The 55,548-nt window shown below is 67.3% G+C and carries 50 protein-coding genes and 13 pseudogenes (2 of these 63 only partly in view); 23 read left to right on the top strand and 40 right to left on the bottom strand.

The annotated features are described in order from the left end of the window. The 5 genes and pseudogenes from OHO83_RS45785 to OHO83_RS45765 all read right to left on the bottom strand — a co-directional run. Positions 1 to 478: the 5' portion of a TetR/AcrR family transcriptional regulator gene (locus tag OHO83_RS45785; RefSeq protein ID WP_266681654.1), read on the bottom strand. Its footprint begins 8 nt before the window's first position; 478 of the gene's 486 nt are visible here — the first part of the coding sequence; it begins with the start codon at positions 476 to 478; its stop codon lies beyond the left edge, outside the window. Between the two features lie 284 nt (positions 479 to 762). After that, positions 763 to 1,227, bottom strand: coding sequence for a carboxymuconolactone decarboxylase family protein (locus OHO83_RS45780; RefSeq protein ID WP_406319781.1), 465 nt, complete (start codon positions 1,225 to 1,227; stop codon positions 763 to 765). 693 nt (positions 1,228 to 1,920) lie between these two features. Further along, positions 1,921 to 2,181, bottom strand: a pseudogene (locus OHO83_RS45775) (transposase); the annotation flags it as partial. A gap of 12 nt (positions 2,182 to 2,193) precedes the next feature. Then, a complete protein-coding gene (locus OHO83_RS45770) occupies positions 2,194 to 2,394 on the bottom strand; it encodes a hypothetical protein (RefSeq protein ID WP_266681650.1) in 201 nt (66 codons plus the stop codon). Between the two features lie 270 nt (positions 2,395 to 2,664). Next, complete coding sequence (locus OHO83_RS45765; protein WP_266681649.1) at positions 2,665 to 3,534, bottom strand: PhzF family phenazine biosynthesis protein; 870 nt, start codon at positions 3,532 to 3,534, stop codon at positions 2,665 to 2,667. A 35-nt stretch (positions 3,535 to 3,569) separates the two neighbouring features. On the opposite strand from OHO83_RS45765, the gene OHO83_RS45760 reads away from it, so the two are divergent. Then, complete coding sequence (locus tag OHO83_RS45760; protein WP_266681648.1) at positions 3,570 to 3,959, top strand: transposase family protein; 390 nt, start codon at positions 3,570 to 3,572, stop codon at positions 3,957 to 3,959. A gap of 192 nt (positions 3,960 to 4,151) precedes the next feature. On the opposite strand, the gene OHO83_RS45755 is transcribed toward OHO83_RS45760, so the two are convergent. From OHO83_RS45755 to OHO83_RS45745, 3 genes are all read right to left on the bottom strand, one after another. Continuing rightward, positions 4,152 to 4,445 carry a DUF1330 domain-containing protein gene (locus tag OHO83_RS45755; RefSeq protein ID WP_266681647.1) on the bottom strand — a complete coding sequence of 98 codons (294 nt, stop codon included), beginning with the start codon at positions 4,443 to 4,445 and terminating at the stop codon, positions 4,152 to 4,154. A gap of 219 nt (positions 4,446 to 4,664) precedes the next feature. After that, on the bottom strand, positions 4,665 to 5,537 hold the full coding sequence (gene nadC, locus OHO83_RS45750) for a carboxylating nicotinate-nucleotide diphosphorylase (RefSeq protein ID WP_266681646.1): 873 nt from the start codon (positions 5,535 to 5,537) through the stop codon (positions 4,665 to 4,667). A 288-nt stretch (positions 5,538 to 5,825) separates the two neighbouring features. After that, the gene (locus OHO83_RS45745) at positions 5,826 to 6,371 is read right to left on the bottom strand and encodes an RBBP9/YdeN family alpha/beta hydrolase (protein ID WP_266681644.1); all 546 of its coding nucleotides are present in this window, start codon (positions 6,369 to 6,371) and stop codon (positions 5,826 to 5,828) included. Between the two features lie 122 nt (positions 6,372 to 6,493). Between OHO83_RS45745 and OHO83_RS45740 the strand changes: the two genes are divergently transcribed. Continuing rightward, the gene (locus OHO83_RS45740; RefSeq protein WP_266681642.1) at positions 6,494 to 6,949 is read left to right on the top strand and encodes an Lrp/AsnC family transcriptional regulator; all 456 of its coding nucleotides are present in this window, start codon (positions 6,494 to 6,496) and stop codon (positions 6,947 to 6,949) included. Positions 6,950 to 6,958: 9 nt separating this feature from the next. On the opposite strand, the pseudogene OHO83_RS45735 reads toward OHO83_RS45740, so the two are convergent. From OHO83_RS45735 to OHO83_RS45725, 3 genes and pseudogenes are all read right to left on the bottom strand, one after another. Beyond that, positions 6,959 to 7,900: pseudogene (locus tag OHO83_RS45735) on the bottom strand (IS630 family transposase); the annotation flags it as partial. 88 nt (positions 7,901 to 7,988) lie between these two features. Then, positions 7,989 to 8,612 (bottom strand): NADPH-dependent F420 reductase, encoded by a 624-nt coding sequence (locus tag OHO83_RS45730; RefSeq protein ID WP_266681638.1) that lies wholly within the window; start codon positions 8,610 to 8,612, stop codon positions 7,989 to 7,991. A gap of 32 nt (positions 8,613 to 8,644) precedes the next feature. Beyond that, positions 8,645 to 9,379 carry an SDR family NAD(P)-dependent oxidoreductase gene (locus OHO83_RS45725; protein ID WP_266681636.1) on the bottom strand — a complete coding sequence of 245 codons (735 nt, stop codon included), beginning with the start codon at positions 9,377 to 9,379 and terminating at the stop codon, positions 8,645 to 8,647. 144 nt (positions 9,380 to 9,523) lie between these two features. On the opposite strand from OHO83_RS45725, the gene OHO83_RS45720 reads away from it, so the two are divergent. Together OHO83_RS45720 and OHO83_RS45715 are read left to right on the top strand one after the other, a co-directional pair. Then, on the top strand, positions 9,524 to 10,135 hold the full coding sequence (locus OHO83_RS45720; protein WP_266681634.1) for a TetR/AcrR family transcriptional regulator: 612 nt from the start codon (positions 9,524 to 9,526) through the stop codon (positions 10,133 to 10,135). Positions 10,136 to 10,181: 46 nt separating this feature from the next. Continuing rightward, positions 10,182 to 10,397 carry a hypothetical protein gene (locus OHO83_RS45715; protein WP_266681632.1) on the top strand — a complete coding sequence of 72 codons (216 nt, stop codon included), beginning with the start codon at positions 10,182 to 10,184 and terminating at the stop codon, positions 10,395 to 10,397. A gap of 76 nt (positions 10,398 to 10,473) precedes the next feature. Here the strand turns inward: OHO83_RS45715 and OHO83_RS45710 are convergent. The 4 genes and pseudogenes from OHO83_RS45710 to OHO83_RS45695 form a co-directional block, all read right to left on the bottom strand. Further along, positions 10,474 to 10,584, bottom strand: a pseudogene (locus tag OHO83_RS45710) (site-specific integrase); the annotation flags it as partial. A 387-nt stretch (positions 10,585 to 10,971) separates the two neighbouring features. Then, on the bottom strand, positions 10,972 to 14,832 hold the full coding sequence (locus OHO83_RS45705) for a S8 family peptidase (protein WP_266681630.1): 3,861 nt from the start codon (positions 14,830 to 14,832) through the stop codon (positions 10,972 to 10,974). A 211-nt stretch (positions 14,833 to 15,043) separates the two neighbouring features. Then, positions 15,044 to 16,057, bottom strand: a complete 1,014-nt coding sequence (locus tag OHO83_RS45700) for a helix-turn-helix transcriptional regulator (protein ID WP_266681628.1) — start codon at positions 16,055 to 16,057, stop codon at positions 15,044 to 15,046. A gap of 1,211 nt (positions 16,058 to 17,268) precedes the next feature. Next, positions 17,269 to 18,162 (bottom strand): LysR family transcriptional regulator, encoded by an 894-nt coding sequence (locus tag OHO83_RS45695; protein ID WP_266681626.1) that lies wholly within the window; start codon positions 18,160 to 18,162, stop codon positions 17,269 to 17,271. A gap of 102 nt (positions 18,163 to 18,264) precedes the next feature. Between OHO83_RS45695 and OHO83_RS45690 the strand changes: the two genes are divergently transcribed. Continuing rightward, positions 18,265 to 19,353, top strand: coding sequence for an alcohol dehydrogenase catalytic domain-containing protein (locus tag OHO83_RS45690; protein ID WP_266681624.1), 1,089 nt, complete (start codon positions 18,265 to 18,267; stop codon positions 19,351 to 19,353). Between the two features lie 717 nt (positions 19,354 to 20,070). Here the strand turns inward: OHO83_RS45690 and OHO83_RS45685 are convergent. Further along, positions 20,071 to 20,277, bottom strand: a complete 207-nt coding sequence (locus tag OHO83_RS45685; protein ID WP_266681622.1) for a hypothetical protein — start codon at positions 20,275 to 20,277, stop codon at positions 20,071 to 20,073. A 624-nt stretch (positions 20,278 to 20,901) separates the two neighbouring features. Next, entirely contained in the window at positions 20,902 to 21,348 is a 447-nt protein-coding gene (tnpA, locus tag OHO83_RS45680; RefSeq protein WP_266681620.1) for an IS200/IS605 family transposase, read from the bottom strand. Here tnpA (OHO83_RS45680) and OHO83_RS45675 point away from each other — a divergent pair, their 5' ends adjacent. The 4 genes and pseudogenes from OHO83_RS45675 (at position 21,349) to OHO83_RS45660 (ending at position 24,895) form a co-directional block, all read left to right on the top strand. Further along, complete coding sequence (locus OHO83_RS45675) at positions 21,349 to 22,812, top strand: RNA-guided endonuclease InsQ/TnpB family protein (RefSeq protein WP_330280688.1); 1,464 nt, start codon at positions 21,349 to 21,351, stop codon at positions 22,810 to 22,812. A 44-nt stretch (positions 22,813 to 22,856) separates the two neighbouring features. Then, positions 22,857 to 22,955 (top strand): annotated as a pseudogene (locus OHO83_RS45670) (peptidase); the annotation flags it as partial. A 40-nt stretch (positions 22,956 to 22,995) separates the two neighbouring features. Continuing rightward, positions 22,996 to 24,018 (top strand): LacI family DNA-binding transcriptional regulator, encoded by a 1,023-nt coding sequence (locus OHO83_RS45665; protein WP_266681618.1) that lies wholly within the window; start codon positions 22,996 to 22,998, stop codon positions 24,016 to 24,018. Positions 24,019 to 24,253: 235 nt separating this feature from the next. Beyond that, positions 24,254 to 24,895, top strand: coding sequence for a DUF6461 domain-containing protein (locus tag OHO83_RS45660; RefSeq protein WP_266681616.1), 642 nt, complete (start codon positions 24,254 to 24,256; stop codon positions 24,893 to 24,895). A 31-nt stretch (positions 24,896 to 24,926) separates the two neighbouring features. Here OHO83_RS45660 and OHO83_RS45655 read toward each other — a convergent pair. From OHO83_RS45655 to OHO83_RS45635, 5 genes and pseudogenes are all read right to left on the bottom strand, one after another. After that, a pseudogene (locus OHO83_RS45655) lies at positions 24,927 to 25,016 on the bottom strand (IS5/IS1182 family transposase); the annotation flags it as partial. A gap of 153 nt (positions 25,017 to 25,169) precedes the next feature. After that, a pseudogene (locus OHO83_RS45650) lies at positions 25,170 to 25,295 on the bottom strand (NlpC/P60 family protein); the annotation flags it as partial. A 27-nt stretch (positions 25,296 to 25,322) separates the two neighbouring features. Next, positions 25,323 to 25,726 (bottom strand): annotated as a pseudogene (locus OHO83_RS45645) (VOC family protein). Between the two features lie 56 nt (positions 25,727 to 25,782). Further along, positions 25,783 to 26,022 (bottom strand): DUF5133 domain-containing protein, encoded by a 240-nt coding sequence (locus OHO83_RS45640; protein ID WP_266681614.1) that lies wholly within the window; start codon positions 26,020 to 26,022, stop codon positions 25,783 to 25,785. A 1,017-nt stretch (positions 26,023 to 27,039) separates the two neighbouring features. Continuing rightward, positions 27,040 to 27,438: a VOC family protein gene (locus OHO83_RS45635; RefSeq protein ID WP_266681612.1), complete on the bottom strand. Its 399-nt coding sequence runs from the start codon at positions 27,436 to 27,438 to the stop codon at positions 27,040 to 27,042. Positions 27,439 to 27,531: 93 nt separating this feature from the next. On the opposite strand from OHO83_RS45635, the gene OHO83_RS45630 reads away from it, so the two are divergent. Beyond that, a complete protein-coding gene (locus OHO83_RS45630) occupies positions 27,532 to 28,521 on the top strand; it encodes a helix-turn-helix transcriptional regulator (protein WP_266681610.1) in 990 nt (329 codons plus the stop codon). A gap of 340 nt (positions 28,522 to 28,861) precedes the next feature. Here OHO83_RS45630 and tnpA (OHO83_RS45625) read toward each other — a convergent pair whose 3' ends face one another. Then, on the bottom strand, positions 28,862 to 29,293 hold the full coding sequence (gene tnpA / locus OHO83_RS45625) for an IS200/IS605 family transposase (protein WP_266558385.1): 432 nt from the start codon (positions 29,291 to 29,293) through the stop codon (positions 28,862 to 28,864). Positions 29,294 to 29,319: 26 nt separating this feature from the next. Here tnpA (OHO83_RS45625) and OHO83_RS45620 point away from each other — a divergent pair, with 26 nt between their 5' ends. Continuing rightward, positions 29,320 to 30,639 (top strand): RNA-guided endonuclease InsQ/TnpB family protein, encoded by a 1,320-nt coding sequence (locus tag OHO83_RS45620; protein ID WP_266681608.1) that lies wholly within the window; start codon positions 29,320 to 29,322, stop codon positions 30,637 to 30,639. A 314-nt stretch (positions 30,640 to 30,953) separates the two neighbouring features. Beyond that, entirely contained in the window at positions 30,954 to 31,775 is an 822-nt protein-coding gene (locus OHO83_RS45615; RefSeq protein WP_330280687.1) for a LysE family translocator, read from the top strand. 32 nt (positions 31,776 to 31,807) lie between these two features. On the opposite strand, the pseudogene OHO83_RS45610 reads toward OHO83_RS45615, so the two are convergent. From OHO83_RS45610 to OHO83_RS45600, 3 genes and pseudogenes are all read right to left on the bottom strand, one after another. Further along, positions 31,808 to 32,113 (bottom strand): annotated as a pseudogene (locus tag OHO83_RS45610) (transposase); the annotation flags it as partial. An 89-nt stretch (positions 32,114 to 32,202) separates the two neighbouring features. Then, complete coding sequence (locus tag OHO83_RS45605; RefSeq protein ID WP_266681606.1) at positions 32,203 to 32,391, bottom strand: 4-hydroxythreonine-4-phosphate dehydrogenase PdxA; 189 nt, start codon at positions 32,389 to 32,391, stop codon at positions 32,203 to 32,205. Between the two features lie 68 nt (positions 32,392 to 32,459). Continuing rightward, positions 32,460 to 32,732: a hypothetical protein gene (locus tag OHO83_RS45600; protein WP_266681604.1), complete on the bottom strand. Its 273-nt coding sequence runs from the start codon at positions 32,730 to 32,732 to the stop codon at positions 32,460 to 32,462. Positions 32,733 to 33,850: 1,118 nt separating this feature from the next. Here OHO83_RS45600 and OHO83_RS45595 point away from each other — a divergent pair. The 4 genes and pseudogenes from OHO83_RS45595 to OHO83_RS45580 all read left to right on the top strand — a co-directional run bounded on the left by OHO83_RS45595 (position 33,851) and on the right by OHO83_RS45580 (position 37,169). Further along, positions 33,851 to 34,354, top strand: a complete 504-nt coding sequence (locus OHO83_RS45595; protein WP_323187167.1) for an alpha/beta fold hydrolase — start codon at positions 33,851 to 33,853, stop codon at positions 34,352 to 34,354. A 30-nt stretch (positions 34,355 to 34,384) separates the two neighbouring features. Next, positions 34,385 to 34,813 (top strand): annotated as a pseudogene (locus OHO83_RS45590) (helix-turn-helix domain-containing protein); the annotation flags it as partial. 333 nt (positions 34,814 to 35,146) lie between these two features. Continuing rightward, positions 35,147 to 35,320 (top strand): hypothetical protein, encoded by a 174-nt coding sequence (locus OHO83_RS45585; RefSeq protein ID WP_266680035.1) that lies wholly within the window; start codon positions 35,147 to 35,149, stop codon positions 35,318 to 35,320. 925 nt (positions 35,321 to 36,245) lie between these two features. Then, the gene (locus OHO83_RS45580; RefSeq protein ID WP_266681602.1) at positions 36,246 to 37,169 is read left to right on the top strand and encodes a glutaminyl-peptide cyclotransferase; all 924 of its coding nucleotides are present in this window, start codon (positions 36,246 to 36,248) and stop codon (positions 37,167 to 37,169) included. A gap of 234 nt (positions 37,170 to 37,403) precedes the next feature. Here OHO83_RS45580 and OHO83_RS45575 read toward each other — a convergent pair. Next, positions 37,404 to 37,914 (bottom strand): annotated as a pseudogene (locus OHO83_RS45575) (transcriptional regulator); the annotation flags it as partial. A gap of 630 nt (positions 37,915 to 38,544) precedes the next feature. Here OHO83_RS45575 and OHO83_RS45570 point away from each other — a divergent pair. Continuing rightward, positions 38,545 to 39,069, top strand: coding sequence for a hypothetical protein (locus OHO83_RS45570; RefSeq protein WP_266681600.1), 525 nt, complete (start codon positions 38,545 to 38,547; stop codon positions 39,067 to 39,069). Between the two features lie 258 nt (positions 39,070 to 39,327). Here OHO83_RS45570 and OHO83_RS45565 read toward each other — a convergent pair whose 3' ends face one another. Continuing rightward, positions 39,328 to 39,801, bottom strand: a complete 474-nt coding sequence (locus OHO83_RS45565) for a TrmO family methyltransferase domain-containing protein (RefSeq protein ID WP_266681598.1) — start codon at positions 39,799 to 39,801, stop codon at positions 39,328 to 39,330. 995 nt (positions 39,802 to 40,796) lie between these two features. Here OHO83_RS45565 and OHO83_RS45555 point away from each other — a divergent pair. Together OHO83_RS45555 and OHO83_RS45550 are read left to right on the top strand one after the other, a co-directional pair. After that, positions 40,797 to 41,594, top strand: a complete 798-nt coding sequence (locus OHO83_RS45555; protein WP_266681596.1) for an SDR family oxidoreductase — start codon at positions 40,797 to 40,799, stop codon at positions 41,592 to 41,594. Positions 41,595 to 42,590: 996 nt separating this feature from the next. After that, positions 42,591 to 44,426 (top strand): hydroxysqualene dehydroxylase, encoded by a 1,836-nt coding sequence (locus OHO83_RS45550; protein ID WP_266681594.1) that lies wholly within the window; start codon positions 42,591 to 42,593, stop codon positions 44,424 to 44,426. A gap of 127 nt (positions 44,427 to 44,553) precedes the next feature. Here the strand turns inward: OHO83_RS45550 and OHO83_RS47205 are convergent. Next, positions 44,554 to 44,640: pseudogene (locus OHO83_RS47205) on the bottom strand (helix-turn-helix domain-containing protein); the annotation flags it as partial. A gap of 295 nt (positions 44,641 to 44,935) precedes the next feature. Next, on the bottom strand, positions 44,936 to 45,502 hold the full coding sequence (locus tag OHO83_RS45545) for a hypothetical protein (RefSeq protein ID WP_266681592.1): 567 nt from the start codon (positions 45,500 to 45,502) through the stop codon (positions 44,936 to 44,938). A gap of 206 nt (positions 45,503 to 45,708) precedes the next feature. Here OHO83_RS45545 and OHO83_RS45540 point away from each other — a divergent pair, with 206 nt between their 5' ends. After that, positions 45,709 to 46,320: a TetR/AcrR family transcriptional regulator gene (locus tag OHO83_RS45540; RefSeq protein ID WP_266681590.1), complete on the top strand. Its 612-nt coding sequence runs from the start codon at positions 45,709 to 45,711 to the stop codon at positions 46,318 to 46,320. Positions 46,321 to 46,685: 365 nt separating this feature from the next. Here the strand turns inward: OHO83_RS45540 and OHO83_RS45535 are convergent, their stop codons facing one another. Together OHO83_RS45535 and OHO83_RS45530 are read right to left on the bottom strand one after the other, a co-directional pair. Then, complete coding sequence (locus OHO83_RS45535; RefSeq protein ID WP_266681588.1) at positions 46,686 to 47,054, bottom strand: VOC family protein; 369 nt, start codon at positions 47,052 to 47,054, stop codon at positions 46,686 to 46,688. Between the two features lie 30 nt (positions 47,055 to 47,084). Continuing rightward, positions 47,085 to 47,858: an oxidoreductase gene (locus OHO83_RS45530; protein WP_266681586.1), complete on the bottom strand. Its 774-nt coding sequence runs from the start codon at positions 47,856 to 47,858 to the stop codon at positions 47,085 to 47,087. Between the two features lie 80 nt (positions 47,859 to 47,938). Between OHO83_RS45530 and OHO83_RS45525 the strand changes: the two genes are divergently transcribed. Then, positions 47,939 to 48,514 (top strand): TetR/AcrR family transcriptional regulator, encoded by a 576-nt coding sequence (locus OHO83_RS45525; protein WP_266681584.1) that lies wholly within the window; start codon positions 47,939 to 47,941, stop codon positions 48,512 to 48,514. Between the two features lie 98 nt (positions 48,515 to 48,612). Beyond that, positions 48,613 to 48,774: pseudogene (locus tag OHO83_RS45520) on the top strand (sporulation protein); the annotation flags it as partial. A gap of 167 nt (positions 48,775 to 48,941) precedes the next feature. On the opposite strand, the gene OHO83_RS45515 reads toward OHO83_RS45520, so the two are convergent. From OHO83_RS45515 to tnpA (OHO83_RS45490), 6 genes and pseudogenes are all read right to left on the bottom strand, one after another. After that, a complete protein-coding gene (locus OHO83_RS45515; protein ID WP_266681582.1) occupies positions 48,942 to 49,223 on the bottom strand; it encodes an HU family DNA-binding protein in 282 nt (93 codons plus the stop codon). A gap of 187 nt (positions 49,224 to 49,410) precedes the next feature. Continuing rightward, complete coding sequence (locus OHO83_RS45510) at positions 49,411 to 49,617, bottom strand: hypothetical protein (protein ID WP_266681580.1); 207 nt, start codon at positions 49,615 to 49,617, stop codon at positions 49,411 to 49,413. Between the two features lie 252 nt (positions 49,618 to 49,869). Beyond that, entirely contained in the window at positions 49,870 to 50,613 is a 744-nt protein-coding gene (locus OHO83_RS45505; protein WP_266681578.1) for a class I SAM-dependent methyltransferase, read from the bottom strand. 129 nt (positions 50,614 to 50,742) lie between these two features. Next, positions 50,743 to 50,917, bottom strand: a pseudogene (locus tag OHO83_RS45500) (transcriptional regulator); the annotation flags it as partial. A gap of 282 nt (positions 50,918 to 51,199) precedes the next feature. Next, a complete protein-coding gene (locus OHO83_RS45495) occupies positions 51,200 to 51,550 on the bottom strand; it encodes a hypothetical protein (RefSeq protein WP_266681576.1) in 351 nt (116 codons plus the stop codon). 565 nt (positions 51,551 to 52,115) lie between these two features. Then, the gene (tnpA, locus tag OHO83_RS45490; protein WP_266681574.1) at positions 52,116 to 52,544 is read right to left on the bottom strand and encodes an IS200/IS605 family transposase; all 429 of its coding nucleotides are present in this window, start codon (positions 52,542 to 52,544) and stop codon (positions 52,116 to 52,118) included. A gap of 47 nt (positions 52,545 to 52,591) precedes the next feature. Between tnpA (OHO83_RS45490) and OHO83_RS45485 the strand changes: the two genes are divergently transcribed. After that, positions 52,592 to 53,722: an RNA-guided endonuclease InsQ/TnpB family protein gene (locus tag OHO83_RS45485; RefSeq protein WP_266681821.1), complete on the top strand. Its 1,131-nt coding sequence runs from the start codon at positions 52,592 to 52,594 to the stop codon at positions 53,720 to 53,722. A 344-nt stretch (positions 53,723 to 54,066) separates the two neighbouring features. Here OHO83_RS45485 and OHO83_RS45480 read toward each other — a convergent pair whose 3' ends face one another. Together OHO83_RS45480 and OHO83_RS45475 are read right to left on the bottom strand one after the other, a co-directional pair. Continuing rightward, entirely contained in the window at positions 54,067 to 54,804 is a 738-nt protein-coding gene (locus tag OHO83_RS45480) for a glucose 1-dehydrogenase (RefSeq protein WP_266681572.1), read from the bottom strand. A 377-nt stretch (positions 54,805 to 55,181) separates the two neighbouring features. Continuing rightward, positions 55,182 to 55,548, bottom strand: the 3' portion of a protein-coding gene (locus tag OHO83_RS45475; RefSeq protein ID WP_266681570.1) for a hypothetical protein. 110 nt of this gene lie beyond the right edge of the window; only the last 367 of its 477 coding nucleotides appear in the window; its start codon lies off the right edge, out of view — the gene reads right to left on this strand; its stop codon occupies positions 55,182 to 55,184.

Below are 55,548 nucleotides of genomic sequence, written 5' to 3'. Positions count from 1 at the left end.
CGCTTGGCCACGCGACCAGTGCCAGCTCGGCCACTCGGGACAGCTCGTCCGTATCGGCCCCGTCCCGTGCGCGCTGCGAAAAAAATCCCTGCACGATCGTGGCGAAGTAGGACGCCAGAGCCGACGTATCGGTCCCGGCCGGCAGTTCCCCTTCCTCCTCGGCCCGGCGCAGCCGCTGCTCGATGGCAGCGACGCCCGTGTTGCGCACGTCGCGCAGGAACTTCGCGATCTCCTCGTCGTGCACGTTGACGTTGGTGGCCGCGCTGATCGCCAGGCAGCCCGCCGGGTGGGACGGATCCGAGTAGACCACCGCCGCCTCGCGCAGGATCGGGACACGGCCCCGCGAGCCGTCGACTCCTCGGCCAGCGCGCGCCGGGAAGGACCCCACCGGCGAGCGGCCGTACACGTCGACGGCCTCCTTGAAAAGCGCCGTCTTGTCGCCGAAGGCCACGTACAGGCTGCCCGGACGGATACCCATGGCCTCCGTCAGCTCGCCCAGCGAGGTCTCCTCGAAGCCGCGCCCTCAGAACAGCCGGATGGCCGCCTCCAGCGCCGCGTCCCTGTCGAACGTGCGCTGAGGAGCGTTCCTGGCTCGAGTCGGCCCAGTAGGTCGGGAATGAGCTGCTGTTCGTGGAGTGACAGCGGACCGGTCGCCGCGGCGAACACCGCATGTGTCCCTCCATCACCTGCGGATACCCGCCTGAGCCGTCAGGGTGGCTCACTCGTTCGGGTGGGGCTGCCGGGCCGGAGGGGAGGGTCGGGTCAGTCCCACTGCTCGTCGGCGAGGGAGGCTACCGGTGCGGGCTTGCCGATGACGGCCAGGGCTATGAAGAAGTTGATCTGGCCGATTGCGATGGTCAAGGTGGCCAGGGCCTTCTTGTCGTAATGTTTGGCCACTTCCGCGTACAGGTCGTCGGTGACCCGTTCCTGGCCATGCGGGGCAGGCTGGAGGGTGGCTTCCACCAGGGACAGCGCCGCGCGCTCGGCGTCGGTGAAGTAGGGGGCGTCCTGCCACGAGGAAACGGCCGTGATGCGCTCCTCGGACACCCCTGCCTTGCGCAGGAATCCGGTGTTCAGGATGGTCAGGTATGTGTTACCGACGATCTGTCCGGCCCGCAGGTGTACCAGGCTCATCGTGGTGCGCGGCACCGATCGGTTGCCCGTGGCACGGAACAGGGTGGCGGTGATGTCGTTCAGCTCGGGAACGAACTCGGTCGGGTTCGGCATCCGGGAGATCGGGGTACTGGTCACGACTGGACTCCTTCATATCGGCCTGTTTGGCGTTCTCACGGCACTGACGGACCAACTCACCTCGATGTGACCGGAGTCCGGAAAATTTCTTCCCGATGCGTTGCGTCCCTGAGCCCTCCCCGGTGTCTCGCCTCGCGCACCCAGAGCTTGGTGGCGATACGAGAGCAGGGCCCTGATCCCCGTTCGGTGCGCCCTCGCAGTATCTTCGCGGACCCAGATCAACTGAGATTCGGCTCGGCTGCGTGTCTCCCCTGCCCTGGTCTCCACAGGTCAGGCATGGGACCAGATCCGTTTTGACCTGCATCCGGCGGGTCGGAGCCCGGCCTGTCAAGGACGAGTCGTGACCACGCCGACCAGCCTTGCCGCCGTCGTGCAGGCAGGAGACGTGATCGACTACGAGGGTCAGTGGCGCAAGGCGCAGGCAATCAAGACGGTGGTGTTGCGAGCTGCCCCTCGCTTCCCCACCTGCCCACATAGATCGTCCCGGGATCCGGCGGGACTGCGAAGCGCACGAGACCTCGCCCCTGCCTCCCAGGCCCTGAGGGCATACGAGAGCTGCCCGGTGATGTCTCCGGGGGACAAGTGGGTCAAGCACGACCTGAACGACTTGCACTTTCTCGCCTGCGCTGCGGGATACTCAGGATGAACGTGTAGCGTCGCCATGATGGATCATGGTGGCTTCATGATCAGTCCGGTGTCGGCGAATAAGCCGGTGATCGCGTCGGGCCGGTACTGGATCTGCTTGAGTCGACTGCGGACGAGCGCTTCGAGGTCGTCGATACTGGTGAGCAGGAAGTTGACGATGCCTCGCTTGAGCCAGGACCAGACCCACTCGACGGCGTTCAACTCGGGTGCGTACCTGGGCAGGTAGAACACCCGCAGACACTTCTGCCGCTCAACCCACGTGGTGAACTCCGGTGTCTTGTGGGCGTTGAGGTTGTCTCAGACCAGCACGACGGGGGCGTGCAGCTGATGGTGCAGTGCGGTCAGGAAGGCGCAGTACTCGTTCAGAGTGAAGCTCTTGGCCTCCTTCTTGCGGCCGTGCCAGGTGTGCAACCGGTATACGAAGCGCGGCCGATGGTCGCCGGGGCGGTAGCAGGCCGCACCGAGCGCGTTGACCCGCCCGCGCTTCCGTACGTGCACCCTGACCTGCGGGCGAGCCCCGCGCCTGGCCTCGGGCGTGTACCCGCCCGCTGCCGCATACCTCGTGATCCAGCAATAGCGCAAGGATCATGATCTGTCGGGCAAACCCGAACCGCCGTCGCCGCCAAGCTGCGCGTCTCCCGATGGACACTCAGCCGCGCCCTCGACACCGCGTCCCGCTGACGGCCGCCACCGGGTGCCAACGCTTGACCGCAGCGGACAGCCCCAGCCCCATGCGCGGTCGCAGAAGAGGACGGTCTAGTCGTCGCCTCAGTGTCCGTCGCGGACCACCGCTAACCCGCCGACCCGGGTCGTGATGCCCTTCGGCCCGCGTCGGGCCGAAGCGAGCACGCTGGCCGGTCGACCGAGGGTGTCACCCTGCTCCACCTCGATCGCGACCGTCTGCGCCCCTGTCGTGTCGAGCAGGTGGGCGGCCAGGCAGCCGGTGCTGTTGGCGTTGGCGACGTCCTCGTCGACACCGATCGCCGGCGCGAACATCCGCGCCGCACCCGGTCGGTCGCCCACCGGCGGTACGTACACGAAACAGCCGAGGAGCCCGTACCGCTGGCACGCCGCTGTCAGCCTGCCGAGGTGTGGACAGACTCGGAGCAGCGCCGACCGGTCGTGGACCGGTACCAGCATGCGTGGTGCGCCGGGCGCGGCGATCCGTGGCGCGTCGGTCGGATGCGGATCGTCCGCGGTAAGCCCGAGCGCGGCGACGATCGCGGCGCGCTCGTCCGGTGCCGGGTGACGCAGCGCGACGAGGCCCTGGTCGAACCACACCTCGATGCCGGCGGGGCGGCGGATCGCGACGGTGTCGAACGTGCGCCCGCCGGTGTGTTGGCGGTCGTTCAGCTCGCCCCGCGCGGTGCGGGTCAACCGGACGGCCTGCGCGGCAACGGTGCCGTGGCCGCAGCCGGACAGTTCGGCGGTGGCGGTGAAGAACCGGACCGGCCAGCCACCGTCCGGCGTCCGCCCCGGGCCGAGGAACGCCGCGTGCGAGGTGCCGGCCGCAGCAGCGACCGCACGCCGGTCCGCGTCCGTCGCCGCCGGGTCGTCGTCGGTGACGGCCGTGGGGCTACCGCCCCGGCCGTCGCGCCGCACGCACGCATCAACCACCGTGACATTCGGCCAGGACATCGGCCCACCTTTTGTGAGTAGTTGAGGTACAGAAAGTGCCGCCGAGATTGATCTTGTTCGGCCCTGCCTACCGCGCGGGCGCTTGCGCAGCCGACCTGGCCGGCGGCAACAACGTCTCGGCCACCACGATCCGCCGCTGGACCGACGAGGTGATCGCGCTGCTCGCGGCCAAGGCCCCGCGTCTGGACCCCGTCGGCGACGACCAGGTCGTGATCACCGGCTACAAGGCCACCCGCGCCCGCAAACTCACCACCGGCCAGAAGACCGCCACCAAGGTGATCTCAGTGGCACGGGCAGCCGTCGAGCACGGCTTCGCCCATCTCAAGACCTGGCGCGTCCCCACCAAGCTCCGCACCGACCCCGCCCGCGCCACCAGCCTCCTACGAGCCCTGCTCGTCCTGACCGACCTCGAAGTCAACCGCTGACAGACGATCAAGACCCGAGGCAGCCGCCCACCTCCAGCACGAGAACCCGCGAGCCCTGCCACACCAGCACCGTTGATCAGAGGTTTTCAAGATGGTGGATCTTCGCTCTGGCCGCCTGCCTGCCCGGCGGTGTGGTGCTTCTTCTCCGTCGCGGTGCCTGTCGGAACTGGACGCCGGGCGGGGCGCCGACTGTCAGTCGATGCCTTCGACGATGCGGAAGTCGCGCTCGACGCCGTCGGAGAGGGCGACCAGCGCCTCCTGGTAGGCCTCGCTCTCGCGTGCCGCGAGGGCCTGTTCAAAGCTGTCGAACTCGATCAGGACGGTGCGCTCGGCGATTCCGGCGTCGTGTGCGACGACCCGGCCGCCTCGGATGAGGAGCCGCCCGCCCCCGGCCCGGACGGCCGGACCGGCCAGTTTGTTGTAGGCAGCCAGCTTCTCAGGGTCTGAAATGGTGCGGTAGACGCTGACCCAGTAGCCCTTGGGCACGGAACCTCCAGTATTCGAAGAGCGCATCTGACTTCGCATTCGCAATTCAGTTCGATCGCACCCGGCGGCGGGTCGCCGGGATGATCCGGAGCACGAGCTGGTCGGCTCCGACCCTGCGGTCGACCGTCGCAGGCTCCTCCCGAATGCCGGATCGTGCAGTCGCGTCGCAATTGCGACGCTGGGAGTCTGCGATTCGCCCGAGGCTGCCGACTCGGCCTCTCAAGATGGGGAGATGCTCAGAAGCATGCTCAGATCCATGGCCGGCGCGCTGTGGGTCAGCGCGCCGACGGAGACCGCGTCGACACCGGTTTCCGCGACGGCGCGCAAGTCGTCCAAGGTGATCGTGCCCGAGGCCTCCAGCTTGATGCCGGAGTCGGGGGCCAGTTCGCGTCGAAGGCGGACGGCTTCGGCCAGCTGCGGCACGGTCATGTTGTCGAGCATGATCCATGACAGCTCGGCCTGCAGCGCTTCACGGGCTTGGGCGAGCGTGGCCACCTCCACCTCGATGGCCATGGTCTTGCCCTCCGACGCCATGTTCTTACGGACGCTGTCGATGGCGGCGGTGACGCCGCCAGCGGCCGCAATGTGGTTCTCCTTGAGGAGCACCATGGCACCGAGGTCCAGCCGATGATTGTGCCCTCCGCCCGCGGCGACCGCGTACTTGTCCAGCAACCGAAGTCCAGGGGCGGTCTTGCGGGTATCCAGGACGCGGACAGGCAGATCGCGCACGGCGGCCACATACCGATCGGTGAGTGTGGCGATGCCGCAAAGCCGCTGGAGGAGGTTCAGCACCGTCCGTTCGCCGGTGATGATCTGGTGTGCCGGGCCGGATATCATCGCCAGGACATCGTCGGCCTCAAGTCGAGTGCCGTCGGGCACCGATTCGTCGATCCGTGTTTCGCCGCCGATACGGGCATAAACCTCGGCAGCCAGGGGCATCCCGGCAGCCAGGCCCGGTTGGCGGGTGATGATGACTGCCGTCGCCCATTGTCGCGGCGCGACGCTCCATCGAGTGGTGACGTCATCAGCGGCCGCATCTTCGGATAGCGCGAGTGTCACGACGTTGCGGGCTGCCATGTGAGGGAACTGCATGCGGGGTCCTTAGCTTCCGGTTCGATCGGATGGGGCCTGCCGCTGATCGCGGATCAGGCGGTTGCCGGTGCCGAAGGCGCACAGGCGTCCTCGGTACCGACAGCGCCGGTTCCGGCGGCATCTATGGCAAGGGCTCGGCGTTGACGGCCGGTTCCGGCAGCGGTCGATCAGACGTCGCCGCCCTTCAGGAGACAGCGGAGCATTGCGATGCGCCATGCACGGGCTTTCTGAGCAGGGTGAGGGCAGGCAGGCGTCGACGCGGAGGGCCACCGTGTCGGATCAGTCATCTCAGCAGTCGACGAGCCTGCGAAGGAGTTGCAGCCCCGTCTGCCAGTCACCGAGATTGCTGTCGGAGTTGATGTGGCCGTGGCTTCCGATGAGGTGGCCTTGCGCCTGCCACTCGCGCGCGAAGGAGGCGGACGTCGTCGGGTCGCAGTAGGGGTCGTCGTCGCTGGCCACCATCAGGCTCGGGCACGGCAACGGGCGAGCGGACAGGCCCAAGAACGTCGATGCTGCCTCACGTGGGAACGCCGGTCCCTGGGGATTGGGAGGCGCGACCAGGAATGCCACCACCGTGTCGGGTCGCGCCTGCTCCAGCCAGTGTGCAGCTGCCCAGCAGCCAAGGCTGTGAGCCACCAACGCCACCTGGCTGTCACGCCGGGAAGCGATCTCGTAGGCCGCCTGGATTGCGGCAACCCAGTCCTGCAGATCCGGCCTGCTCCACGAGGCCGGTGCGATCCGGACCACTGAGGACCCCCATCGCTTCTCCCACAAGCTCTGCCAGTGCCGCTCATCCGAACCGTCGATCCCAGGGATGATGACGTACGCGACCATCGCCTACCGCCCTTCCAATCGTGGCCCCCCACATCGTCGGGGCACACTGGGGCGATTCTCGACGGATCAGCGGCAACGATCGCGCTCAGCAAATGGTCTCAAAGAAAGTGGGGGTGACAACGATGGAATCACTCGACGAGATCGACCGTGCCATTTTGGAACTGCTCCAGACCGACGGCCGGCTCACCGGAGCCGAGGTCGGACGCCGAGTCGGGCTGTCCCAACCGGCAGCCAGCGCCCGCATTCAACGCCTGGAGAAGAACGGGGTCATCACCGGCTATCGTGCCGTCGTCGCCCCACCCGCGGTCGGATTGAACATCCACGCCGTCGTCCGGCTACGCACCACCCACGCGCAGCTGTCCCAAGCACTCACCCTTGCCGCCCAGACTCCCGAGGTCGTCTCGACCCTCCGCGTGACTGGCGAGGACTGCCTGCTGCTCGACGTGCACTGTTCTCACGCCGAACGCCTTGAACAGGTCGTGGACTCCCTCGCCCGTTACGGACCAGTCACCACCTCACTCGTCCTGCGCAGCTACCCGCCCAAGTCGTTGCCAACGGCACCGTCAACAACGTCCTGACCCGCAACAGGTGTAGGCGATCTCGACGTTGTTCGCACTCGCCCAGGTGTCGACCCGCTGGCACCTGTTGGTCGTCAGGTGCGGGGAGAAGTTGTCGCAGACGATCGCGATGTGGATCTCGGGCGGGTAGAGGGTGCGCAGGTAGCGGCAGAACTCCAGGAACTGTGTGCGCTTCTTGACGGGCTTGATGTGTCCGTAGAGCTTGTCCTGGGTCAGGTCCAGAGCGGCAAACAGATGCCGCACCCCGCGGAAACGGTTGTAGGTGGCCCGGCGCCGTCGGCGGGGCTCCCGGTCAGCGTCTTTGTGCCTGCCACCGCGTTCGGCCCAGTGCCGGCCGGGGTGGGGCATCCGGTTGAGCGGGCCGAACTCGTCCAGGCAGAAGACGATTTCGGGCTCGCCCTCCTCGGGTATGACCTCGCCGTCGGCGATCGCGTAGAGGTGCTCGACCCGTGCCTTCTTGGCCGCGTAGTCCGGGTCGCGGGAGGTCTTGAAGGTCTTCAGACGTTGAAACGACACGCCCTCCTCGCGGAGCAGGACCCGAAGGCCCTCGTGGCTGATGTCGTCGACCACCCCCTCGGCGACCATGAAGTCAGCCAGCTTGGCCAGGCTCCAGGTGGAGAACGGCAGGTCGTGCTCGGTTGGCTTCGACTTGGCGATCTTCTTGATCTCCCGGCGTTCGGGGAGCGTGAACGTCTTCGGCCGTCCGCCCTTGTACTTCGGGTAGAGCGACTCGAAGCCGTCGGCGTTGAAGTTGTGGATCACGTCACGGACCCGGTCGTTACTGGTGAACGACACCTCGGCGATCTTCGCCACGGGCATGCCCTGCGCGGATAACAGCACCATCTGAGCCCGCCGCCAGGTCACCACCGACCCCGTCCCCCTGCGGACGATCCGCAGCAACCGCCTGCCCTCGTCGTCATCAATCTCCCGGACCCGCACACGCTCAACCATGCGTTCACACTGGCCGCGCCGGGCTCTCCGCCGCAGCAACTCGGCAACACATCACACCCGGGCGAACGTTGCCTGATGCGGCACTAGCTCAGGCGGGAAGTTCGGTGATGCTGAGGGCGAAGTCCAAGTTCCCCACGCCGTGGTTGGCGAGGCCCACCGTGACCACGCCCGCTCCTTCCAGCCAGTGCGCCATTTTCAGGCCGCCGACGTCCAGCGGGCGCAGCCCGAGGCTTTCGATGAACGCTTCCACTCTTGCCTTGGCCTGCGCATTGTCGCCGGCGATGAAGACGTCGGGCCGGCCCTTCTCCAGGACGTGACGGAAGATGGTGTTGAACGCCTTCACCACGCTGGTGCTGGCCGGGGCCGCCTTGGCGACTTCCTGCGCGATCGAGGTCTCCTCGCGGTGTGCTAGCCCGTCGAACGTGGAGTTGAAGGGGTTGCTGATGTCGACGATGACCTTGCCCGCGAGAGCGTCTCCGTACTGGGCGATGGCCGGCACGACGCCGTCGTACAGCAGGGCCACGATGACGATGTCCCCGGCCGGGGCGGTGCCCCATTCTCCCGTCGTGGCGCCGCCGCCGAGAGCCTTGGCCAGGTCAGCGGCCTTGGACTGATCGCGGCCCATGACCTCGACGGTGTTGCCGCCCGCTATCGCCCGCGTTCCGATGGTGCGGGCCATGTTCCCGGTGCCGATGATGCTGATGTTGCTCATGGGGTGTCCTGTCCTGGTTGTGGTTGTTCGGTTTAGATGGCGGTGGTGCCGCCGTCGGCGACGAGTTCCATGCCGTTGACGTAGCTGGAGTCGTCGGATGCGAGGAAGAGGGCGGCGGTGGCGATTTCGTCGGGGCGGCCCATCTGGCCGCGGGGGATGAGGGACTCGAACTGGCGCTTGGTGGCCTCGTCGAAGAGTTCTTCCTGCTTGGCGGTGGCGACCTGGCCGGGGGTCAGGACGTTGACGCGGATGCGGCGGTCCTTGAGCTCGTTGAGCCAGACGCGGGCCCATGCCTGCTGGACGGCCTTGCTGCCGGCGTAGACGCTCCAGCCGGGGAAGGCGCCGAGGGAGGCGTTGGAGCCGGTCATGAGGATGGAGCCGCCGTCGTTGAAGAGCGGGAGGGCCTTTTGGACGGTGAACAGAGTGCCGCGGGCGTTGAGGTAGAACGCGGCGTCGAAGTGGGCCTCGGTGATCTCGCCGAGCGGGGCGGGCTCGCCCCCGCCTGCGCTGGCCCACAGCACGTCGAGGCTTCCCTTCTCCCGCTTGACGGTGTCGAACAGGCGGTCCAGGTCGTCCAGGTCGGCGGCGTCGCCCTGGACGCCGGTGACGTTGCGGCCGATCTGCTTCACGGCCTGGTCCAGGGCGTCCTGGCGGCGGCCGGTGATGAAGACGTGCGCTCCCTCGTCGACGAACAGCTTCGCGCCTGCCAGCGCCATGCCGGTGGTGCCGCCGGTGATGACCGCGACCTTGCCGTCGAGCTTTCCCATGGTCATTCCCTTGGGTCGGTGGTGCCGTGTGTACCTGGGGCGACGACATTAAGTACACCGCCCTGTGTGCTTACGGTACGGGGCGGGTGGCCGGGGCGCAAACTATGTACACCGGTCGTTACCTAGCTGCGGTACCTTGGACCCATGACGGACTTGGAGAAGGGCCCCACGGGCCGCCGCCGCGGCCGGGGCGCTCGCGAGCGCATCCTCAGCGCGTCCCAGCAGCTGTTCCGCGAGCAGGGCATCAACGGCACGGGCATGGACCAGCTCTGCGCGGTGGCCGAGGTGTCCAAGCGCACGGCCTACCAGCACTTCGGCGGCAAGGACGAACTCGTCGCCGAGTACCTGCGCCGGTTCGACCCCTCCGTTCTGTCCGGCGTGTTCGACCGCACCGACCTCACGCCCCGCGAACGGCTCCTCGCCGCCTTCGACATCCCCCCCACCACACCCCTGTGCCCCTACATCGGCGCCGCCGTCGAACTCCACGACCCCCAGCACCCCGCATCCCAGTACGCGCGCGACTACAAGAAGGCCGTCGCCGAGCGGCTCGCCGACACCGCCCGCGAAGCCGGCGCCGCCGACCCTGAACGGCTCGGCGAGCAGCTCGCGTTGCTCATCGACGGCGCCGCGGCCCGCACCCGGGTCCTCAACGCCGACGCCTTCCCCACCGCCGCCGCCATCGCCGCCGTCCTCATCGACAACGCCATCCCCGACACAGTCAGCGATGACCGGCGACGGACGGAAGTGTCGAGTTGACGCGGCACCTCGCGGCCGGTCTGGGCGCGTGGGCAAAGGAAGAACGGTGAAGCCGAGTTACTCCCTGCCGGACGATGGGCATGAGCTTGCGCTGCGCGCGCGTTGGCGCGTCCTGGAGCGGGATCTTGAAGCCCTTGTCTCCGTGATCAGGACAGAGGCTGAGGGTGCCGAGCCCGCAGGCGGGGCCGGTTGGCGCGACGGGCTTGAGTGGGCACTTCGTTTCATCCGTGAGCAGCGCCGCGAACGGCTGATGGGGCGCTGAACGCCTTCACCCAGTGCATGCCGAGGCACGACGCAGCCACCGAGTCCACCTCGCCCGTTCGGCCCGGACAGATCACTCAGCGCCGTCCGTCGCCGGACGCCAGGAGGCCAGTCAGCTCCGAGACCGCCTCAGGGGAGGGCTTGAAGTAGCGGCGGACGTTCTCCGGCTCCGTGTGCCTCGACTTCGCCCGCCGGTCGGCGAGCCGCACCGACCCTGGGGGGCGTTCACGAGAGGGGCTGATCAGCAGCGATTCGACTCTTCAAAGATCATTCCCCGTCTGGCCAGTGATCGTTCCCCGCCGGAGAGCGCGATGAGCTGCAGTGGGGATCCCAGCGCGAAGGTCATGTCGGACCCTAGCAATAGCGTGGCCACATGCCCCTTGACGACGATCTAGCCGCCCGAATGGCGGAGCCGGACTTCTGGCCCCCGTATCTCCTCGACGACCAGCCGGCCGGGTTGCGTGTCCAAGACGCCGTCCGGTGCGCGAAAGTCTCGCCGTGATGCCGGAAAACGGCCCACCGCCGGATGTCACCACCCGGCGGGGGCCGCTCTGTCGTACGAGGCGCTCAGCGCCTCACTTGAGGGCGTATGCCCGGGTGATGGTCTGGGTCGTGCGGCTGCCGCCCGCGTCCCAGGCCTCGGTCTTGAGGGTCACGAATCCGTTGGTGTCCGCGAGCTTCGGGTGCCGCAGCAGGGCCTGGAAGGAGTTGCTGTCCTTCCGGAGCACCTTCGCCTCCTTCCAGGTGGCGCCGTCGTCGTACGAGACGGAGACCTTGGCGCCGGCCATCGCGGCGGAGCCGGTCCAGCCCTTGGGGCGACCCGCGTTCACGGTGAAGGTGTACGGCAGTCCGGCCCGTGCCTGGTTGAGCACGTTCAGCGGCAGGTCGTAGTCGAGCAGGATCACGGGCATGGACTCACAGACCTTGGGCGTGGGAATGAACGCCGTGTCGCAGTCCTTGATGGCCATGGTGGTCGGTGCCGCCTGGCTGAAATTCCACTCCGTGTGCATCTGGCGGCCCAGGGTGACGCCCGGGACGTCGGTGTTCAGCTTCTGGTCGAGGACGTACCGGTAGTCCGCCTTCTCCTGCGCCAGCTGGCCGAAGCCGGTGATCGGCTTCCCGTTGAGGTAGTAACTCCAGGTGCCGGTCAGGCCCGACAGGGTGTGGGTGGGATCGTTGTCGGCACCGTTGCTGCCCGGAAGTTTCTGCCAGACGTCGGCGCGGCAGAACGCACACGGCCCGAACTCGTACTGGGACAGGCGCATCGGCGCATCGAACCAGCTCCGGGTGTAGGCCTTGCCCGGGGTGAGGTAGGTGGCGCGCTGACCGTTCATCCGCCACGTCGAGGAGTTGAAGTTGGCCGACACGCTCGGCTGGTACGTCACCCCGGTGCCCGCGAGGAAGTAGTCGTCGCGGGTGGTGCCCTGGTAGAGGGGCTGGCCGACGGAGCCGGCGGTCACCTGCAGCGGGCCCCAGATGTTCATGTTCTCGGCGCCCAGGCGCCGGGCGCCGTCGGAGTGGAACGTATTGGTGACCTTGGCGAATTCCTTGACGTCGACGGTCTTGGCCAGGTCGGCGGGGATCCGGTCGTCGGTGAAGTGCGGGTTGTAGGTGTAGCCCGACTCCAGGACGCCCTTCAGGGCGATCCGGACCTTGTGCTTGGCCAGCAAGCCCTTGAGGGTTGCGGCGTTGTCGTACGTGGCGTGGGCGACCGGGATGGTCTGTCCGGCGGAAACGCCGCTTCCGCTCGGCCCGGGGTCGGCAGGGGCCACGATCATTGCGACGGCTCCGGCAGCCGCGGCCCTGGTGGCCTGGTCGTCGGCCTTGCTGACGTCGGCCACGGAGACCAGAACGGTCTTGCCCTTGACGTCGGCAGCGGCGAAGTCCTGCTCGGTGCCGGCGCCGAGGTCGACCAGCTCGGTGTGCTTGGTGCCCTCGAAGCGCTTCGCATTCACCGCGGACTTCAGCGGGATGGTCACGTGCCCGGGGGCCGTCACCTCCAGCTGGACCAGCGGTTCGCGCCGGGCCAGGGAGGTCTCCAGGCGCAGCGTGCCGGTGGTGGCGCCGGCACTGGGGATGGCGCCTTGCCTGGTGTCGGCGAGGTTGAGCAGGTTGCTGATGCCGGCGAAGTTCGAGTAGCCGCTTGCGGTGCCGGGGTCGCGGACGATGAACGTAGTGACTTGGCCGTTCTCCAGTGGCCGCTTCTCGCCCTTGATCTTCACGCTGAGGTCGGTGGCGGTGGTGCCGTCGACGGTGAAGGTCTGGTCCCGGTCGCTCACCTCGATGTTGGGCACGGTGAACAGGTCGGCCGCGTAGGAGACCGCACCCCCGGCCGGGTCTGCCGAGTAGAGCGAGCCCTCGATGGAGTAGTGGCCGAGCGGCACCGACAGGGTGGCGGTGCCGTTGGCGTACATGGTCTGGCTCTGCCAGACGGTGTTGTCCAGCCCGTGCAGGGTGAACCTGAACGCACTGGGGGTCTTCCCGAAGCGGTCCGTGACCTTGAGCGTGACGTCGTGCTGCTCGACGGAGGTGACGAAGCCGAGCGCGGCGTGCACCGACTCGCCGCTGTCGGAGGTGGCGGTGACCGAGCCGCCGTACTGGCCGGTCTTCAGGCCGTTGTTGTCGAGCGTGACGGTGACCTCGGCGGTGCCGCCGGCCGGTACGGTGACCCGGCCGTCGGACAGGCCCGCTCCCGACAGCGACAGTGTGCCGGCCGGGACCGCGGTGCCGCTCGCGTCCTCGGCGTCGGCCGTCACGGTCACCACGGTGTCGGTCGCGGCGTCGTTGTGCAGCGTCAGGGTGCGGCTGCGGGTGGGGTAGGTGCCCTTCTGCCACGGTATGACGCGGAAGTCGGCGGTGCCGGACAGCTCCAGCGACGGGTCGAGGGCGGCGGGGATGTCGACCCGGCCGTAACCCTGCTGGTAGACGGTCTGGTCGGCGGCGGACTTGGCGTGCGCGGTCAGTGCGTCCTTGATGCGCTGACCGGTCCAGTCGGGGTGGCGCTGCTTGAGGATCGCAGCGGAGCCGGCCACGTGCGGGGTGGCCATCGAGGTGCCGTTGGCCGAGGTGTAGTTGGCGTCCACCGGAGTGCCCATGGTGGTGCCGGCCGCGCGGGCGGCGACGATGCCCACACCCGGGGCGGTGATCTCCGGCTTGATCGCCATGTCGCCGAGGCGCGGGCCGCGGCTGGAGAAGTCGGCGAGCACGTCGGACTTGTCGACGGCGCCGACGGTGAGGGCCGCGTCGGCGGCGCCGGGGGTGCCGAGGGTGCTCTCACCGGGGCCGCTGTTACCGGCCGCGATGACGAAGAGGGTGCCCGAGGAGGCGCTGAGCGAGTTGACCGCGTTGGTCAGGACGTCCTCGCCGGGGGTGTCGGTGCCGCCGAGGCTCATGCTGACGACGTCGGCGCCCTGCTCGACCGCCCAGTCCATGCCGGCCAGGATGCCGGAGTCCAGGCCCTGCCCACTGTTGGCAAGCACCTTGCCGATGAGCAGGTCGGCGCCGGGGGCGACGCCCTTGTACTTGCCGTCGGAGTTGGCGCCACTGCCCGCGATGGTGGATGCGACGTGGGTGCCGTGACCGTGACCGTCCTGGACCGTCTGGCCGTTGACGAAGCTCTGGCTCTGGACGATCTCGGACTTGATGTCGGCGTTGTTCAGGTCGGCACCGGTGTCCAGCACGGCGACCTTCACGCCCTTGCCGTCGTACCCCTTGGCCCATGCCTGCGGAGCGCCGATCTGCGGCACGCTCTTGTCCAGTGCGGCCTTTACCTTGCCGTCGTACCACAGCTTGGAGACCCCGGCAGTGCCGGGGACCGTGGCGGCCTGGGCGCCTCTGCTGCGTGCCTGGACGGGCTTGACGGCCTGCCAGAAGCCCTTCGCGCGGTGCTTGTCGACATGCACCGCGGACAGCCCCAGCCGGGGCATGACCCGCTCGTTGTCGCTGCCCGGAAGGTCCTGGGTCTTCTGCGTCAGGGCAGCGGCGGTCGGTTTCCCCTGGAAGTCGACGATGGCGGGGACCTCGTCGGTCTTCGCGTCGCCGTACCCGTCCCGGACCATCCGGCTGACGTTGAACAGTTCACGGTCCACCGTGCCCGAGGCGACCGCGGCCGTGGTGTCGTCCGGGTAGACGTACAGGTCGCCGTTTTGTCCGCTGACGGTTTCGAACGTCTTGGACGTCCCCGCCCCGGAGATGACGGAGACCGCCTGCCTGCCGTCGGGCTCGGTGGTCAGCGAGACCGTGTCGCCGGTGATCAGAGTCACCGCCGCCGCCGTCGCCGCCTGCTTGTGCAGCGTCGGGCGGCTGCTCAGGTCGAGAGGCGCCGGGGGTGTGGCGGCTGTCGCGGTTCCGAGCTGGCTCGTCAGTGACAGGGCGACTGTCACCGCGATCCCGCTGACGAGGGCGGTGCGCCCCCGTCTGAGGCGGGCCTTGTGCATCGGTTGTCCTTTCACGCTCAACTGGTGGGCGCTGCGGGGCAATTGATACCGAGGGGGACCGACCGAACGTCCGGCCGACTCCGCGCGCCGCTCGGAACCTAGCTCTCCGGCCGGTGCGTCTTCCAGAGGTGGTGTGGCGGATACGCGCCACATGGCGCGCACCCGCCACGTGGGTCCACGATGTGGGCGGCGCCGGGCCGCCGATGCGGCCCTATGTGTCCTGGCCGATGCCCGGCGGCTGCAGCCCGTCCAGGTCCCCGGCCGTGACCCAGCCGCGTTCGCAGGCGTGCCACCCGAGTTGCATCCGGCTCGAAGCGCCCGTCAGATCCATCAGGCCGCGTACCCGGCGGTTGACGGTCCGCTTGCCGATCCCCATGAGGCGGGCGATCGCGTCGTCGGTGAGACCGGACAGGAGCAGGAGCAGCAGATGGGTGTCCGAGCCGGAGAGTTCGCCGCGGTGCGTCTCGCCGGTCGACGGATCCAGAGGGAGCGCGGTGACCCACACCAGCTCGAACAGTGCGACGAGAGCGTCGAGCAGGGGGCCTTGGTGGATCTGCACGACGGCGCCCGGTGGCCGCCCGTCGTCCGTCCGCACCGCGAGCATGGCCGTGGACCGGTCTACGATGATCAACTTGACCGGGAGTCTGGCCAGCACGCGGGCCTGTTCACCTGCGTCCATGTACCGGCGGATCTCCAGCTGCACCGCGTACCCCTCGATCGCGGCCCGGTCGTACACCGTCCGGAAGCGCACCCCCGCTGCCAGTTGCTCCAGCTCCGCGACGTTGAACTCCTCGATCAGCAGATAGGGCGGGGCGTCGAAGCGCAGTACTTCCCGTCGGGCGCGGAGCTGGAGCTGCTCGTACCGCTGTGCCAACGCCTCGGCGGGCACGATTTCGGCGATCTCCTCCAGGGCTGCCGGCCGGAGCGCCTCGCGGTACTCCTTGGTGAGTCGCTGCAGAACGCCTTTGGCCGACTGCAGTTCGTTCATGCGCGCCAGCAACAGCGTCTCCCCGGCGATGTCCGGCGGGGCGGGAATCAGCTGCGCGGGCAGGTCGTCGGTGAGGGTGACCAGCCCCTTCACGGCCAGTGCCGCGACCGCCTGTTCGAGCTGGGCCCCGGTAAGGCCGGCCCGCTGCTCCAGCCGGCCCACCGGGCAGCGCCCAAACCCCACCAGCAGTTGGTACACCCGCGACTCGGCCGTGCTCAGACCCAGCGCCTCAAGCATGAATGTCCTCTCCTCACGAGCTCCCCGTTCCCACCCCGCGCACGCGGACCGCCCCCGGACCTCGATCAGTCCGGGGGCGGTCAGTCGGCGTCACTGCAGGCGCGAGCGGCGGTTCAGGGCCCGGACCCGGCCGCGCCCAACCGGTTTGCACACTCTCGGTCGTTGCCGCGCGGAGCGCGTCGAGCTCTGGGACCGACCTGGAACCTCGGCCAGCATCTATCTAACCGCTGAAATGATTTACACTAAAGTTTCTGCTTGGCAAGAGGTTTGGCTCCAGCTGATCAGCCACCAGGTCGGGCTCGCCACGACATACCTGGAGCTGATACGGGCCGACTGCACCATCCCGGTGCCGGCCTGGCAGCCGGGGCAGCAGGTAGGGGTGGCCGCCATCGGCACCGCCATCCGATCCGACAGCCCCGACCTCGAGGTCGGCTACCTGGTCCAGTCGATGACCGGCTGGAGCCAGTACTCGCCCCGGCCCGGCCGGCTCGTACCTCAAGCTCGACCGTGCCCTCTTCGCCGACCCCGGCTACCACCTCGGCCAGGGACCGACCGCCTACTACGGGATGGCCGATGTGGCGGCCGTCGGCGAAGGCGACGTGGTCTTCGTCTCCGGCGCCGCGGCGGGGTCGGCTCGCTGGCCGGGCAGATCACCAAGTGCCTCGGCGCGGCACGGGTGATCGGCAGCGCCGGCAGCCCGGCGAAGGCCGACTACCTGGTGAACGAGCTCGGCTACGACGCCGCGTTCGACTACCATCAGCGGGAAGTCGCAGGTAGGAACTGCGAATCCGCCGTGACCAGCTCCCGCATCCGGGACAGATGGCCCCAGCCACCGTACTTCGAGCCTCTATGCGTACCGCCTCGTCGTTCACGGCGACGGACAGCACCGCTACGTCGGCAATCGACGGGAACAGCAACTCCTCCAGCCGGAGCACCACTTCTTCCACGGGCCGAACTGTCAGCCACACCAAACCCGGTACGGGCCAATTCCGGGCAACTTCCCCAGAGCCCACTCACCCGACAACCGTGACTCAGCGTGCATGTTCCACGGAAAGTGAGCCAGAATCCGAGTTTTGACGTCACTGGGGTACTTACGCGGGCAGCAGAGGGGTGCTCCTGCTGAAAGGGCAGTGGCCAACGCCGAGGTACACGTGATGGTGTACGCCCTCGGCGGACCACGGCACCGAATCCGACGGTCTCGGCGGCGCGTATCAGGTGGTCGAGGCAATTGCTCGGGTGACGGCCGTGATCGCCGGGGTGGGGCGGCCGGGGAGGCGCGCCACGAGAACCCGGCGGATCTCGGGAGGTGCCCCTTCAACGTGCAGCAGGCTCACCCCGGGCGGCAGCACCGGCGAGAGCCGCGAGGGCACCGTTGTCACCCCGAAGCCACCGGCGACCAACTGAAGCTTCGTCAGCCAGTCGCGCGCGCAGTGGACGATGTCCGGCCGTCCGGGCAGGCCAGGCCAGACGCCGAGCAGTGGCTCGGCGTTCGACGCGGGGGTGGCGATCCACGGGGCGTCGACCAGTTCGTCGACGTGCACCGCGGTGCGGCCCGCGAACTCTCCGGTCGAAGGCACCGCCACGACCAGTTCGGTGTCCGCAACGGTCTCGACGTGCAGGCGCGGCGATTCGCCGTCCAAAGGCCGGTGGGGCGGGCGGGACGTCAGCACGGCGAGGTCGACCGAGCCCGCGCGCAGTGCCCGGATCAGGGAGGGCGTGGTGCCCTCGGTAGTCGTGACCGCGATCTGCGGGTCGGTCGCCGCGAGGCGGGTGAGTGAGAGAGGCAGGATGGCCGCGCCCGCGCTCAGGAACAGCCCGAGCCGCACCAGTTCGGTACGCGAGACGGTGCCGGTGAGGTCGCGCTCGGCCGTCGTCAGACAGTCCAGGATCGTGCGAGCGTGGCGCAACAGAGTCAAACCAGCGGGGGTGAGCCGCACTCCGTCGGGGCGGCGTTCGAACAGCGCGGTGCCCGCGCTTCGTTCGAGCGAGGCGGCCTGGCGTGAGACCGCCGACTGGGTGTAGCCGAGCCGGGTGGCTGCTGCGGTGAAGCTGCCGGACTCTGCGATCTGTCGCAGGACCCGTAGGCCTGTGCTGGAGATGTCCATGCGGCGTACGCATACCACAGATGCTTGATCGTCGCTTCCCGCATGCCCGCCGGGTTCCTAGTGTCGATCACGACGAACACGGACGAACACGGAGGTCATCACGTGCGAGCAGCAGTTCTGACGCAGTTCGGTGCCCCGCTCACAGTGCGGGAGGTTCCCGACCCCGAGGCCGGCGGCGGCGAGGTGATGGTCGAGGTCCTCGCCGCCAGCGTGGCGCCCTACGCGGCCGAGGTCTTCAGCGGTGAGCGGAACTACCCCCTGGCCCCTCCCGTCGTGCCCGGAATCGGCGGCGTGGGACGGGTCGTCCACGTGGGCCCGGACGCCACCCGGCTGCGCCCCGGCGACCTGGTGTGGTGCGACTCGACCGTGCGCTCGCGGGACGACGCCCTGACGCCCGACATCACGCTCCAGGGCTGGAGCTCCCGCGGCGAGGGCGGCGCGCGCCTCGCCCGGTACCTGCACGACGGATCGTTCGCCGAGCTCATGCGTATCCCGACGGAGAACGTCTTCCCGCTCCCCGCAGCGGCGGGGGACGACCCGGCCCGCTGGGCCGCGCTCGGCGTGCACGTCATCCCTTACGGCGGCCTGCTCGCCGGCGGGCTCGCAGCCGGTGAGACGCTGCTCGTCAACGGGGCCACCGGCAACCTCGGCAGCAGTGCGGTCGCGGTCGCGGTCGCCATGGGGGCCGGCCGCGTGGTCGCCCCAGGCCGCAACCGGGCCGCCCTCGACCTCCTCGCCGACCGATTCGGTCCACTCGTGCGCCCGGTCCCGCTCACCGGGGACGAGGTCGACGACCGCGCGGCGATGTCCGCGGCGGCCGACGGCCCGATCGACATGGTGATCGACCTGCTACCGCCGAGCGCACCCAGCTCCTCAGCGCGCATAGCAGCCATGACCGTGCGCGAATACGGCCGCGTCGTTCTCATGGGCGGCGTCGGCATGCTCGGTGGCGACGACCTCGCACTCCCCTACCCATGGATCATGCGCAACTCGATCACCGTACGCGGCCAGTGGATGTACCCGCGCACAGCGAACGTCGGCATCATCCGGCTCCTCGCCTCGGGCACCTTGGACCTCGCCCCCGAACGGGTCCGGTCGTTCGGCCTCAACGCCGTCAACGACGCCGTCACGTACGCCGCCTCACATGGTGGCCCGTTCGACCGCACCGCCCTCACCCCACCGGCTCGCTGACAAGACCGACCGATCCCCAGATGTCAGCGCCACGCCCCGCCCTCAGGAGCGCAGGCCGCCATACTGCTGCTATTTCTCGTGAACAACCATGAGCCTCAAGATCACCAACTGCTGCCCGAACGGACGAACAATCGCTGCTATGTGAAATGAACGAAGCCAAGGGGTCCCCGTGCCCGGATGACGCACAGACGATCCTGACCGCCGGGAAGACGCTCACCCTGGCTCTGAAGGCCGACGAGGGCACCCAATAGGCCGCGGACGGGCCGGTTATTGCCAGAAGGCGACGATCAGCACGAGGGCCACGACCGGAGGAACCACCACGGCGGCGCCGACGGGCGAGGCCCTCGTGTCCACCGGCCCCGATGGTCCCGCGGCTGAACACGTCTACGACGCACGATCCTTCCCACCCCCACAAGCCGGTCCCGCCATCCCGTCCCACATGAGCCTCAACGTTCCGGTAGCCAGCGTCTCCAGCGCTGTCGCAGCCATCGCCACCCCCGGTCCCGCTTTCACCCGCCACGTTCCCCGCCCTGAACATCGCCGACACTCGACGCCAATGCTTCGGCCCCACCCTGCGCTGGAAGGACGAACGAAAGGACTCGGGCACGGTCTGTCTCGACGACCACGGCCGCGCCCCAGCCGAGTTCCAGAAGGCCCCAAAGGCCCAAGTGATGTGATGCGGCACCCCGAATCCGTACCTCATCACCTCACCTGCGGTTAGGCGCGCTTCTCGGCCTCTTCCAACTGCTCCAGGACCTTGCTCGTGATGGCGATGGCCTCCGCGTCGTTTCCCGACGCTTGGGCGGCTCTGGCCCTGTTGAGGTGCTCGTTGATTGCCGCTTCCATGCCCGTCGGCATCTCCCCTGCCGTCGCCATGGAGTCCTCGATCTTCTGGATGTTGATCGCCACGAGGTCGTCAGCCATCTGCGCTCCCTGGTCGATGAATTACAGGCAGTCACTAAACTTCCACGCTCTGCGTTTGGGGGCAATCGTCCGCTCGGGTGGCTGATCGTTCTTCGTACCAGCGCCACCGTCACGTCCCGGTCGCCCTACGAGTGGACCCGAGAAGGTCACCGAGCACGCTGGCATTGCCCGTCGTCTCGCCTACAGTCTGCGCGCCGCGGCGGAGAAGCATCACGACAGCTGACACTGCTTGCCCCCAGAAGCTGACCGGCGGCCCCTACGTATCGCGAGGGCCGGTCTTCTGTTGTGTCTCCTGGTCGGCACCGGGGACGGGTTTTCAGGTGCCGGTCACCGGCGCCTGAGGGTTGTCCCGCAAACCCGCGCAGGATCGGGTACTGGCGCAGCCGTCCGTTCCGGTCACTGGGCCTTCCTCACAAGGCCGGTTGCCCCACCAATAGGATCGACCGCTGCAGAACGACAACAGGGGGAGGGCGTGATGAGTGCTCAGGTCGCCGCAGTGAGTCGTAACGAGGTCTACCTCTGATCTTGCGCAGTGCTCCCCCGTTCACGGGGGAGGTGAAGCGCATCTCAATACTGCTCTGACCTCGGCTTGGGGCATGGGTCTGCACTGTGGCCTCGGCCGGGTCAAACGGGGCGCTGTTGGTTCTCGATGTACTGGCGTACGACGGTCAGTGGTGCCCCGCCGCAGCTTCCGGCGAAGTAGGAGCCGGACCAGAAGTGGCCGCCCCACAGGTACGGGCGGACATCCGCGTCGTACTCCTTGCGCAGGTAGCGGGAAGAGACGCCCTTGAGGGAGTTGACCAGCCTGGAGAGCTGGACCTTGGGCGGGTAGTGCACCAGCAGGTGGACGTGGTCCTCTTCGCCGTTGAACTGCTTGAGTTCGGCCTCGAAGTCCTGGCAGACCTCGCGCATGACCTCCTCGCATCGGGTCAGCATGTCGTCCGTGAACGCCTTGCGCCGGAACTTGGTGACAAACACCAAGTGGACGTGCAGGTCGTATACGACGTGACGACCGGTGCGTACGTCGGGATTTGGATTCCAGCGTGGTAGGCGGACTTGTAGAGTTGTCACGTGACCACGGAACGTGTGCAAAGAAAGCGGCAGTTGGGGCATCGTGCCCGGCTGGCGCTGACACCTGCACAGATCCGGCTCATGGATGACCAGGCGCATGCGGCCCGCGCCATGTGGAACTGCCTGCACGACTGGTGGACGATGCTCCCCAAGGGCAAGCGTTCCCTGGCTGCTGCCGATGCGGCGATCCGCCAGGCCCGCAAGGAGATCGAATGGCTCGGCGTGCTCCCCGCCCAGGCCGCGCAGGCGGTACTGAAGACGTACTTTCAGGCGTGGAAGAACTGCTGGGACGGCCGTGCTGACGCGCCGAACTTCAAGGCCCGCCTGCGCACGGTGATGAGCGTGGACATCCCGCAGGGCCGGGACCTGAACATCACCCGAGTGCACCGCCGGTGGGGCATGGTCAACATCCCCAGGATCGGCCGGGTCCCCTTCCGCTGGACCAAAGACCTCCCGGTCGGCAAGCGGGCAGACACCGACAACCGGATCACCGGTGCCCGGCTGGTCAAGGACGCTCTCGGCTGGCACATCGCCTTCCGCGTCCAGACCCTCGAAGCCAAGCCAGAGCCCCACCAGGGGCCGGAGGTCGGCATCGACGCCGGGGTGAACCTGCCCCTCGCCCTCTCCGACGGCAACCACCACAACCACGGCCGCCCGCCCCGTCTCCCCGACGGGACGGCCGACCGCGACAAGTGGCTGACCCCGGACGAGAAGGCCAAACTGCTGCGCCTGGAACAGCGTGCTGCCCAGCGCAAGCAGCACCGCAAGAACGGGGAGAAGACCTCCCGCCGCTTGCAGCACACCTACGACCAGATCAAGCAGCTCCGCGCAACAGCCACGCGCCGCGCCGTTGACTGGCAGCACAAGACCACCACCGCCATCGCCCAGCAGTACGGCACCGTCGTGGTCGAAGCACTCACCATCACGAACATGGTCAAGTCAGCCAAGGGCACCATCGAGGAACCCGGGAAGAACGTCGCACAGAAGTCCGGCCTGAACCGCTCCATCAGCCAGGAGGCCTGGGGCCGCACCGTGACGATGCTGACGTACAAAACCGCCCGCCAGGGCGGCACCCTGCACAAGGTTCCCGCCCCCGGCACCTCCCTGCGCTGCTCGGCCTGCGGCATCACCACACCGGGCAGCCGACAGGACCAGGCCACGTTCGTGTGCAAGAACCCTGACTGCGGCTGGTCCGGCAACGCCGACTGGAACGCGGCCCGCAACGTCTTGCACCTGTACCGGACGGGCCACGCGCTCATCCCGGCTGCCGGGAGGGCAGTCGTCAGGCGTCCCCGTGGCGCCAAGCCCGCCACCGCAAGGCAGGCAGGAATCTCCCTCGTTCACGAGGGAGAACACTTCAATCGTTCAGCAAGCCCACTCGGGATTCCATCAGGCTGCTCACAGGGCTCGGCGTGTAAGGAGACGTTCACGCAGGTGAGACGATCCGCCATCAGGTCCGCATGACCTACGAGCCGAACCTGCCCAACATCACTACTCCTGGTCTCCTCGCGGACACCGACGGCCTCGGCGAATTCCAGTTCCGCTCGTACCGGATCGTGGAGGGCGAGGTCACCCAGGAGAAGGTCCCGGTCGTCGAGGCATACTGATCACCGTACGCCCGACCAACTCGCCCAATCGGAGACGGTGTTGAAGCGACGGCCACACGGACAGCGCCCCACCATCGAGGACGTCGCGCGCCGCGCGGGGGTGTCGAGATCGACGGTCTCGCGAGTGATCAACCGCGAGCCCCGGGTGCGGGCCGAGGTCGTGGTGCGCGTCCGCGAAGTGATCGCCGAGCTGGACTACGTGCCCAATCAGGCCGCCCGCCAGCTGGTCACCCACCGCACGGGCGCCGTCGCCGTCGTCGCGGACCAGCCCGACGGCCGTCTCTTCCTGGACCCGTACTTCGACTGCCTGCTGAGAGGCGTCCGCAGGGAACTCGCGGGGCGCGGCTCCCAGGTCGTCCTGCTGTTCCTGGACGGGCCGGACGACCTCCCGCGCGTGGCCGACTACCTCGGCGGCGGCCATGTCGACGGCGCCGTCCTGTTCTCCCTGCATCCCGGCGACCGGCTGCACGAGATGATCGGCCGGCTCGGTCTGCCCGCCGTCTTCGGCGGCCGCCCGCTGCTGCGGGCCGGCGACACCGAACCGGCCTTTGCCTACGTCGACGGCGACAACCGCGGCGGAGCCCGGCAGGCCGTCGAGTACCTCGTGTCCCATGGACGCCGGCGCATCACCGCCATCACCGGCCCCTACGACCAGGAGCAGTCCGCCGCCGAGCGGCTGGCCGGCTACCGGGACGTCCTCCCGGACGCGGCGCCGGAGCTGATCGAGCGTGCCGACTACACCCGGCAGGGCGGCGCCGACGCCATGGCCGTGCTGCTCGACCGGTGTCCTGATCTGGACGCCGTCTTCGTCGCCTCCGACCTGATGGCCTCCGGCGCACTGGAGGCGCTGCGCGCGCGAGGGCGCCGGGTGCCCGGGGACGTGGCCGTCGTCGGATTCGACGACCTGGCCGACATCGCGGAATCGACCGACCCGCCGCTGACCACCGTCCACCAGGACGTGGAGGAAATGGGGCTACTGATGGCGCGGCTGGTTTTCGAGCGGACCGCCCGGCCCGCGTCGGTCGTCGTGCCGACCCGGCTCGTGGTTCGGGCGTCCGCCTGAGCTGTGGGGTCTCCCTCTCCGGCCGAAATACGTCCGGATGGGCGAGGAACCATCCCCGCAGGCGCAGGGGCGACCCACCGTGGGCAGCTCGTCGTAGTGCGACGCCCGGACCATCCCCGCAGGCGCAGGGGCGGCTAAGGGCTGTCTCCTTAATCAAGCCGGGTAGGCGGCCGGGTCAGAGCAGTCCGGCAGCCCGGGGCGGGGTGTGTCGGTGCGGTGCGGCAGGATCACCTGCATGACGGACGGAATCGCCTGGCTCGCGGAGCCACAGAGCATCGCCTTCGGCGGCTACAGCGTGACGTTGGCCCGAGGGCTCGGGGTCGAGGAGCTGGCGGCGCGGATCGCAGCCTCGGCCCAGTGGTCGGAGCGGACGGTGGAGCCGGTCGGGGAGCTCACCGGAGACGGGCTGGTCGAGGCCTTGGACTCGGAGTACGGGGACGCCTGGGACGGAATCGGGCTGCGGCTGGGGGTGAGCGGAGAGTGGACCTTCGCGGTGGCGTACGGGGGCTGGTTCGGGGAATTCAGGGACGATCCGGCGATCTCCGAGGGCAAGGCCGAGGTCTTTTTGCTGGAGTACGAGGAGGAGAACGGCAAGCCGGTGCCGCCGACCTTCCGCTACCACCGGGACGGCCGGAGGGTGTGCTCGTTCAATCTGCACCTGGATGACTCCTGGGGTAACGGCCAGGTCGTCGGAGACCCCGAAGTCGCAGGCAAGGTGAAGGAGTTGCTGAGCGCAGAGGGCCTGCCAGACGAGGAGCGTGCGGACCGCGAGGTGCACCGGACCGTCCTCGGAGTGCTGGAGCGACACTTCGGTCTGACACTGCCCCGGGGCCTGGTGCTGGAGGCCCCGCTGCCGGCCGTCCTGCTCGCCGAATAGAGCCCGCCTCTTTGACCGGTGAGTGACCAGCGGCCCACGGTCGTGCACGGACCGGATCGGACGGCATCAGCGGTTCGATCCGGCCCCACATCGCATCAGTGATCACTAACCGGACAGGCATATCCAATCAACAGATCAACCCATCAAAGAGACACGCTCTAGGTGTATTGAGCATGAGCGTTGTTGACGCGTGGGTCTTGATGAATGGCGAAGACCTCCGGTGTGGTGAAGTTCTGACGGGCCCCCAGGGCTCCCGGGGACCCGTCAGGCCGCGCTAGCGCACGCGCCCGTACCAGACGCTTTTCGCCCAGATCCGCTGGAGCCGCACCACGTCACCGGCCTTCAGCGAGTGCCAGATCCTCCCCTTCCCGGCGTAGATGCCGACGTCGTAGACGCCGCGCTGCACGGTGCCTCCCCGGTTCGTCAGTCAGTCGGTCTTGGGCCCCTGGCGCACGGACGAACGGACGGTGAAGGAGTGGCCGGCCGGATCGGCGTACTGCCGGGCCGCAGTCGGACCACCACTACGACCCGACGCCTCGACCGGAAGGCCGCCCAGCGCAACGATCCGCCGCTCAACGGCGTCCAGATCCTCGGCGTCTACGAAAAAGTCGAGATGCGCCTGCAACGAGTCCTCCGGTCGCGGCCAGCTCGGCGGGGTGGCATTCAGGTCCGGCGAAAGCCGATCCGCAGACCGCTCGGAGCCTCGATGTCCGTACGGCTGCTCGTGCCATCAGGGCACTCCTTGGCCCCCAGCAACTCCTTGTAGAAGTAGGCGAGTTCCTCCGGTTCCGCACAGTCGAGCACGATCGCACCGGTCTTGACCAGCTCCATGGGCCCTCCTAGAGTCACGGGTCGGGTCCCCGCATGTGGGCTGGTCAAACTGGATTTCATCCGGAGGCGTTGACAGCGAGAAGAGTGTCGTCTTCCGGCCGTGCGCCCGGCAGATGGTGCTGTGCGGCGATCAGCGCGGCGTCGACGTCACTGGTTCCGGTGGCCACGCACAGGGCGTAGACGGTGTCGTCCATGCGGTGTTGTACCGATTCAGCTCCGTTCTCGGCCTCCAGGGCCCGCAACGTGTCGTACTGGGCGACGAGGCCGGGCAGAACGGCCGGGTGCGCCATCAGCATGGTGGGTCCTCCTCGTACGGTTCAGGTGACACAAGAAATCGCCGGGCGAGTGCCCGGCGTGTGCTTCCCTATACGTCGCAAGGCGCAGCGGCAAGGCGGCTCGGAGGCCGTGTGGACCGCGGCTCGCGCGGTACCTACACGCCCCGGTTCTCGAAGCCCTCGCTGCCTACCGAGGTGACCGTGAACTCGGCTTCAACCCACCCAGCTACAAACAGGCCCGCGGCGCCGACCGTACGGTACGGGCGCGCAACATACAGGGGCGCTCGATGATGACCAAGCATCAGCTCAAGAACAGCGCCGGAAAGGGGCCACCCTCCGGGCGTCGGCGATTCGCTGTCTCCCTATCAGCGCTCGGTGGCCACCGCTGCACATCAAGCCCTCCTCGCCGCTTGCAAGTTGTCCTGCAGCGCAGTCATGCACTCCAGGCAGTGCCGGTCGGTCGAGTCGTGTCCGGCGTCCCCCTCATGCTGCGTGGACTGTCCGCACAGCGTGGTGACCGTGTCAGCCACCAGCACGTGCCACACCAGCCCACCGTCTGCGAGGTCCGCTCCGACCCACATCTCGTGCATGACCAGCTCCCTGGTAGACGACACCCCCGTTTTCCATCGCACCACCTGTCCGCCCACAAGGCCTCTCGCGGTGGTGCGGATGGGTGAGACGTTCACCGCACCCGTGTGGGCTTCCCCCCGCGGCGGGAAGTCTGGACTGGATGTGTTGGCACCGGCGCCGGTGAAGCCGTCACCGAGGTCGCAATATCGGGGCAGGAGCACGCGTTGATGGCGTCTGCCCGTCGTGTCGGCGTGGGAAAGCCGCTAGAAACCCGTGATTCTGAAGCATGAACGCCACCGCATCGGAGATCGGACGTCCGGCGTCGATCCACAGGCACAAGCGCAGACGCCCTTCGGGGACAGCGGTACGTTCCCGTGCACCCTGCTGGTGGCGCTCCTGGAGTCGGCTGCCGCGTTCACTGGAAGCCCTGGGATGTCAGGGCTCCCGTGTGAGCGGCTGTACCTGGCGTCAGCGTGCGAACTTTTCGATAGCTGCCGGGGTGACGGGGGTGAAGAAGTTGACGAGGTTGCCGTCGGGGTCGCGGAACAGGAGCGACCGGTTGCCCCAGGGCATCGTGGTGGGCTCGTTGACGATGTCGGTGACGAAGCCGGTCAGGTTCTGGTGGACGCGGTCCACGTCGTCGACAAGGAACTCGGTGATCACGCTGTGGTTGTCCGCCGGGCGGGCAGAGCCTGGGGCGAACAGCGGGACGGTGCGGGTGCCGGCGATCGCGAGGGTGGCACCCGCGGTCTTGAGTTCGGCGAAGCCTTCATTGGCCCACGTCGCCCGGACCCCAGTGGCTCGCTCGTAGAACTCGACGAGGCGCGCTACGTCGCCGGTGATGATGCGGATCGAGACGAAGTTCATGGGGATCTCCTTGGCTGTGCTGGACGCGTGCGCTTCGCAGGCTAGGAGAAATAGAGGACAGAATCGGTCCTGTATTCGCGTTAGGCTGCGAACATGCCTCGACCCGCCGGCCGCGTCCTGACCCTCCTGGAGCTGCTTCAGTCGGGCGGCACCCGGACGGTGGCCGAACTCGCCGACCGGCTCGGCGTCGAAGGGCGCACCGTGCGGCGGTACGTGCACCATCTGATCGACCTGGACGTGCCCGTCGAATCCGTGCGCGGCCGCTACGGCGGGTACCGGCTCGCCCCCGGGTACCGCTTGCCTCCGCTCATGCTCAGCGACGACGAGGCGCTGGCCGTGCTGCTCGGCCTGGTCGCCGGCCGTCGAGCAGGGCTGACGACGACGCAACACACGGCAAACGAGACTGCATCGGCCAAGATCCGGCGGGTGCTGCCCAAACACATCGCCCGCCGGCTCGACACACTCCTGGAATCCCTCGCCTTCACGGAACAGCCCGGAGAGCTCGACACTCCGGACACCGGGGTCCTGCTCACCATCGCCGATGCGGTGCGCCACCGCCGACCGGTCTCGATCCGTTACACCGACCGCGACGGACGGCGCAGCGAACGCACACTGCACGCGTGCGGGATCGTCGCCCACTCGGGCCGGTGGTACGTCACGGGCAAGGACGCCCGGATCGGCGAGGACCGAACCTTCCGACTCGATCGCATCGCAGACGCGCGGACCCTGCCCGGCTCATTCGAAACACCGGCGGGGCTCAGTCCGGAACTGCGCGTGTTGTCAGGGTTTGCCGCGGCCAAATACCAGCATGAGGTGACCTTGCGGATCCACGGAACAGTCGAGCAGATCCGTGCCCACCTTCCCGCCAGCGTCGCGAGCCTGGTGGAGCTCGAGCCCTTGGCAGGCGAGGACCAGGTAACCGACGGCTGGCGGCGCGTCGAGCTGCGGGCGGAGCGGCTCGACTGGTTGCCTGCGGTACTCGCCTCACTCGACCGGCCGTTCGTCATCGAGCGGCCCGATGAACTGCGCAACCTCGTCATCGAACTCGCCGATCGCCTCGCGTCTTACGCCCGCCAAGCCTGACAGCGAGGAACCAATGTCATGAGATGGCACAGCTAGAAAACGCCGCCGGTGACGCCGCGGACGACGTTCAGCGTGCTCTTGCGAGGAACCCCGGGGGGTTACCCCCTGGAGGAATCGTTGAGCCGAGCGACATCAAGACCAGCACCAGCACTGCTGCCGTCCGTTCGCGACCCGCGCCGGCAGGCGGAGTCGACCTCGACACAGGCTTGCAGCGGCTGACGGCTGAGGCGAGCTCTTTCTACCTTTGATCTTGGCCAGTGCTCCGCCGTTTACGGCGGGGGTGAAGGCCATCTCAGGGCTGCTCTGACCCGCACGTTCGCACGGGTCCGCAGTGTTGTCCTCAGCCGGTGGGGCGCTGCTGGTTTTCGATGTACTGCTTGACGACGGTCAGCGGTGCGCCGCCGCAGGATCCGGCGAAGTAAGAGCCGGACCAGAAGTGTCCACCCCACAGGTAGCGGCGGACGTGGCTGTCGTATTCCTGGCGAAGCCTGCGGGAGCTGACGCCCTTGAGGGAGTTGACCAGTTTGGAGAGCTGGACCTTGGGCGGATAGTGCACGAGCAGATGGACATGGTCCTGCTCGCCGTTGAACTGCTTGAGTTCGGCCTCGAAGTCGGTGCAGACGTCGCGCATGATCTCCTCGGTGCGCGTCAGCATGGCGTCGGTGAATGCCTTACGCCGATACTTGGTGACGAACACCAAGTGGACGTGAAGGTTATAGACGACGTGACGGCCGGTGCGTACGTCAGGATTCGGGTTCCATCGTGGTGACATAAGCCAACTGTAGTAGGGTGATTGTCATGGGCGAACTCGTGTGGGAGAAGCGGCAGTTCGGGCACCGCGCCCGGCTGGCGCTGACGCCTGCACAGGTCCGGCTCATGGATGACCAGGCGCACGCGGCACGCGCGATGTGGAATCAGCTCCACGACCTGTGGCAGATGACGCCGAAGTGTCAGCGCGCTCTGACGCGCATGGATCAGGCGTTGCGGCAGGCCCGCAAGGAGATCGACTGGTACGCGGTGCTGCCCGCGCAGGCCGCGCAGGCGGTACTCAAGACGTACTTCCAGGCGTGGCGGAACTGCTGGGACGGGCGTGCGGACGAGCCGAACTTCAAGGCCCGCCTACGCACGGCGATGTCGGTGGACATCCCGCAGGGGCGCGATCTCCAGATCAAGCGGGTGCACCGACGGTGGGGCATGGTCAACATCCCCAAGGTCGGACGTGTCCGCTTCCGCTGGACCAAGGATCTCCCCGTCGGCAAGCTCGCCGACAGGGAGAACCGGATCACCGGGGCACGGCTGGTCAAAGACGGGCTCGGCTGGCATATCGCCTTCCGCGTCCAGACTCTGGAATCAAAGCCTGCCCCGCACAAGGGCCCTCAGATCGGCATCGACGCCGGGGTCAATCTTCCCCTTGCCTTGTCCGATGGCAACCATCAGGATCACGGACGACCCGCCCGGCTCCCGGATGGCACCGCCGACCGGGACAAGTGGCTGAACCCGGATGAGAAGGCCAAGCTGCTTCGCCTGGAACAGCGCGCCGCGCACCGCAAGTCCTTCCGCAAGCCGAAGGAGCGCAGCTCCAACCGGCTGAACCGCACCTACGACCAGATCAAGCAGCTCCGCGCAAAAGCCACGCGCCGTGCCGTTGACTGGCAGCACAAGACCACCACCGCCATCGCCAGGCAGTACGGCACGGTCGTGGTCGAAGCACTCACCATCACGAACATGGTCAAGTCGGCCAAGGGCACCATCGAGGAACCCGGGAAGAACGTCGCGCAGAAGTCCGGCCTGAACCGCTCCATCAGTCAAGAGGCATGGGGCCGCACCGTGACCATGCTGACGTACAAGGCCGCCCGCCACGGCGGCACCCTCGTCAAGGTTCCCGCCCCTGGCACCTCCCTGCGCTGTTCAGCCTGCGGGTTGACCACAGCGGGCAGCAGGGAGGACCAGGCCACGTTCGTGTGCAAGAACCCCGACTGCGGCTGGTCCGGCAACGCCGACTGGAACGCGGCCCGGAACGTCTTGCACCTGTACCGGATCGGCCTCGTGGCGATCCCGGCTGCCGGGAGGGCAGTCGTCAGGCGCACCCGTGGCGTCAAGCCCGCTGCCGCAAGGTAGGCAGGAATCTCCTTCCTGAGCCTGTGAAGGGAGGAGAGCACTTCAAACGCATGGCATCCCTTCCCTTCCAAACCGAATCCGGATGGCGGCTGACCACAGGCGCGGTCACGACGCGATGCAGGCGATTCATTCCGCCGCTCGGCCGAGACGGCGCGCCCACATATCCTGCCCAGCGACAAGTTCACAGGCGGTCCAGGCGCTGTGGAGCGTGGGGCGGCCAGAGCAGGCAACTCCTCCGCTGCCCCTGGTGACACAACGGACGTACGTACTGTTCGCACTCGGCGAGCTCGCGGATCACCGCGGGACTCTCCGCGATGTCGTCCACAGTGGCGGCCCGGATCATGCCGGAGATCATCGGCCATCGTCCCGAGCCGTGTCCATCCGATTCCGCGCTTCTTCGCGGCGTGAATCCGACCGTGGCCTTCGTCTCGTTGCTCGATCTGCAGAACTCGTCTGCAGCTGGGCCGACAAGAGTCTTGTGGCGCACCAACACGCTTGGCGATGCTGCCTCAATGATGACTTCCGTCGTTGCGTTCGTCGGTGCGGCGTTCCTGGTCGCCATGGTTCCGGGGCCAAGCACGGTCGTGATCCTGCGCCGAGCGGTGATGAACGGCCGGAGGACCGGATTGGTCACGGTCCTGGGTAACGAATGCGGGGTACTGCTGTGGGGCCTCGCCGCGGCCTTCGGTCTCTCCGCCCTGCTGCTGGCCTCGCAGGTCGCCTACGATCTCATCCGGATTGCTGGCGCTGCGGTGTTGGTGTGGATGGGGGCGCGTGCCGTGTGGCAGGCGAGACGAGCGGGACAGCCGGATCAGGCACCAGCGGAAGCAGCCCCCGTGTCGCTTCCGCGGGCGTACTGGCATGGCCTGGTCACCAACTTCGCCAATCCGAAGGCCGGCGTGTTCGCCGTATCCTTCCTGCCGCAGTTCGTGCCGCACGGAGCACCTGTTCTTCCGACTCTGCTCGCCTTCTCGGCGATCTGGGCCGTGGTCGACTTGATCTGGTACCTCCCGTTGGTCTTGTTGGCCGGACGTGTCGGAGGAGTGCTTCAGCGGCGGTCGGTTCGGCGCCGGATGGAACAGGTCTCCGGGGCGCTCTTGGTGGGGCTGGGGTTGCGCCTGGCTATCGAAGCTTAGGGGGCAACTGATCTCAGGCGGTTTCGGTTGGATCAGTCGGCTGACCAGAGAAAGATCCCTGCGACGTGCAGTCCGGCCAGGTAGACGGTGGCGGTCTTCCTGTAGCGGGTGGCGATTCCTCGGCATTGCTTGAGGCGGTTGATGCACCGCTCGACGGCGTTGCGCTGCGTGTAGGTCTCGCGGTCGAAGGCCGGTGGCCTGCCGTCCCGGCTCCCGCGACGTAGTCGATGACCGCGTTGGTCTGCCGGGATGGGGATCACAGCTCGGATGCCGCGCTTGCGCAGGTGTTCACGGATCGCGCGGGACGAATAATTCGACGCGACCGTGAGACTGACCGGCAGGTACACGAGGTGAGACCTCATGTACAGCCGCAGGTCACGGCGCCCCACGGCACGACGCCGAGCGTCCAACAACGCAGCGTTCGCCCTCACGCCTTGTCCGTGAGTCGACGCGCGACCCGGTAGGCGTTGCGCATCGAGTTGAGGCTCGCCTTGCCGGCCCCGACGATGTCGAAGGCCGTGCCGTGGGCTGGCGTGCAGATCGGGGTGCCGAGCCCAGCCTCCAGGACCGCACCTGAGCGGCGAGCGGGTGCGACACGACGAACCGGCCCCGGCACGCCCTGGAAGGGACACGCCGGGGCCGGTTCCGGTTCGGATCGCCGCCCCCTACGGGCGGGTGCCGGCGTCAGCCACGGGGCCCGCGGTGGCACTCCTGATGGGCGGGACGCCAGACGCGGATCCACTGGCCGCGGTGCCAGCGGTGGTGCCGGTCCCGGAACGCCGGGTGCCACTGCCGTGCCCAGTGACCCGCCACCTTCACACAGTGGTGCGACGCCGCCGGCGGGCGATGGTCCTGCGCAGCGGCCGACGCGGTGCCGACCGCGCCGACGACCGCGCCCGCCGCCAGGGCCACCGTCGCCGCCCCCAGGGCCGCTGCCCTCTTCAACCCGTTGATCATGTTCAGACCCTTCCGTACGAACCGGGGCTGACGCCCCGGCACTGCCCGGACCGTTCGGCCGGGCACGCACTGATCCTCACCCTCCGACACCACCAAATCACCGCAGAACACCGCCTCTTAGGAAATGCAGATCTATTTCTCATTCGGCTCAAATAGTCATATCTACGCGACAGCGATGCAGTCCCTCGAACGCCACCGCCCTGCACATGCACCACCACTCACGGGCCACGGCACAGGTGCCCCACCTTCATGCGATCGGTCGCCGCCGAAAACCAGGCGAGATCGTCACGGGGGCCGGTCCGAGCAAAGAAGATGTGGCTCCGCCGGGCACTTACACAGTGTCGTGGGACCTCGCGGACTGCTACTGGGAGCAGACTCGGAAAGACGGCACGATCATCGACAACCAGTTCGCGACGGCGGCCCGGCCGATCACGGCGACGGTGCAGGCTGGCCAGTTGTTCACGTCGCGGGACTGCCGGACGTGAGCGTGGAAGAAGTAGCCGAGGCGTGAAGCGGCCCCGTCACCGGGGGCAATGACAGGGCCGCAGGGCTCGGGGGTGGGCCTGGGTGTAGTCGCCGTCCCGAGCGTCTTCTGCGTTCAGTGTGCCCGTGTTCTGGCACGGACGGGCGCAGGAGCGCCACTTCAGCAGGCCACGTCGGCGCGGCGGGTTGATCGGCTTCGGGCTCATACACGGTCAGCGCTGGCTCTGGAATCGCGAATCGGCAGAGAAGGATGCGGTCGTCCTCGTCAAGGCCCACTGCGCGAACTGAATGACGCAGGTTCACCGACGGCATCCGCACACGCTAACGGCGTTGTCGGCTATTGAAGATCGGGGCAGGTGGTTCGGCCGCTGGTGAACGTCGATCCTCCGGTAGGACCCGTCCGCATACCCTCCGGACATGGTTGATCAAAGCTCGGTCGATGTTGGCGGGGTCCGGCTGGCCTATCAAATGTGAGGTCCGCCGGATGCTCCGCCGCTCGTCCTGTTGCACGCGCTGGGCGAGGATGCCACCGACTGGGAGGCAGTTGTGCCCGCCCTCGCCCGGCGTCGACGGGTGCCCCCGATCTTCGCGGTCACGGCCGAAGCGACTGGCCAGAGGACTACTCGCTCGAACTCATGCAGGCCGATGTGCTCCGGTTTCTGGACGCACTGGGACTTGGCTCAGTGGATCTGATCGGGCACTCCATGGGCGGGATCGTGGCCTACCTGCTTGCGGAGGACCATCCACAGCGGGTGCGTCGGCTCGTCCTGGAGGACGTCCCAATCCCGCGTCCCCGGGATCAGACCACCCCGACCAAGCCGGACGGCGTCCTGGCCTTCGACTGGGAGATGGTGCTGGCTGTCAGGCGGCAGATCGATGTGCCTGACCCCAGGTGGCTGGAGCGACTCAGCCAGATCACCGCCAAGACCCTGGTGCTCGCCGGCGGCCCACACAGCCATGTTCCCCAGGGCGGCGTCGCCGAGCTGGCCCACCGTATCCCCGGCGGACAAGTGGTCACCATCCCGGTTGGACACCTGATCCACCACGCAGCGCCAAAGGCGTTCACCGAGGCGGTGTCGGCGTTCCTGTGGGAGAACTTCCGTCCTGTCCCCCACCATGAGCGCGGTCATAGGCCGTGACGTGCTGATGGCCGCACGTGTTCTTCCACTGTGACCAAGAAGTGCACCCGTGCAGCCTTGTCCCATCCCGCCTTCACCGGCGTTTCGCGGGCACATCTCGGCGGTTTGATCGAGGAGTTGGCCGGGCCGTGGCAGGCCCGGCGTGAGTCGGCATTGCACCGACGGCGGGGCGGGAAGCGTCACCGTTCCGCAGGGGCGGGTCGCAAGCACGAGCTGGCGTTCACCGATCGGGTACTGGTCGCGCTGGTCCACCTGCGCACTCAGCTCCCCCACGCCGCGCTCGCCGAGCTGTACGGGGTCGGCCGCTCCACCGTCACCGAGGCCATCAGCGAGGTCCGCCCACTGCTCGCCAATCGCGGTTTCGCCGTCCCCGACCGGCCTGGACTGCGCCTGCGGACGTTGGCCGACGTGTTCGCCTACGCCGACGCGGAAGGCGTGACCTTGCGGATCGACGGGACCGAGACCCCCCCCGAACCGACCCTGACCTGCCCGAACACAACCCTCTGCAACACGCTTTAGTACTCCAGCTGTAGAACGCGATCTTCATGACGCGGGCACGACGAGGGGCAAAGAACAGATGCTGTATCTCGTTGCAGGTGAGCGGGATCAGCTCGTTCGGCCCCTGGGTGCGGGCGAGGCGTCCTCCATTCGGCCCCGCAGTGATTGCCGTAGGGCGGAGTTGGGGGTGGGCTGTCAGTGCGCCCGGTGATATTCGCGGGCGCCAAGAGGGCGGGCGCCCTGCCGAAGAGCAGGGCCAGCCTCCGCCCACCCACACGAGACTTGGAGATATCCATGCCGTACCGCAAGGGACAGCACGTGGAGTACCGCGACCAGCAGGACGAGCTTCAGCGCGGCGAGATCCGAAGCGCCGAGGGCAGCGGGGCGCAGACTCGCTACGCCGTCCAGAACGAGGCGACCATGAGCGAAGACAAGGTCAGCGAGAACCAGATCGAGCGGGCGCTGTAGTACGCCTCTGCCGACGCAGCCGCCGTTGCACCGAACCAAAGTGCAACGGCGGACTGCTGGATACCCTGCGACAGTGCATACACCGGCAACTCCCAACACTCCGGGTCAAGCACAGTCGATGCCGGTCGACTCTCCGCCCGCAGGCCGTGTGCAGGTGGAACGAAGAGCTACAGGTTGAAGTTCTCTTCGCGGATCACGCGGCACAGGCTGGTACAGGCGGCGGCGAGGTCGCCTTCCAGTTCGGTGACGCGGGCGTGAAGAGCGGTGTTCTCGACCAGCTGCCTGCTGGGACTGGCCCGTCAGTGTCCGGTGCGAATCGAGGACAGTAGGTGGCAGGCGGGGGCGGCACAAACTTGCCCCTACCTGGCCCGCCGGCCCGCGCCGGACAACTGCAGCCCGTCAGCCTGGGCCCGAGAGACGAGCTCCTCGATGACCTTCTCCGGCGAATCGTCGTCCGGGGTAAGACGACGGGCATGGGCAGGGCCCGGACGAAACGCCCTCCGGCAACGACTGCCCGGAGGTGGCCACCCCTGTTGCCCCGCATGGCTACGGCGCAGCCGGCGCGACCGCACTCGTCGCGCAGTGTGCGGGTAACCCCTGATCGGGCCTGTGCAACGGAGGCGGCGGTGGGTCGCTCCTGCCCATCAACCTGAACGGCGTCTTCACGGCGTTCAACGCAACATCAGCACCAGCAACAACCTCAACAGCCCCGGTGCCAGCAACTCCACCAACCAGACCTTCACGAACACTACGGGCTGACGCCGTCCACGCGGGTCCGGGTCACCCGCCCCTGACGGTGGCCCGGCCGCGTCCCCCAGCCATCGTGCCCGGCTGGAACCGGCGCCCGGGACACGCATACGCCCCCGGTCGGCGCTATTGGGCCGTGAACCAACCAGGATGGGAATGCTCTGTGCACAAGCTCGTCTTGCCGGTCGCCACGGCGACGCTGGCCGGGGCAATCTTCCTCGGTGCCTCAGGGGACGTGGCCACCTGGCCTGACCGCCCTGCACAGCCGCCAGTCGCGCCTGACGCCCTTGACCGCGGGCTGGCCGACAGCCGGGAGACGGCGTCCCCACTGCACGTCGCGCCCTCGCCCCACATTCAACGACTCCCCCATGGGCGTACTGCGCGCACGGCCAAGGCTCAGCTGCTACGGGCCCAAGTGCGAGACGTCCTCCCTCACGATCCCCGGGCCTTCACCCAGGGCTTGGAGTTCCGCAATGCCACTCTCTACGAGAGCACCGGCCTGGTCGGCCAGTCCTCCGTGCGTGCGGGATCACCAGGCCGGCCCTCGAAGGTCCACGCCGAACTGCCTGCGCCGCTGTTCGGAGAGGGCATCACTGTGGTCGGCGACAGGCTCTGGCAGCTCACCTGGCGCAACGGCATCGCGATCGAACGTGACCCCCGAACACTGCAGGAGCGCGGCCGGGTCACCTACCAGGGCGAGGGCTGGGGCCTCTGCCACCAACGTGTCGCCGGACAGGACCGACTGATCATGAGCAACGGCACCGACCGGCTCACGTTCCGCGATGCGACCACCTTCGCAGTGACGGGCGGCGTCAGCGTGCGCCAGGACGGCCAGCCCGTGACACACCTCAACGAACTGGAATGCGCACCCGACGGTTTTGTCTACGCCAATGTCTACCCGACGGACACGATCAAGCGCATCGACCCGCGCACCGGCATCGTCACCGCACACATCGACGCCTCCGCACTCCTCACCCCCTCTGAACGCCGCGAGGCCAAGCAACTCAACGGCATCGCCGCAGTCCCAGGAACGGACCTGTTCCTGATCACCGGTAAGAACTGGCCTCGCGCATTCCGAGTCGCCTTCGTTCCCAGCTCGTAAGGGCAGCGAGTCCGATGGACGGCTGAGAGTTCCCCGCCCTGTGCGGCGTCGGTCCCTCAGCCGATGCAACAGTGCCGGCCGGACCGGCGGTTTCCAATATGGCCGGTTGACCTCCAGGCACGGCATTTCAACGCGAATGAGGTACGGGCGCGACCTGCACGTCCCAGTCGGATCCGACATCCGTTCAGCACCAGCCGCGAGGTCCCGACACGAAATTTGGGAACGTACAGGGAATCAGGCGGCGAAGCCGACGTTCATGACGTACTCGTAAGCGTCGTAGTCGGAGCCAAGGTCCGTGGTGATGCCGTCGAACCATGCCTCGTCCATGGCCTCGTTGTCATCGGCCGCCCACGCCTGCACCATCCGGTCCCAGTGCCGCACATTGAGCGTACGGACGGAAACGTCATGCTGGAGCGGCCAGGAAAACTTGGGACTGATTCAGCGGATGGAACTCCACACGGGTGCCGCGGCCTTGCCGGTTGAGGCGTTGCAGGAGGTGCCGGGCGACGTTGTGGCGGCGTACCTGCCGGTAGACGGCATCCAGTTGGGCGAGGCTCTTCTTCGAGGGGGTGGCCCTTGCCCTCGGCCCAGCGCTTGAGGGTGCGGTCGGTGACCTTGAGGCCGGCCGTTCGAGGGGGCGCCTTCGCATGGTCGGTGCGCGTGAGGCAGTGCAGGCGGGCCAGCTGCCGCGGCACGGGATCACCGGTGTGGCGATGCAGTTGGCGAGCTGGTCGAGCTGGCGGGAGGTTCAGCGACGACGTGTTGTCCGGCTGGATGTTCGCCTCCGGCCGGTGCAGTTCCAGCTGACTGAGGCGAACTGGAGCACAAACCCCAGCCCTTCGGTCGTGTAACCGCGGCCCGTTGTGGACGCGTAGGACGTAGAGCCTTCGAATGCCTCCACCGTCATCTCACGAGCTCCCACCCAGCGGCGGAGCATGTCCGCACTCTCCCGTTGCAGCACGTTGAGCTCTGCATAGTCCTGGCGATCGATGCGCCGTACGGCCACTCGTGGCCCTTGCAGGAGATAACCGACGGGTGCCATCGCGGGATCCGATGCAAGCCGGTCGTGAACGCATCCAGCAGCCGGCGGAAGAGGAGCCAGCTCCGAGTGGCCCGAAGCGCCAACCGAGGCCAGCTGCAAGGCTGTGAAGAACCCCGCTGCTTGGCCTCGACGTGCTCGCCAGCGGAGCTGTCAGGCGGGCGCTTTGGGCAGGACAGCGGATGACTCAGGAGGGCGACGGCCCCCCTCGACAGCCAACAACGCCGACCCGCTGCGAACGCTTCACACCAAGCAAATCTGCCCCAGCAGGCGACGAGCATCGGCAGATGTGTCTTCGAGGACAATCTCGCGAGCAGTGCTGGCATCGTATGAACCATGGCAGCGATAGACGACACATCCGAACCTGACGGCCCTGTGCGCAACGTTCATCCGACCCTGGTGGAGGCAGCGTGGCTGTATCAGGCGGATCAGGTGCGTCCGGAAGACCTACCGATGACTGCTGCCCAGGCACTCGCAATGGGGATGAACACGCCGGCCCTGTGCGAGCTCGCCGGTCTGCCTCGCCATGCGGACCCCCGGGACATCCGCGACATATTCGAGCAGGCTCTCGAAGAATTGAGGATCGCTCTGCCCGATCACCACCTGGCCCGACGATACGCGCTGAGCAGGCTGGCCACGCGATTCACCGCCGGGGAGGCGGCTCTCGCCGAGTTGGCATCGGACGAGTGGTCGGAGATGGAGGTCGAGACCACTGAGGAGGAAGCATTCGTGGCGCTACTCCCGCCATGCGCGTGCTGCACCGAGTACACACTCGGGCTCGACGAGGCGGCGTGGGAAGCACAACTACAGATTGCGGCCCGTTCCTTGGTCACGCATCCCGCTGTGGGGCCGCGCGTCTGACGACCTGCTGGCTGTGGATGAATCCCGTGTCCACACCGGCACCGCTGACCTGTGGGAGAAGTTCTCGTAGCCGTGCCCCAAAGGCCAGGGGTATGCACATCCACGCTCGCCTTCGGACACGAACAGCGATGTCGGCCAGAGGAGTCCGCAGAGGCTCATATCCAGACACGCTGCGACATCATCACTCATCAACGCCCCTCACGACCTGGAAAATTGAGCGCCCGCATCAGTCCTCCTGGCCGGCGGCCGATTGCAGTGTCAGGAGCTGTCCGCCCAGTAGTCGGCCAGCATCTCGCCAGGCCAGGCCGGTTCATGGACCGTCCCGCGTGGCCCCATCTCGGTGAAGTACGGCGACAGGTCGTAAATCTTCGTGCCCACCACCGCATCCAGATCGGTCACCCTCAAGCTGAGTCCATCGACCCTGAGCAGCCGGGGAAAGCTCTGTGCCAGCTGGTTGGGGCGCCGGTGATTGCGATGGGCGAACGTGCCCGTAGCCGGCCACTGCGCGTTCCCGCGCGGGCTGCGGGCATGGTACTCGACATCACCGGGCGAGGCCCGGTCGAAGTGCCACACCACAACCAGATGCGAAAACTCCGCAAGGCCCTGTACGGAGTCTAGGGGGAACTCAGCCTCATCGAGCCGGATCACCGACTCGATGCCACCCCAGAAATCATCAGCAACCTCCATCCGGCCCTCGACCACTTCCCCGACCGGCTTGATCTCCAAAGCCATCTCCCAGCCCTCCACTCCTGCCCCAACAACGTTTGTAGTCAATCTACTTGGCCCAGAAAATCAGCAGTTCAGGCGTCGAGCGCACACCGACGGGGATGCTGCGCTTACGGCAGGGCGACAGGAGTTGCCGCATGTTGGCTTCGTCCACGAGAGCGGACAGTGCTTCGGGAGGTTCGGCCGTCTCCGCCTGGTGAGATGTTCACGCCTTTCAACAACGCTGGACTCTGTCCTGGCAGTGGTGTCGGATAGCGGATCCGCACGGTCGAACACGAGTTCAGACGGGCGGCGTGAGCTGGGACCGCATGCCGAGCCACTGCTCGGCGCCCCAGGCCTCGAACCGCTGTACCTCAGTGAGCGCCAGCCTCGCCGCGAGGCGCAATTCGCGCGATCAGACAGCCGGAACTCGATGGCATCGACGCTCGCTATCGCCGCGCGACGATTCCATGGCCCGACCGTCCTGAACGAGGTGCTCGATGGTGGACATTGCGTGTTCCCCGGCGTCTTGAGATCGAGGCCGCAGAGCAACGAGATCCGAACTGGCCCTTGGGATGGTAAATGATGCCGTTCCCCCGACCCGCTTCCGTGGACGTCGTCACTTGACAATACGTGCCGATCAGACCTCAACCGAGCTGATGTAGTTCAGAGAAGCAAGCGTGCTCGTGGACGCATGTGGTGCCGTAGGCACGTGCGCAGGTGCCAATGGATAGTTTGCGGCGCTCGAAGTGGCCAAGGAAGTCCTCCCACTCGGTGTTGGTCGGTACTCCTCAGCAGGGCGCGACGACGAGTGATGAAGGCGCGGTGGCCTTCGATGGTCTCGGTGGGGTATTCGGCTGATGGTCGAGTCGGGTATTGGAACTACCCGAATATCTGCCCCATTTGGGCCTTTCGCCCCCTCGTGAAGGGGGTTGTTGTGTCTGCCTACTTCAGTGGCGGATGCGCCGTGCGCTTGGGAAAATCGGGTGCTGTGTGTAGCGCGTCCCACCAGGATGAGCATCATGAGTGGTGAGACGCGCCTGGAGAAGCGGCGGGACATGGAAGATTCGGGACGCCCGGTTGCGCTGGTCACGGGGGCCGGACGTTCGGCGGGGATCGCGGCGTCCGTGCTCGTGAATCTGGTCCGGGCGGGCTGGGACGTGGCCTTCACATACTGGACTCCGTATGACGAGCGGATGCAGTGGGGCGTTGAGCCGGGGGCGCCCGAAGAGTTGCAGAACCAGGTGGCGTCCCTTGGGGCGAGAACGCATGCGATCGAGGCGGACCTGAGCGATCCGGCTGTGCCGGCTCAGCTCTTCGAGAGCGTCGAGCGCGAACTGGGGAACGTCACCGCGCTGGTGCTCTGCCACTGTGAGTCGGTCGACTCGGGCCTGTTGGACACCACAGTGGAGAGCTTTGACCTTCACTTTGCGGTCAATGCGCGGGCAACCTGGCTGCTGGTCCGGGAGTACGGGCTGCGGTTCCGCGGCCAGCATGGCAGCGGGCGGATCGTGAGCCTGACCAGTGACCACACCGCCGGCAACCTGCCTTATGGGGCGAGCAAGGGTGCGATGGACCGGATCACGTTGGCCGCCGCCCGCGAGCTCTCCCACCTGGGAGTGACCTGCAACGCGATCAACCCCGGACCGACCGACACCGGGTGGATGACTGAGGAGCAGAAGGCGGACATGATCCGCTTCACGCCCCTGGGGCGCCTTGGTGTGCCGCAGGACTGCGCGAACTTGGTCACGTTCCTCTGCTCAGCAGAGGGTGGATGGATCAACGGACAGCTTCTCCAGAGCAACGGCGGTCTCGGGTGACCAAGCGCACGGACCTGACTTAACGGCGCTTCCCGTTGGCGACGTCGGCTGCGTAGGCGGCCCAGTCTCCGGCGGCGGCTCGCTGCCACTCGACGGCGACGGTGATGCCCTCGCCCTGGAGGGCGGCTCCTTCTTTGCCGACGTCGGCGTTCTCATTCTGAAGGGTACGGAATGACGGAGACCACGGGCGGTGCCACCGTTAACCGAGAGGACGATCCTCGGTTCGGTCATTGCCGGCGGAGACGACGACACCCGGCCCGGAGTGTCACAGCATCGATTTCCGCATTTCACAGAGCATTTGGGCGGGTAGTGGGCGCGCGCGGCGACGGAGTCGCCGAAGGCCCCGCTACAGGGCCTCTTTGGGGCGGTGGTGGTGTCGGATGTGCGACGGGGTGGAGGGATCACGAGGGAGAGCGGCTACAGGCGGGTTAGAGGTCGAGGACAGCGCGCAGCGCCTGGTCGACGCGGGCCATGGTGGCGGCATCAACGGTGCTGCGGTGGGTCGCTTCGCCGAGGCGGCCGCACCCGCGCCGTCGGCAGTATCGGCTCGGCGATCTCCCACGAACCATCCGGAACAATCCAGGACCATTCCCCACTCCTCATAGAGGGCACGGCGCCTACCCCAACTCGCCATGTAGGACACGGTCTTAGCCCCACGAATGCCAGCTCAGGCCGTAGCCACCGATCCGGAACCGACCACTAGAAGCACTAGTCAACAGCCGGTCCCTCCAGTCATCACCCTCAGATTCGGCAGATGATCGCGAGGTCGGCCGGGCGGAGTCAGGCGTGCATCGCACGTCGGATTCGGATCGTTACTCGAACAGGTACAGCCCGCCGCCCCGCGCCGTACTTCAGGTGCGAGCCGCGGAGAGGAGTCGACGGGCCGGTTGCACGAACACGCTCGACATCACTGTCTCCTTGTGTTTGTGAGGGTGCTGTGGGTGACAGGGAATAGGGCTTCCGGCTTCCGGAGCCCCTCCCTACCGTCCGGTACTCATGACAACAGAACACGCGCAGCAGTCTCAGGGGCACAACGGACACAGCCGCAGAAGCTTCCTGACGGCGACCGGGCGAGCGGTCGCCGGGGTCGTCGGCGGGGGAACGGTCGGCGCCTTAGGGGCTGCCGGCAGCGCGGCCGCGGCCTCCTCCGGCAAACGCGTCGCCGTCCTCGGCGGCGGGGTCTCCGGCCTCAGCGCGGCCCACGAACTCGCCGAGCGCGGCTACGAGGTCACGGTCTACGAGTACTACGACACTCTCGGCGGCAAGGCCCGCTCCATGGACGTCCCCGGGACCGGAACGGGTGACCGCAAGCCGCTTCCCGGCGAGCACGGCTTCCGCTTCTTCCCGGGCTTCTACCGGAACCTGCCGGACACCATGCGCCGGATCCCCTTCCCCGGCAACGCCAGCGGCGTCCACGGCAACCTCCGCGGTGGTACGGAGGAGTTGTTCGCGCGCAGCTCGGGCCGCCCGGACCTGCACTTCCCACTGCGCCGGCTCACCACCCTGCCCGCCCCCGGGGACCTCACCCCCTCTTGGATTCGCGACCAGATCCTGTCGGTGCTGGACCTCGCCACTCACCTGCCTGCCCACGAGGCCGCCTACTTCGCCGACCGCCTCCTGGTCCACCTCACCAGTTGCGACGCCCGCCGCGAGGACCAGTGGGAGAAGGTCGCATGGTGGGACTTCATCCGGGCCGGCGAGATGAGCCGCGAGTACCAGGTGCTCCTCGGCATCGGCCAGACCCGCAACCTCGTCGCCACCCGCGCCGAGGTCGCCTCCACCCGCACCGTGGGCCGCGTCATCATCGAGGCCCTCATCCTGTGGGGCCTGCTCGGCCGCGGCATGGACGGCGACGCGGACATCGACCGAGTGCTGAACGCCCCGACCAGCGAGGCGTGGATCGACCCCTGGGAGACGCGCCTGCGCTCCCTGGGCGTCGAGTTCGTGTTCGACACCGAGGTTCGGGAGGTGGTGTACGGCGGCGGCCGGGTGACAGGCGCACGGGTGGCGGCGCGCGACGGCAGCCAGCAGCGCACCATCACCGCCGACCACTACATCTGCGCCCTCCCCGTCGAGCACGCCCGCGTGACCTGGGGCCCGGCCTTGCGCGCCGCCGACCCGCAGCTTGGGCGGTGCGACGCGCTGAAGACGGACTGGATGACCGGCGTGATGTTCTACCTGCGCACGCCCACCCCCGTCGTACACGGCCACATCAACTGCCTCGACTCACCGTGGGCGGTCACCGGAATCGGCCAGACGCAGTTCTGGGACGGACGGGACTTCTCGCGCGACTACGGAGACGGGCAGGCCCACGAGTGCCTGTCCGCGATCATCTCCGAGTGGGACAAGCCCGGCATCCTCTACGGCAAGACGGCCCGTGAGTGCACCAAGGACGAGATCGTCGCCGAACTGTGGGCTCAGCTGAAGGACGGGCTGAACGACTCCGGCAAGACGACGCTCAGAGACGAGGACCGGCTCGGCTGGTTCATGGACCCGGCGGTGACGGGCCTCGGCGGCCCCGACCCGCACAACCGCGAACAGCTCCTCATCCACCCCACCGGCACCCTCTACCACCGCCCTTCGGCGAGGACGGCGGTGCCGAACTTCTTCCTCGCGGGCGACTACGTCCGTACGGATGTGGACCTGGCGACCATGGAGGGCGCCAACGAGTCCGCGCGACGGGCGGTCAACGCACTCCTGGACGCGGATAATTCGGGCGCCGAGCGGTGTCACATCTGGGAGTTGTTCCGGCCGCCGGAGATGGAGCCCTTGAAGCGGGTCGACGAGGCGCGCTATCGGCTGGGGCTGCCCAACACCTTCGACCTGGGGTAGTACTCGGTACCGAATTGCGCCGGAAGGGCTGCTCCCCCGAGCGGCCGCGGCCCTTGGACCGAAACGGCGTGGCGCTGCTGGAGCATCCGCACCGCGCCGGGCGGCGGGGGCCACCGCCAACGAGAAGATCGATCAGATCGGCGGCCGCCAGCCGGACCCGCTCACGCCGACCTCGTTCCTGAGCGGTCATCCCTCCACCATCGACATACCTCATCCCTACGGCATAGCGCGGACCACGACAGCCGTCACGACCCCACGTTTCCCGCACTCTTAAAGATCTCCAGCACACGCCGTCGCTCCACCGGATAGCACAGGAATACGCGTCCTCGTGTCAGCCAGAATCCCCGTGCGCAAGGCCGAACTCGCCTGTCACGGCGGCGACTTCATCACGCCATGACAGCCGAGTTCTCTACCTCCAACACGGCAAGAGGCCAGCTCAAGACGCTACTTTCCCACTCCGATCCGGCTGCCGCCCAACCCGCTGACACCACCACACACGCTCACAAAAGTCATGTGGTCTTGTTGGCTCGCCCCAGACGGAGTGCGGAGATGAGGAAGAAGACCCCACCGAGGAAGGCGTAGCCAGCCAGAGCGCTCAGGGAGGCGTTGTCCTTGCCGGCCTGGGCGATGAAGGAGGCTCCGGCGAGGGTGGAGATGGCACCACTGGCGATCATTGGCCACTGTCCTCCCATGCTGCGTCGCAGGACACCGACGATCAGCTGGACGAGACCCGCGGTGATGGCCCAGGCGCCCCAGACGCGCAGGACGGCCGGGATGCCGGAGGCAGAGGAGGCCACCAGGCCTGCGGCGGTGAGGGTGCTGAGCGCGATGTTCGCGTAGAGACCGCGCACCGGTCCGCGGTTCGCCTTGGCGGACCTGACGTCAACGACTGCGCACGCGACGTCGAACAAGGGGTAGACCACCAGCAGCGTTGCACTGAGGGCGCCCAGGTCGTGGGCGGAGGTGAACAACAGGGCAGCCCATACGACGGCGAACGCGAAGCGCAGGAAGTACAGATGGCGCAGCGCCACGGAGGCGCTCGTGGTTGGGGCGGGGGCGGCGACGGAGGTGTCCATGGGGGTCCTTTCGGTTCAAGCGGATGCTGCGGGCGGGTTGGGTTGTCGGGCGGCATGGCCTGTGCGGATGCGCGCCGTGCCCCTTTGTCGCTAGTCCCCAATCTCCAAGAGGGGGAGAACGTTCGGTCTCGCTTTTCATCTAAAGGCGCCCGCACTCCACTGTCAAGACCGAACGTTCTCCCCCATCGGCTGATACCGTGGGCGCCATGAGTGCGAGCACAAAAGGCGGGAGAACGTCCGAGGTGCGGTCGCGGCTGCTCAACACGGCGACCCGGATCTTCTACGCCGAGGGGATCCACTCCGTCGGCGTGGACCGGATCATCTCGGAGGCCGAGGTCACTCGCGCCACCCTGTACCGGCATTTCAAGGGAAAGGAAGAGCTGATCCTTTCCTACCTCCAGCAGGCCGATCAGGGCGTCCGGGAGCAGGTCGCGGCCACCCGGGGCAAGGGCCTGCCAGCGGTCGAGACAGTCCGGGCTGTCAGCCGATCCATCGCCGAAAGCATCCAGCACCCCGGCTTCCGCGGATGTGCCTTCCTGAACGCGGCTGCCGAGTATCCCGACCCGGCACATCCGGTCCACCGAGCCGTGCTGGCCCATCGGCAATGGTTCCTGGAAACCGCCACGCAGCTGATGGCGGAGGCCGGCTGCACGCCTGCCGACGCGGCAGGCCGACACTTCGCCATGCTCCGGGACGGCGCCATGACAGCCGGCTGTCTCTTCGACCCGGCGCTGATCTGCGAGACGTTCCTGCATGGCGTCGAAGGCATCTTGAAGACGGGCACAGCCCCGACGCCTGGACCGGACTCGCCCACCTGAGCCGGAGTTCTGCCGAGCCCTGCTGAGCGAGGCGACGACACCGTCAGCGCCTGTGAACTATCCCGTCATACGCCGGGCCGAGCAAGGCAGTTCTGTTCCATACTTCGCCTGACAGTGGAGCGAGTCGCAAGCAGGCTCCCGCTGGTGGATCGCCCCCGTTCCCCATGCCCCCAGCACGCGCTTCTCTGCCCCAGCTCCGACCAGCAGGACTACCGCCTCACTTTTCGACCGCCCCGGCTGCGCCGTATCCTTACCGTCCTCCTCACCGGCCTGGGCGACCGAACGGCCCCGCATTGAGCGGGAGTTCAGGGCTCACAGATCGCTCCGCTGCACCCCGCCCGCACAGCTTCCGCCGATGAGTGCGGTCAGGCCGGCCGGATGCAGAAGGGGTGCCCGGCCGGGCTGGCGTATACCCGCGAGCCTGGTGTGCCGGTGGCGGGAATATCGTCGGTGGGACGCAGACGCCGGCCGCCCGCGGCGAGTACACGTTGGTCCGCAGTGGCTGGATCGTCGGTGGCGAGGTCGAAGTGCATCTGCTGCGCATTCCCGTCGGGCCACTGCGGGGGTACGTGCTCGGGCGCGTCCTGGATGACGATGAAGGGCAGTCCATCGACGTGCAGGAAGTGGTGAGTCGGCGTCTTGGTGAGGGAGCCGTCGAGCAGGTGGTGCCAGAACGCGCTCTCACTCTCGAGGTCCGCGCTGTCCACGATCAGTGCCGTCAGGTTGAAGTTCATAGTGGTCTCCCTGAGTGATGTGGGGGCGGATCAGACGGTCGGGATGATGCCGCCGTCGACGCGAAACTGGGCGCCAGTGAGCCACTTAGCGCGGCTGGAGGCGAGGAACGCGATCATCTCAGCGACGTCCTCGGGCTCGCCGGGGCGCCCCATCGGGACCTTCAGGTGTTCCACGATCTGCCGCTCGACGTCGTCGTATCCCACGCCCTGGCTGTCGGCCATCTGCTGGAGGTGGGCGACAGCCCCTTCCGTGACGACGAAGCCCGGCAGTACGCACACCACGCGGACACCGTCCTTGCCGACCGAGGTCGCCAGTTCGCGGCTGTAGACGTTGAGCGCCGCCTTGGCGGCGGCGTAAGAGATGTCGGCGGGCTGGGGTAGCTGGCTGGCGATGGAGGAAACGTGGACGACGACTCCGGAACCGCGCTCGACCATCCCCGGTACCAGGGCCCGGTCGAGACGGACCGCGCTGAGCAGGTTCATGTCCAGGTCCGCGAGCCAGGAGGCGTCAGAGCGCTCCAAGGTCGGCGCCGAGGGGGTCGCGGCCCCTGCGTTGTTGACCAGGACATCGACGCCGCCGAAGTCCTCGAGCACCTGGCGGCCGAGCTCTGCCACCCCTTGTTCGGTGCGCAGGTCGGCGGGGATGAACGTGGCGGGCACATCCTCGGGGGGTGCGGTGCGCGAGGCAGCGAGCACGGTGGCACCGGCCGCGGCGAAGCGGCGCACGGTGGCGACACCCAGCCCGCGACTGCCACCGGTCACCAGCACCCGCAGCCCTTCGAGGCCCTCGTCCACGACGGTCATGTGCGTACTCCTTCGGTAAGGTGAACCCGACTCCGGAAACGGTACACATAAACGGAACCAGACTCACCTTAGGAGTAGCGTTGCCCTCGTCACGCCCTTTGCGCGCTGATGCCCGCCGCAACCGGGAAGCCCTCCTGGCGGCGGCCCGCGAGGCTTTCCTGGCCGGTGACACCGACGCACATGTGGAGGAGATCGCCCAGCGGGCCGGGGTGGCGGTCGGCACCCTCTACCGGCACTTCGACACCCGGGAAGCGCTCGTCGCCGCGGTGTACCGCCAGGAGGTTTCCGAACTCTGCGCCGCCCCCGCGCGCCTGCTCGCCGAGCGACCTGCGGACGAGGCGCTCCGTGCCTTCCTGCTACTGCTCGTGCAGCACTCGGCCACCAGTAAGGGCATGGGAGAAGCACTGGAAGGCATCATGGCGACGGACTCGCCGGTCTTCGAGACAGCACGCGACGACATGGCAGAAGCCCTCAACCAGCTGCTGGCCGCAGGGGTAGAAGCTCGTCTCCTGCGTGATGACATCAGTGGCCGGATCGTCCTGCGCGCGCTCGGCGGCATCTGCGGGATGCGCGCCACCGGATGGGAGGACGACGCGAAGTGCATCGCTGCACTCCTGTGCGACGGACTGCGCTACACCGCGAACGGCACCAGCTGAGAAGCGCGCCCGCGGCGGGCACGGGACTGCAGGAGGCGCCGCCGATCTGCGCGATCTCCAGGATCGTTGGCGCGCAGGGGGAAGGGACTTGTGGCTCGCGCCTCGCCCGCGGCGACGGCGACGTACAGCTGGGCTGCCACGTGCTCACCACCATGGCCATGCAGGCCCTCATGCGCGGCTTCGCGAGCGAGGCCGCCGACATGGCCCAGGGCGCCTTCAACCGTGCCACGGGCCAGACGACCGCCCCCAGTGCGCCGCGATGCCGTGTCCGCACTTCGCCATCGCATATCCGGAGATACAGCGTGGCCAACTGCTCCACCTCCTAGCCAAGGCCTGAGACTTCCACGCACATCGGGCATGGCGTCCAGCCCATAGGCGGGGGCGGCCACCGGGATCCGAGTGGCCGCCCCGCCCTTGCCGAGAAGACTTACTTGCCCTTGGCGGCTTCCTTGAGCTTGGAGCCGGCAGAGACCTTGACGCTGTAGCCGGCGGGGATGGTCATCGGCTCACCCGAGGCCGGGTTGCGGCCCTCGCGCGCGGCACGGTGGGTGCGCTCGAAGGTCAAAAAGCCGGGGATGGTGACCTTCTCGTCGCCCTTGGCGACGATGTCGCCGACCGTCTCGGCGAACGCAGCCAGCACGGCGTCGGCGTCCTTACGGCTCACCTCGGCGCGGTCGGCCAGGGCGGCCACCAGTTCACTGCGGGTCATATCGGTACTCCAAATCACATGTGGGGGCGCCCCAGTCCGCCAGGGAACAGGGACAGATCAAGTCACCCATGCTGCCAGCCGCCACTGACAATGCATCGGGCAGCCGAGTCAGTAACGGCCGGCTCAAACGCCGCAAGCCACGAAGAACGTCCCACGCGCGAAGCGAGCGCGGAACGAAGAAACCGGCTCAGGCGCTGCGTCGGTGGGGGCGCCGGGCCCCGTGGGCGTGGCGCTGCACCGGTGGAGCTTGCTCCTCGCTCCAGTCCTGCTCGGCTTCTTCGGCGAAGCTCTCCGGGAAGGCGGGCGCGACGAACAGGTTCTGCCATTGCGGCGGCAGCAGACCAGCAGCCGGGCTCGCCTGGTCACCGCGATGGTTCAACTGAGTCTCGGGCATGCATCCTTCAATCACTTGGACAATCCGCGCGATCGACAGGACTGCGCGGGACGCGCTCAGCATTGCCCACGATCACACAAGTGATCAAGGAGGGCTGGCCGCGCCACGAGGGTCAGGACGAGCGCGGCCCGGCGGTGAGCAACCACGAAGTTACCCGGGCTACCGAAGTGGGGCCGCGCCGTTCCTCGTGCGCAGCCGGTGAAACGGGAGCTGGAGGACGTACCAGGGACGAACTGTAGCGGCTATGCGGACCTACACTGCTGTCGGGATTCGGTAGACGGAGACGTGAGAACGCGACTCGGCGGTGAATGCGGCGCTGGCCCAGTCCGCATGCCTGGTCTCCAGTTCGAATCCGGCCAGCTGAGCCATCAGGTCGAGTTCGGCCGGCCAGATATAGCGATGAGGGCTCCGGAACAACCGCGCCTGCTCAGTCTCATCGAAACGGAAGTGGTGCGATACCACGTGCTGGCGCAGGACGTCGTAGGTGTCCAACCCGATGTAGCCGGGTTCGGAATGCCAGACGGTGGCCATTTGGCCCGGTGGGAGTTTGCGTAGCTCGGGTACCCAGAGTTCGATCACGAACCGACCACCAGGCGCAAGATGGCGGGCAGCGTTGCGGAAGCACTGGACTTGCTCATCCTGAGTGAGCAGGTTGGAGATCGTGTTGTACACGAGGTAGACGAGGGTGTACTTCCCGGGGGCGACGGTGGTCGCCATGTCACCAATGATCACCGGGATCGTTGCTTCATCTGCCTTGGCTCGCAGTTGCTCCACCATCGGAAGCGACAGCTCGATGCCAGTGACAGAGACTCCTCGCCCGGCGAGCGGGACCGCTACCCGGCCGGTCCCGATGGCGAACTCAAGCGCTGCTCCCCCCTCGGCGAGCTGGGCGAGACGGTCCACGGTCGGCCCCAAGACCCCGGGCGCGAACATGCCGGAGCCGGGCGTGTCATAGCGCTGAGCGACATCGGCGTCCCAGATCTTCTGCTGCTGCATTCCGTCAACGCTCGCCGCTGACCCATGCGATGTCCAACGAATTTTTCGCCTGCTCCGAGGAAGGATCAGAAGGAGCCAGTCATTGTCATGCTGACACTGGTGAGCGCGTCATGTCCCAGTGCGTAGGATGATCAGGTGGACGCCGGCGCGGCGCCGATCGTGATCGAAACCGGCGGAGCAATCCAGCTGCCCGAGCAGGAAATGGGTCTTGAGTGCGGACAGATAGGCGCCGTTGATGTCGAGCGCGGTCACCTCGCGCTCGCCGGGCGGCAGTTCACGGCCGGGTCCACTTGAGGCGGGCTTCCCGCTGGATGGACGCTCGACGCTCAAGCGTCCCCCGGCCATCAGCGGCTGACACCGCCCACACCTTCTCCAGGAGGGACCGGCCTCCCGGCAGCACCCGGGGAAAGGCCCGGAAGCATGCGCGGGTGCCTGCCACCCTTCCCGGCCATAGCCCGGAGGTCTCAGAGCACGTCTCGCAGGTCCCTCAATGCCCCACGCCGTTCCGAGCGGAGCCATCTCGTTTGGCCTGGTCACCTCCCTGTGCTAGGCAGTTGCGTGCCGCGATTGCTGTCAGAGCGGTGACTCATGGCAGTTGCTTGCGCACTTCAGTCCAGGAGTTGAGCCGGTCCTTCGTCGGTCCTGACGGGATGAAGGCCATCAGCCCATCCAGGTGAGCCGTCATGTTCTTGTGTCGCCGCAGTTCGCCAATCTGTCCGGTCGGGAGGTCATGCCAGTTGGCGGACAGCGTGCCGGCCTGGCCGGGGTCGAGGGTGAGTGCTGCCAGCGTGTCGGCGGCAAGTGCTTCGGGATCCCAGTCTCGGTCGGTGCCGGGGCCGAGATGTTCGATGATCCAGGTACGTAGCGCGAAGTTCTGGCAGCTCTTTCGGGCGTCACTCCAGGAGTTGCCACCAAGAATCCGTTCGTTGGCGTTCAAGGACAGCTTGGCCCAGCGCAGCCGGACGCTTCGCGGCCCATCGGATCCGTACGCGTGGCACTGGGCGACAACTCTGATGCGCTCCAGCTCCTGGCCCTGCGGGGCGGCCGCGAAGGCTTCGAGACGATCGATTGTCCAGCTGCTGAGGTCTCGGATCGGCCGCTCGTGTTCGGCGTCGCTCAGCTCTCCTCGATTCGGACGGCGGAAAGGCCAAGGTCGACGGTAGTCATGCTGGAGGATCTCCGATCGATCTACCCGAACTTGTTCCCGGCTCCGGCCAGACTGACCCGGAGTCCTTCAATCTCGCCGAGCCAGCCCCTGAACTGCAGCGCCTGGACTCGGCTGAGACGCTGAGAGCCGATGGTCTCACTCAAGCCCGGGCCTTCATGTCTCGCAATCGTCCTGGTGCGCCTGCTCGCGGCCGGAGGGGCGATCGTAGACTCGCGCGCCATGGAAGAGATCTTCAGCATGATCTAGCGCGGGACCCTGGGCGTTCACGCCCGGGAGGAAGTGCTTCTCAAGATGGGGGTGACTCGCACGGGTGCACGGATCCGCGCTGTTGGCCTCAGTCGGGACGCTTCTGGTTCTCGATGTACTCCTTGATGATCGCCATTGATGCGCCGCCGCAGGACGCGGCGAAGTCGGACGGGGACAACAAGTGGTCGCCCCACAGGTACTTGCGGATGTGGCCGGGGAACTCCTGACGGAGCCTGCGGGCGGAGACGCCCTTGAGGGAGCCGACCAGCCGGGACAGGGAGACCTTGGGCGGGTGGTGCACGAGCAGGTGGACGTGATCGGTCTCACCGTTGAACTCCACCAACTCGGTCCCGAAGTCCGCGCACACGGCCCGCATGACTTCCTCGCAGCGTCGAAGGATCTCGTCGGTGAACGGTCCGCGCAGATGCTTGGGTGTGAAGACCAAAGGGGCGTGGTGGGTGTAGATGACCGTGCGACCCCTACGAATATGGGGGTTTGACTCCCAGCGTGGTGACATGGACCGTTACGATCGTCCGCGTGAAGCTTGTCGTGCAGGTGAAGCTGATGCCGGAGGCTGAGCAGGCTGCCGCGTTGTCGGTGACGCTGCACACGGTCAACGAGGCCGCGAACTGGGTGTCGGCGGTGGCGTTCGAGCACGGTGTCCCGCGGGAGTACGAGCTGCGCAAGCACACCTACGGTGAACTGCGGTCGCGGGGACTGGGGGCGCAGGCCGCCCAGCACGTCATCAAGAAGACCCGCGATGCCTACACGACGCTCAGGGCCAACATCCGCGCCGGGAACCTCAGCAAGCCTGGATCGAAGCGCCGTACCAAGGCCGAGTCCAAGCCGATCGCCTTCCGGCCCGAGGCCGCGCAACCGTATGACGACCGGTGTTTGAGCTGGCAGTACGACGCGCAGACCGTGAGCATTTGGACAACCTCGGGGCGCATCAAGAACGTCCGCTTCGCTTGTTCCACCGACGCGCTCAAGACGCTCCGCGACCACCGGCAGGGCGAATCGGACCTGCTCGAGCGTGACGGGGTGTTCTACCTGCTCGCGACCTGCGAGGTCCCCGAGGCCGAGCAGTACGAGCCGGATGGCTTCATCGGCGTGGACCTCGGCATCGTCAACATCGCCACCACGTCCACCGGATACCAGGCCGCCGGGCGTGGCCTGGGCCGCTACCGCAAGCGTCAACTCGCCCTGCGCAAGAAACTCCAGGCCAAGGGCACCAAGTCCGCCAAGCGGCTGTTGAAGAATCGCAACCAGCGCGAACGGCGCCACACGAAGAACCAGAACCACATCATCGCCAAGACGATCGTGACCGAGGCTGAACGCACCTCGGCCGGGATCTCCCTGGAAGTACTCAAGGGAATCCGGCAGAGGGTACGGCTCCGCAAGCCCCAACGGGTCCAACTCCACTCCTGGGCCTTTGCCCAGCTCGGAGACTTCATCGTCTACAAGGCCAAGCGGGCAGGCGTGCCTCTGGTCTTCGCTGATCCCGCCTACACCTCGCAGCAGTGCTGCCAGTGCGGCCACATCGACAAGAAGAACCGGGCAAGCCAGGCCCTCTTCATCTGTCGGAACTGCGGGGTCGTTGCCCACGCAGATCGGAATGCTTCCCACAACATCGCCCGCAAGGGCGAGGCTGTGTGGACTGCGGGGCGTGAGTCACGCGTCCCTGCCACCCCATAACGGTGTCTGGACGGAGGAGCCAACCCAGCAGCCAGTTGGGCGCTACCTCCAAGCCCGGTCCTTGAGGGCCGGGTCAAGTTGACGCTCGGAGAGATCAGCTGCCCATCGGGGGCCCTATTTTTCGTCGGGCCTGGCTATGTGGGTGAGTAGTGACAGCGCCTGTCGGTCAGTGGCGGCAGCACCCGGTCTCGTCGGGGAACGGTATCGATAAGTTTCGACACCACCTGGGTGCTTGCGGTGGGAGCATCGAAGTGCACTGCGTGGTGAGGGGGCATGGATGGCGCCGAAGACGCTGTTTGCCGTTTGGTTCGGCGTTGGTCCAACACCGGGATCGCAGGTTGGTCTCAAGCCAGTCCGCCCGTGGCCCGCAGGTTCTGGCCTGTGATCCACCCGCCGTCCGGACCCGCGAGAAACGCGACGACATCGGCCACGTCGGACGGTTGCCCCAGCCGGCCAAGGGGGGTCATACCGATGACCGCTTGGAGAGCTTGTGGGGGGTTGGCTCCATGGAGCAGGTCAGTGTCGGTCGCGCCGGGAGAGACAGTGTTGACCGTGATGCCACGTGGGCCGAGCTCCCGGGCAGCGACCGCGGTGAGCTGCTCGATCGCGCCTTTGCTGGCGGCGTACGGCCCGATGCCTGGCACGGGACGCACGGTGTTCATGGTGGAGATGTTCACGATCCGCCCGCCGTCGCGCATCTGCCTGGCTGCGTAACGCATCGTCAAGAAGACTGACCTGGTGTTGACTGCCATCACGCTGTCGAACACCTCCGCTTCGGTCTCGGCGATCGGGGCCGGGCTGAAGGACATCGCGGCGTTGTTGACCAGGATGTTCAGGCTGCCGAAATCCGCCTCGGCAGCTTCCATAAGCCGCTCCGGCGCATCCGGTTCCTTCAGGTCCAGCCGGATTGCTCGGACCTTGCCGCCGTCCGCCTGAACGACGCGGACTACGTCGGCTGCGGCTTCCTCGCTGGTGGAGTAGTTGAAGACCACGTCCGCTCCGTCGCGGCACAAGCGTTCAACAATCGCCCGGCCGATCCCTCGGGAACCGCCCGTGACGACGGCAGTCATGTCTTTGAGCATTGTTCCTCCACGCCGGCAAAAAGATGATCTGGGAACTTCGAACGTACTGGTGCCACTGCTCCTGCTGGACGGCTTTCGCCGAGCGCGATACGAACCTCGGCCACCCGTGCTCGTCCAACGAGCCTCCCCCACGGCCGCTCCCGTACCCCGAGGCGGCGTCAAAACCACCGGCATTCTCGGGCCCGCGGAGCAGGAACCGCTGCCGGAGATCACCGGCATGCGCTGTTCCTTGTCATCGGCAAAGCCACGAACCCAGCCTGCTTCACCCAGCTCCTCCGGGGGGCGATACAGCAAGTCAGTGCCGGTGGGCCGACCAGCATGATCCGCCGGACAGACCCCAGGCCAACCTTGTCGGTCAGAGAACTACCGAAAAACGATCAGGAATCAACCGGCGTGCTCACAGACACGGCACGCCTGAAATGGCTGAGCGTGAGCGTATTGCGGACGACGGGGCCGGACGCGAATTGAATGTCCTGGCGTACGCGTGCGACGCGGCCCTGCCTTTTGATCCACACGTCGGTCCTGATTGATGTAGAGGGAGGCAGATTGCGGCCTACGGACTTGTCGACCGATTCGACGTCTTTGGGCGTGAGGCGGGCCGAGACACGCACGGGCTCGTTGCCCTCGCCTACTTTGCCGCCCTGGTCGAGTACGAGACGCATGTGCTGCCGAAGCCGGTCAGCGGGGATGGCGCCCTGGGCCGTCGATGCCGGGAACTCTTGCCACGCGCCGTCCGAGCCGCGT

The sequence above is a fragment of the Streptomyces sp. NBC_00569 genome, from assembly GCF_036345255.1.
Lineage (GTDB): Bacteria > Actinomycetota > Actinomycetes > Streptomycetales > Streptomycetaceae > Streptomyces.
The sequence above is the reverse complement of the archived record's forward strand: the minus strand, read 5'-3'. Positions and strand labels throughout refer to the sequence as shown.

Excerpts from the sequence above, each read along its gene's own strand:
- OHO83_RS45515 (WP_266681582.1), bottom strand. The coding sequence starts at position 49,223 with ATGACCCGCAGTGAACTGGTGGCCGCCCTGGCCGACCGCGCCGAGGTG.
- OHO83_RS45745 (WP_266681644.1), bottom strand. The coding sequence starts at position 6,371 with ATGGTCGCGTACGTCATCATCCCTGGGATCGACGGTTCGGATGAGCGG.
- tnpA (WP_266681574.1), bottom strand. The coding sequence starts at position 52,544 with ATGTCACCACGCTGGGAGTCAAACCCCCATATTCGTAGGGGTCGCACG.
- OHO83_RS45480 (WP_266681572.1), bottom strand. The coding sequence starts at position 54,804 with ATGCTCAAAGACATGACTGCCGTCGTCACGGGCGGTTCCCGAGGGATC.
- OHO83_RS45585 (WP_266680035.1), top strand. The coding sequence starts at position 35,147 with ATGCCGTACCGCAAGGGACAGCACGTGGAGTACCGCGACCAGCAGGAC.
- OHO83_RS45530 (WP_266681586.1), bottom strand. The coding sequence starts at position 47,858 with ATGACCGTCGTGGACGAGGGCCTCGAAGGGCTGCGGGTGCTGGTGACC.
- OHO83_RS45540 (WP_266681590.1), top strand. The coding sequence starts at position 45,709 with ATGAGTGCGAGCACAAAAGGCGGGAGAACGTCCGAGGTGCGGTCGCGG.
- OHO83_RS45555 (WP_266681596.1), top strand. The coding sequence starts at position 40,797 with ATGAGTGGTGAGACGCGCCTGGAGAAGCGGCGGGACATGGAAGATTCG.
- OHO83_RS45705 (WP_266681630.1), bottom strand. The coding sequence starts at position 14,832 with ATGCACAAGGCCCGCCTCAGACGGGGGCGCACCGCCCTCGTCAGCGGG.
- OHO83_RS45730 (WP_266681638.1), bottom strand. The coding sequence starts at position 8,612 with ATGAGCAACATCAGCATCATCGGCACCGGGAACATGGCCCGCACCATC.
- tnpA (WP_266558385.1), bottom strand. The coding sequence starts at position 29,293 with ATGTCACCACGATGGAACCCGAATCCTGACGTACGCACCGGCCGTCAC.
- OHO83_RS45485 (WP_266681821.1), top strand. The coding sequence starts at position 52,592 with ATGCCGGAGGCTGAGCAGGCTGCCGCGTTGTCGGTGACGCTGCACACG.
- OHO83_RS45550 (WP_266681594.1), top strand. The coding sequence starts at position 42,591 with ATGACAACAGAACACGCGCAGCAGTCTCAGGGGCACAACGGACACAGC.
- OHO83_RS45660 (WP_266681616.1), top strand. The coding sequence starts at position 24,254 with ATGACGGACGGAATCGCCTGGCTCGCGGAGCCACAGAGCATCGCCTTC.
- OHO83_RS45505 (WP_266681578.1), bottom strand. The coding sequence starts at position 50,613 with ATGCAGCAGCAGAAGATCTGGGACGCCGATGTCGCTCAGCGCTATGAC.
- OHO83_RS45570 (WP_266681600.1), top strand. The coding sequence starts at position 38,545 with ATGGCAGCGATAGACGACACATCCGAACCTGACGGCCCTGTGCGCAAC.
- OHO83_RS45780 (WP_406319781.1), bottom strand. The coding sequence starts at position 1,227 with ATGCCGAACCCGACCGAGTTCGTTCCCGAGCTGAACGACATCACCGCC.
- OHO83_RS45740 (WP_266681642.1), top strand. The coding sequence starts at position 6,494 with ATGGAATCACTCGACGAGATCGACCGTGCCATTTTGGAACTGCTCCAG.
- OHO83_RS45635 (WP_266681612.1), bottom strand. The coding sequence starts at position 27,438 with ATGAACTTCGTCTCGATCCGCATCATCACCGGCGACGTAGCGCGCCTC.
- OHO83_RS45565 (WP_266681598.1), bottom strand. The coding sequence starts at position 39,801 with ATGGCTTTGGAGATCAAGCCGGTCGGGGAAGTGGTCGAGGGCCGGATG.
- OHO83_RS45620 (WP_266681608.1), top strand. The coding sequence starts at position 29,320 with ATGGGCGAACTCGTGTGGGAGAAGCGGCAGTTCGGGCACCGCGCCCGG.
- OHO83_RS45640 (WP_266681614.1), bottom strand. The coding sequence starts at position 26,022 with ATGCTGATGGCGCACCCGGCCGTTCTGCCCGGCCTCGTCGCCCAGTAC.
- OHO83_RS45695 (WP_266681626.1), bottom strand. The coding sequence starts at position 18,162 with ATGGACATCTCCAGCACAGGCCTACGGGTCCTGCGACAGATCGCAGAG.
- nadC (WP_266681646.1), bottom strand. The coding sequence starts at position 5,537 with ATGCAGTTCCCTCACATGGCAGCCCGCAACGTCGTGACACTCGCGCTA.
- OHO83_RS45630 (WP_266681610.1), top strand. The coding sequence starts at position 27,532 with ATGCCTCGACCCGCCGGCCGCGTCCTGACCCTCCTGGAGCTGCTTCAG.
- OHO83_RS45600 (WP_266681604.1), bottom strand. The coding sequence starts at position 32,732 with ATGATCAACGGGTTGAAGAGGGCAGCGGCCCTGGGGGCGGCGACGGTG.
- OHO83_RS45685 (WP_266681622.1), bottom strand. The coding sequence starts at position 20,277 with ATGGCTGACGACCTCGTGGCGATCAACATCCAGAAGATCGAGGACTCC.
- OHO83_RS45720 (WP_266681634.1), top strand. The coding sequence starts at position 9,524 with ATGACGGACTTGGAGAAGGGCCCCACGGGCCGCCGCCGCGGCCGGGGC.
- OHO83_RS45725 (WP_266681636.1), bottom strand. The coding sequence starts at position 9,379 with ATGGGAAAGCTCGACGGCAAGGTCGCGGTCATCACCGGCGGCACCACC.
- OHO83_RS45510 (WP_266681580.1), bottom strand. The coding sequence starts at position 49,617 with ATGCCCGAGACTCAGTTGAACCATCGCGGTGACCAGGCGAGCCCGGCT.
- OHO83_RS45765 (WP_266681649.1), bottom strand. The coding sequence starts at position 3,534 with ATGTCCTGGCCGAATGTCACGGTGGTTGATGCGTGCGTGCGGCGCGAC.
- OHO83_RS45535 (WP_266681588.1), bottom strand. The coding sequence starts at position 47,054 with ATGAACTTCAACCTGACGGCACTGATCGTGGACAGCGCGGACCTCGAG.
- OHO83_RS45595 (WP_323187167.1), top strand. The coding sequence starts at position 33,851 with ATGCAGGCCGATGTGCTCCGGTTTCTGGACGCACTGGGACTTGGCTCA.
- OHO83_RS45615 (WP_330280687.1), top strand. The coding sequence starts at position 30,954 with ATGTCGTCCACAGTGGCGGCCCGGATCATGCCGGAGATCATCGGCCAT.
- OHO83_RS45700 (WP_266681628.1), bottom strand. The coding sequence starts at position 16,057 with ATGCTTGAGGCGCTGGGTCTGAGCACGGCCGAGTCGCGGGTGTACCAA.
- OHO83_RS45545 (WP_266681592.1), bottom strand. The coding sequence starts at position 45,502 with ATGGACACCTCCGTCGCCGCCCCCGCCCCAACCACGAGCGCCTCCGTG.